Consider the following 55157-nt stretch of genomic DNA (forward strand, 5'->3'; position numbering starts at 1 on the left):
CGGGGCGGCGGCGCCGGGGGGGGTTGGGGTTGTTGGGGCGGCCCGGGGGGGGGTCGAGCGGGGTGCGGGGCCCGCCCGGGCGGGGGGCCCGGGGCCCCACCCCCCCCCCCCCCCGCTCGGGCTCCTCCAGCTCGGCGAGGTAGCGGCGGGTGAACTCGGCGAACCGGTCGGGGTCGTGGCCGTACCAGCGGCGCAGCTCGGTGGACGGCGCGACCTGCTTGCACCACTCGTCGAGCCGCGCCGCCGCCTTGGAGAGCCCCCGGGGCCACACCCGGTCGACCAGCACCCTCGTCCCGTCGTCGCCCGCCGGCTCCTCGTAGACCCGCCGCATCCGCACCCCGGCCATGGCTGCCATGGCTCCTCCCCGTCCGTCGTCGTCCTCCCGATAGAGCGTTCCCGGCCGGGGCGGTCGCCGCACGCCGGCCTCGAACCTGGTTGAGCGGCGGGCGCGGCAGCGGGAACCAGCGGCAGCGGGCACCATGGGGATCATGGCAAGGTTCACCGACCCGACACCCCGGCTGCGCGCGTCGTTCCTGGAGGCGGTGGCCGAGTTCCGGGCCAACCGCGACTATCCGCCCTCCTGGTTCGTCGGCGACGTCGATCCGCCCGCGCTGACCGACCCGGACGCGTTCGAGGCGTACGTCGCGCGGGTGCTGGGCGAGCGGTCCGAGGCGGGCATACGGAAGGGGTTCGTCCCCATGACCACGCTGTGGTGGGCCGACGGCGACCGGTTCCTGGGCAGGATGGCCATCCGGCACCGGCTCACCCCGGCGCTGGAGCAGCTCGGCGGCCACATCGGCTACGACGTGCGCCCCTCCGCCCGGCGCCGGGGGCACGCGACGGCCATGCTCGCCGCGGCGCTGCCGGTCGCCCGGTCGCTGGGCCTGTCCGAGGTCCTGGTGATGTGCGACCTGACCAACACGGCCTCGCGGCGGGTCATCGAGGCCAACGGCGGACGGCTCATCGACGTCACCGAGCACAAGCGCCGCTACTGCGTGCCGACCACGGCCCCCTGACCCCGTGGCGCGCCGGTCAGGTGCTCCACGAAGCGGGCGACGGCGGCCGTCGGGTGCGGCGGCGGGTTCCACACCAGGCCGATGGGGCGGTGCTGCGCCGGCACCAGCGGCCGGTAGACCGGGTCGTCCACCTCGGGCGTGGCCGGCAGCGGCAGGATGCCCACCCCCAGCCCGGCGGCGATCAGGCCGCGCACCGTGGCGATCTCCTCACTCTCGAACGCGATGACCGGCTCGAACCCCGCCTCCCGGCACAGCCCGTCGATGACCCGGCGCAGGTCCGTGGTCGGGGCGAAGGCGATGAACGGCTCGGTCCGTACGTCGCGCAGGGTGATGGCGGCGACGGCGGCCAGCGGGTGGTCGGCGGGCAGCGCGATGCACAGGCGCTGCTCGCGCAGCCGGTGCCAGCGCGCCCCGCTCCCGGGCGGCGGCGGGGTGACCAGCGCGGCGTCGATGTCGCCCGCGTGCAGCCAGGCCAGCAGCTCGCGGGCGAAGCCCTGGCGCAGCTCGAAGCGGATGCCCGGCGTGACGGCGCGGTAGTCGCGCAGCACCTCCGGCACCAGCCACCGCCCCACCGAGTGCAGGAACCCCAGGCGGATCAGCCCCGTGTCGGGGTTGGCCAGCGCGTCCACCCGGCGGCGGGCGTCGTCCAGCTCGGCCACCGCGCGGGCGGCGTGCTCGCGCAGCAGCGCGCCGAAGCGGTTGACGGCCAGCCGCCGCCCGCGCCGGTGGAACAGCTCCACCCCCAGGTCCGCCTCCAGCCGGGCCAGGGCCCGCGACAGCGTCGACTGGTTGACGCCCTCCAGGGCCGCGGTGTCGCGCATGTTCTCTGTGTCACACAGGGACAGGAACCAGCGCAGCGTCTGCACGTCCACCCAGCGATGATGCGCGTGCAGCATCAGCTACGTCAAACGCTGCATTTTGCGCATCATTCCCGGTGAGGCACGCTCGAAGCCGTGTCCTCCTCACTCGGGGCGGAGGAGCGCGTCCACCGGCGGATCAGGTACGGGCTGATGTGCGGCGGTCTGGCGAACTTCCTGGCCCTGTACTACGTCCAGCCGTTGCTGCCCGGCGTCGCGCGCCACTTCGGCGTGAGTGCCTCCCAGTCCACGGCGGTGCTGTCGCTGGCCACGATCACGATGGCGGTCGCGCTGCTGTTCGTCGGTCCGATCTCCGACATGGTCGGCCGGGTGGGGATCATGCGGCTGTCGCTGGCCGGCTCCGGCGTGCTGGGCGTGGCCACGGCGTTCGCGCCCACCTGGCACAGCCTGCTCGTGCTGCGCGGCCTGCAAGGTGTCGCCCTGGCCGGGCTGCCCGCCGTGGCGCTGGCCTACCTGCGCGAGGAGACGCCGCCCGGCTCCCACGTGCGCGCCAACGCCACCTACATCATGGGCACCGCCCTGGGCGGGGCGGCCGGCCGCCTGCTGCCCGGTCCGCTGTACGAGCTGGGAGGCTGGCGGGGAGCCGGCGCCGCCGTCGGCGTCATCACGCTCGTGTGCGGGGCCGGTCTGTGGGCGCTGGTGCCGCCCTCCCGCCGCTTCCACCGCTCCAGCCCCCGGCTGAGCCGCCTGCTGGCCAACACCGGCCGCACCCTCAAGGACCCGACCCTGGTCGTGCTGTGCCTGGTGGGCGCGGCGACCATGGGCGCCTTCGTCGGCCTGTGCAACGCGCTGGCCTTCCGCCTGGAGGCGGCGCCGTACCTGCTGGGAGGCGCCGCCGCGCTGGCCTTCCTCGCCTACCCTGTGGGGATACCGGCTCCGCTGGCGGCCGGCCGGTTCGCGTCGCGGCGCGGACGCGGCCCGGCCGCCCTGCACGGCGTCGCCCTGCTGGGGGCCGGTGTGCTGCTGACCCGCATGAGCGCGCTGCCTGCCATCGTCGCCGGGCTGGGCGTCCTGACGTTCGCCTTCCTGGGCACGCACTCGCTGGTCAGCGGCTGGGTCTCCGACCGGGCGCAGCGGGTCGGCGTCGGCGTCGGGCAGGCCGCCGGGCTGTACCTGCTCGCCTACTACGCCGGCAGTTCGGTGTTCGGCGCGCTGGCCGCCTACCAGTGGCAGAGCGCCGGCTGGTCCAGCGTGATCACCGGCGCCATCGTCCTGACCGCCGCGGCCGGACTGCTCGTCGCCCTGGCCCGCCGCTTCGACACCCCGTGAGGTCCCCGCTGATGAACACGACGTCCCCGCTCACCGCCACCACCGGCATCGCCACCGGTCCCGACGGCGTCGGCCTGGCCTACCAGGTCGGCGGCCGCGGCGAGCCCCTCGTCCTGCTGTCCGGCCAGGCCAACAGCCACCACTGGTGGGACGGCGTCCGCGCCGGCTTCGAGGAGACCCATCGCACGATCACGCTCGACTACCGCGGCACCGGCGCCAGCGGCAAGCCCGACGAGCCCTACAGCACCCGCGCGCTCGCCGCCGACGTGGTCGCCGTGCTCGACGACCTCGGCGTCGAGCGGGCCCACGTCTACGGGACGTCCATGGGCGGGCGGGTCGCCCAGTGGCTGGCCGCCGACCACCCCGGGCGCGTCGCCTCGCTCGTGCTCGGCTGCACCTCGCCCGGCGGCGAGCACGGAGTCGAACGCGACAACACGGTACGCCGGGCGCTCGCCCAGCCGGACCGGGCAGCGGCCGGACGGGCCCTGGCCGAGCTCATGTACACGCCACGCTGGCTGGAGACCCATCCCGGCCCGTACCACACCACCGGCGACCCGGGCATGCCCGCGCATGCCCGGCGGCGGCACCTGGCGGCCAGCAACGGCCACGACGCCTGGGACGCCCTGCCCGGCATCACCGCGCCGACGCTGGTGCTCCACGGCACCGACGACCTGCTCACCCCGGCGGACAACGCGCCGCTGCTGGCCGGGCGCATCCCGGGCGCGCGGATGATCCTCATCGCCGGCGCCCGGCACGCCTACTTCGAGGAGTTCCAGGACTACGCCACAGCGGTCGTGCTGGACTTCCTGGCCGGCCGCATGCACGCCTGACGCCCCGCCCGCCACCGGGCTCCGGTCAGGGGCGGGCCAGCAGCTCGTTCAGGCCGTCGGCCTCGCCGCCCGAGGCGGTGCCGTCGTACGTGCCGGCCGTCAGCAGCTCCCCGGCGGCGCGCGCGGCCAGCGCGTAGGCGGCCTGGGCGATGGCGGCGCCCAGGCTGACCCGCACGGCTCCGGCCGCGGCCAGCTCGGCCACCGGCGGAGCTCCGGCCCACACCATGACCGCCACCGGCAGCGGCCCGGCGGCCAGCTCGGCGATCGCCTCCGGGTCCGTCAGCCCCGGCACGAACAGGCTGTCCGCGCCCGCCTCGGCGTAGCCGGCCGCCCGTCGCAGGGCCTCCCTTACCCCCTCGCGGGCCGGCGCGCCGGTCAGGAAGACGTCGGTGCGGGCGTTGATCCACACGGGTACGCCCAGCCGGTCGGCGGCGGCGCGGGCCGCGGCCAGCCGCCCTGCCTGCTCCTCCGGCTCGAACAGCGGCGTGTCCGCACGGCCGGAGCGGTCCTCCAGGTTCACGCCCACCGCCCCGGCCCGCACGACCGCGGCCACGGTCGCGGCCACGTCCTCGGGCGCGGGCCCGTACCCGGCCTCCACATCGGCCGAGACGGGAACGGAGACGGCGCCGGCGATGCCGCGCACCACCGCCGCCACGCGCCCGGCGCCCAGGTCGGCGGCGTCGGGAACACCCAGTGACCAGGCCATTCCCGCGCTGGTCGTGGCGATGGCGGCGGCTCCGGCCCGGGCGATCACGGCCGCCGAGGCGACGTCCCAGGCGTTGGGCAGCAGCAGCGGGTCGCCGCGCCGGTGCAGGGCGGCGAACTTCTCCGCCAGCCGCGCCTGCCGGTCGCGGTCGAACGGCTCTTCGGGGGTGTCACGTTCAGTCATGGGACCGACCGTACGGACCTCCGCCCCCGCAGGCTGGCCATTTTCGGACATGTACGGATCGCCGGGCTTCACCGGAGCAGGCGCGTTCATGGCTGGGGGGTTCTTCCGGTTGACGGGGACGAGACGATCAGCGGCGCCGCAGACGTGGGTCGAGCAAGGCGGGAGGGGTGTCGAACTTCTCGTGCGGGGCGAGGTCGGTGCCGGGTGCGACGATCGTGTCGATGGCGTCGAGCACGTCGGCGGAGAGCACCGTGTCCGCGGCGGCGAGCTGCGCGTGCAGGTGCTCCAGCGTGCGGGGACCGATGATCGCGCTGGTCACGGCGGGGTGCGCGGTCACGAATCCGAGCGCGAGCTGGATCATCGTCAGACCGGCCTCGTCGGCGACCTCGGCCAGTTGCTCGACCGCGTCGAGCCGGGCGCGGTTGAACGGAAGGGACAGGTCGAAGCGCTGCGGCAAGAGCGCCGACCGGTTGGTGGCGATGTCCCGGCCCTCGCGGACCGCGCCCGACAGCCAGCCCGAGGCCAGTGGGCTCCACGCCAGCACACCGAGCCCGTACTCCTCGGTCACGGGCAGCACGTGCGTCTCGATCCCGCGCTGCAGGATCGAGTAGCCGGGCTGTTCGGTGACGTAACGGCTCAGGTGATGCTCGCGGGCGGCCCACTGGGCCTGCACGATGCGGTATGCCGGGAAGGTCGAGGAGCCGAAGTAGCGGATCTTCCCCGCGCGCTGCAGGTCGGTCAGAGCCGACAGCGTCTCCTCGTCGCTGGTGCTCGGGTCCCACCGGTGGATCTGGTAGAGGTCGACGTGGTCGACGCCGAGGCGGCGCAGGCTGTTGTCCAGCTCGGTGACCAGCCAGCGGCGCGAGCTGCCCCGATGGTTGCGCTCCTCGCCCATCGGCATGTTCGCCTTCGTGGCCAGCACGATGTCGTCGCGGCGGCCGGCGATGGCCTTGCCGACCATCTCCTCCGACTCGCCGTCGCTGTACATGTCCGCGGTGTCGATGAGGTTGATCCCGGCGTCGAGGGCGGCGTCGACGATGGCGGTGGCCTCGTCCTGAGTGGTGCGCCCGATCGCGCCGAAGTTCATCGCGCCGAGTACGAGCGCGCTGACCTGCACACCGGTGCGGCCCAAGGTGCGGTACTGCATGAGCGTGTCTCCTCCGTGGGAAGGCATGGCTTGGTCGTCGGTCCCCTGCTCTGACATGATGGAGCAAACGGAACATCGTCCCGTTTGACAATACGGGACGTTGTCCCGTTTAGCAATCACGGCAGCGGAGGGAACGGCGCGGTGAGCGACAGCCAGGCGGCGAGAGACGGCCAGGACGACCGAACGCAGGCGGCCCCCCGTAAGCGGGCCGACGCCCGGCGCAACGAGAAGACCCTGCTCGACGCCGCCGCGGCCATCTTCGTGACCTCGGGCGTCGAAGCGCCGCTGCGCGACATCGCGGCCAGGGCCGGCGTCGGGACGGCCACGATCTACCGCCACTTCCCGACGCGCGCGGATCTCATCATCGCCGTCTACCGGCACCAGATCGAGGCCCTCGTCGAGGCCGGTCCGGCGCTGCTGGCCGGCAGCGCGACCCCGCACGCCGCACTGGGGCGATGGATCGACCTCTTCGTCGACTTCCTGGTCACCAAGCACGGTCTCGCCGCCGTGCTGCAGTCCGACGAGGCCGGCTTCGACGCGCTGCACGCCTACTTCCTCGACCGGCTCGTGCCCGTGTGCGGCCGGCTGCTCGAAGCCGCGGCGACCGCCGGGGAGATCCGCTCCGACATGTCCGCCCTCGAACTCATGCGCGGCGTCGGCAACCTGTGCATCGGCAGCGAGAACAACCCCCACTACGACGCGCGCCGGCTGGTCGAGCTGCTCATCGCGGGGCTGCGCCTGCCGCACGCACAGGCGGAGTGAACAGGTCCTCGGGACAACCCCCCGCGCGAGTCACCAGGAGGCACCATCGCGCCCCCGCCCCCGCGCGGAGGACCGTAGGAGCATGACGGAGCATGCACGGATCGAGACCGACCTCCAGCAGGTGAAGGCACAGCTGCGCCGCATGCGGGTGCTCCTGGCGAGCGCGGTGACCGCGGCGGTGGCCGTCGGCGCGCTGCTGGCCGGGGGCAGGGACGCGGTCGCCGCGGACGGAGGGGGCGGACCGGGCGGCAAGGCCAGGTTCGAGGAGATCGAGGTGCAGCGGATCAACGTGGTCGAGCCCGACGGCAGGCCACGCCTGGTCCTGAGCAACAAGGTCAGGTCGCCCGGCGCGGTCGTCAACGGGGTGGACCTCGGCAACGCCGGCCGGCGGCCCGGCCTGACCCTCTACAACGCCGAAGGGGACGAGTCCGGCGGCATGGGCACCGACAGCGGGGTGGACGAGGGCAGGCCGTGGGCGTCCGGGCAGCTCGCGTTCGACCAGTACAAGCAGGACCAGACGCTCGTGCTGCGCTACACGGAGCAGGACGGCGCGCGCGGCGTGGGGCTGGCGGTGCACGACCGGGTGGACACGCCGCTGGACGAGCTCCTGGCCGAGATGCGCAGGATCGAGGCGATGCCGCCCGGCCCCGAGCGGGACCGGGCCCAGGCGGAGTTCCGGCAGAAGTACGCCGGGCCGCAGCGGATGTTCGCCGGCAAGCGCCCCGACCGGGCGTCGGTGGTGACGCTCGCCGACGCCAAGGGCACGCCCCGGCTGGTGCTGCGGGTCGGGCACGACGGCTCCCCGCGCATCCAGTTCCTCGACGCCACCGGCAAGGTCACCCGCACCATCCGAGGATGAGGCCCGAGGTGGGGGCATCGCTCCGCGCCGCGGCGCGTCCTGGAGCGCCGCCTCGACCACGCGCCGCACCGGTCACAGGCGGACGTCGCCAGGCCGTCCCGGCCGGTCGCGCACCGGCGGGGAAGGCCTGTCCGTGGCGGGGGCGCCACGGACGGCGACCGTGTAGCCGTGGGCAGAGCGACTGCATCTCCTTGATGAGCACCTTGAAGGGCTCGGGGATGCCGGGCTCGGGAATGTTCTCGCCCTTGACGATGGCCTCGTAGACCTTCACGCGGCCCAGCACGTCGTCGGACTTGATGGTCAGCAGCTCCCGCAGGGCGCCGCGACCACCTTGGCCGCGACCGCCCGCGAATGACGCTCTTGCTCTTTACCTGATGGGAGTGCCGTTGACCAGCGGCAGCGAGATCGAGGTGCCGGCCAGGTCGATGGTGACCTTGGCCCCGGTGCCGGGTTCGGCGTCGGCCCCCGTGCCGGTGCCGGCCTCGCTGAGGTTGAAGTCGTCGTTGGCTCCGGTCAGCACCAGGCCCAGCCGGTGCCCGGCCTTGAACTCGTAGTCCTGCGGCAGCATCTTCCAGGTGATCTGGTACGGCCTGCCCGGCGTCAGCGGTGTCGAGCGGCTGAGCGACTTGTGGTTCTGCGCGTCCAGGATCCCGCGGGTGACCACGTTGAAGCCGGAGGTCGCCGTGTTGTCGCCGGCCTTGAAGTAGCAGCCGTCGTCGGCGGCCGTGCTCTGGCCGACGCAGTCCTCGCCGCCGGTGAACTTGAGGCCTTCCGCGGCCGTCGCGCCGCGTTCGCGGTAGTTGATGCGGGTGTCGGTGCCGTAGTCGACGAGCAGGACGCCCAGGTTGGCGGTCGGCTTGTCCAGTGTGAGGCGCAGGCTCACCGACGGCGTTCCGGACAGCCGCGTCGCGTTCTTCAGCGGCGGGGTCAGGAAGGCCAGCCGGTTCGGGTGGGTGGTGGCGGGGGTGTCGGCCATCGCGATCTCGGTCTGGGCGGTGTCGAGGTAGCTGCCGGTGCCGGTCGAGGGCTTGCGGGCCAGGGAGCCGTCCTGCTGTGGCCGCAGGGTCGTCGTCCGCGTCGGTGCCGGCCAGTCGGCCTGGGTGATCCACCGGTCCGGGCCGAGCTGCACGTCGACGCGCGGCCGGCGCATGATGTCGTTGGCCACGCCCATCAGTTCGTGGTCGAACCACTGGTGCAGGGTGTCGAGCCACACCTCGCGGCGGGCCCAGAACGGGTCGAGGTGGCCGTACTGCGTGACCCACGCCTTGCGCTGCACGTTGCGGGGCAGCTTGGCCCACCACTCGGCGAACTGGCTGCCCACCACGTTGCGGTCCTGCATGCCCATCACCGAGAAGACGCTGGCGCGGACGTCGCGCGCCTTGGAGATCGGCCCGGTGCGGTAGTTGCGTTCGTGCCAGTAGGCGTTGTAGTTGCCGGTGGCGTCGTCGGAGTCTTCGGCCAGCTTCTGGCGCACCGCCGCGCATTTCTCGTCCGGGTCCTTGTCGACCCGCCTGGACTGCCAGGCCGCCGCACCCTTGAACCAGGTGATGGTGCCGTTGTTGCGCGAGTTCTCGTATCCGCTGGTGTAGCCGGAGATGTTCACGATCGTCGCCAGCCCCTGCACGCCGGTGCCGGCGACGCCGGCGCCGAGAGCCGCCTCATAGGAGTGGCCGATCATCCCGGTGCGTCCGGTGGTCCAGGTGGCTTCGACCGGATCGCCCTGGTCGTCGTAGGCGCGGGCCCGGCCGTTCAGCCAGTCGACGACCGCCTTGCCGCCCAGCACGTCGGAGGCGCCGTAGGAGGTCGGGCAGCCGTCGGACAGCCTGGTGCCGATCATGTCCACGGACACGAACGCGTACCCGCGCGGCACGAAGTAGTTGTCGTAATACATCGGGAACTTCGTCACGTTCCCGTTCGCGTCGTAGGTCTTCTTCTCGATCTCGTAGCCGACTCCGGGATCGTCGTAGTACGGGCTCTCCTGCATGATCACCGGGACCTTGAGTCCGGAACCGGACTCCTTCGGCCGGATGATGTCCACCCGGACCAGATCCTTCTTGCCATCGCCGTCGCTGTCCACCGGCGACTCCACCCGGACATGCTCACGGATGGCGTCCTGGTAGGAGAAGACCGGCTGCGTCAGCCCGCCGGAGACGTCGATCCGCGGCTCCGCCGTCGCGGACGCGGGAGCACCGGTGACCACGAGCGGGGTCACGAGCGAGACCGCGGCGAGGAACCCTCGCCGCTTGAAACTGGACATGCGCCATCCTCTGGGCTGGTCATGGGTATCGGTGGCATCGGTATGGCAGCCGTGAGGCGCCGTGGCACGATGCGGTGTTTCCATTTGTCAGTGCGGGGTGCGCCGGCCGGATGAGGCCTTGCCTCGCCGCCGTGTCGCGGGTGCCGGACAGGCCCCGGTCACAGCCGTTGCCGTACGGCCGGCATCTCGTCAGGCGGCGTCGAGAGCTTCGGTGATCTTTCGGGTCATGTCGGCGACGGTGGGGCCGGGCCGGCCCTGGTGGGTGCGGGCGGCTGCGGCGACGGCGACGAGGACGGTGTTGCGGAAGTTGTCGGCCTCGGCCGGATCCTGGTTCTTGAGCAGGCTCATGGCTTGCGTCAGGGCGGGCAGCACCTGGTCGGCGATCGCGGCGACGGACTTGTTGTCCAGCTTCATGTCCTTGGGATATCTGGCGAGCACGTGCCCGACCAGGCCGGTGGCGGAGGCCAGGGCGATGGAGCCCTCGGTGGCGGCCTTGTGGGGCGAGCCGGCGGCATCGGCGGCGGCCATCAGCGTGACGGCGCCGTAGGCGGCGGTGCGCAGGGTGAGCTGGTCCTGCTCGGTGAGGGTGAGCGACATGGTGGCGTGTTCCTTGGGGTGTCGTGGGTGGAGGACGTGGTCTGTCGGGCGCGGGCTCGGTGTCAGTCGTCGAGCGCCTGGTAGAGCGTGGTCCAGAAGTCGTGGATGAGCAGCGCCGGATCCGGGACCGACATCCCGACCTGGGTGAGCAGGATGCCGGTGAGCTGGTTGGCCGGGTCGGCGTAGGTCGAGGTGCCGCTGCCGCCGTCCCAGCCGAACTGGCCGACGGGGGCGTAGTCGCCGCGGTAGGTGCGCACCGCCATCCCGAAGCCCCAGCCGCCGTGCTGGCCCTGGCCGTGCGAGATGTGCACGTTGTTGACGGCCATGGCGTGCCGGGCGGCCTGCTGCTCGGGAGTGAGCCGGTTGGTGGTCATCAGCTCGACGGCGGGCCGCGACAGGATCCGCCGCCCCTGGTGCACGCCGCCGTCGAGCAGCATCCGGAAGTAGGCGTGGTAGTCGTCGGCGGTGGAGACCAGCCCGCCGCCGCCGCCCAGGAAGGCCGGCGGCCGGCTCCAGCGTCCGCCCTTCGCCTCGTCCCACACGTGGAAATCTCCGGTCTGCGGGTCGGGGGCGTAGAGGTCGGGCAGCCGGTCGATCTTCTCGGCGGGGACGTGGAAGCCGGTGTCCTTCATGCCCAGCGGCTCGAAGATGCGCTCGCGCAGGAACGCCTCGAACGACTGGCCGGTGACCCTGGCCACCAGCACGGCGAGCACATCGTGGCTGATCTGGTACTGCCAGCGCTGTCCGGGCTGATGCATCAGCGGGAGCGTGCCAAGGCGGCGCATCCACTCATCCGGCTCGGGCATCGGCTCCGGCAGATCAGGCGTGAGCCCTTGCTCGAAGATCGCGCCCATGATCGGGCTGCCCAACGCCGTCATGTCCATGCCGAGCCCGAACGTGGAGCTCAACAGGTCCCGCACGGTGATCGGCCGCCGCGCCGGCACGGTGTCCTCCAGCGGACCGTCGATCCGCTTCAGCACCCGACGGTCAGCCAGCTCCGGCAGCCACGGATCCACCACATCATCCAGCCGCAGCCGGCACTCATCCAGCAGCACCATCGCCGCCGCCATCGCGACCGGCTTGGACGTCGAGGCCATCCGGAAGATCGTGTCCCGCCGCATCGGCGCGCCACCGTCATGCCGCATCGTCCCGAGCGCCTCGACGTGCGTCCGGCCGCCGCGGCCGACCAGGGCGACCAGCCCGGGAATCCTCCCCGACTCCACATGCCGCGCCAGCACCTCACGCAGCCTGCGCAGCCCTGTCGCTGAGAGACCGCTGTTGCCGTGTTCCATCATGAATCTCCTTACCTACAGTGATCGATCTCGCGAAACCCGATGACCCAGTTCACGGCCCCGAGGCCGCGATCGCTGCGCCGTTCATGACATCCACCATCGCCGGCCGCGCTGATACCGGGCCGTCGCCGGCCTGACTCGCCCGCTGACACGATCAGGAGCCGAACGGTCCCGGTGGCCCCTCACCCGCGGATCAGGGATGCGATGTCGCGGAACAGCCGGTCATGGGCGGCGGCCGCCTCCGGGCAGGTCAGGTCCATGTTCTGGATGAAGCCATGCATGAGGCCGGGTTCTTGCCGGTGCGTCACCCGTACACCTGCCTGTGCCAGGCGATGGGCGTAGGCGTCGCCCTCGTCGCGCAGCGCGTCGTGCTCGGCCGTCACGATCAGGGTGTCGGGCATGCCGCGCAGATCTGGTGTCAGCAGTGGGCTGGCCTGGACGCGGGCCGCGGGATCCGGCGCCCATTGCGCGATGGCCCAGGCGAGGAAGTCGGCGTCCAGCGCGTGCCCGGTGCCCTTGTCGACGACGCTGGGCCGGGACAGCGTCAGGTCGGTATTGGGACAGATGAGGATCTGTACGGCGGGCAAGGCGTCGCCCGCGTCGCGGAGTCGTAGGCAGGCCATGCTCGCCAGGTAGCCGCCCGCGCTGTCGCCCGCCACCGCAGCCGGGCGCGACCAGCGCAGGACCGCGGCTACGTCCTTGACGGCTGCCGGGTAGGGGTGCTCGGGGGCGAGCCGGTAGTCGACGGCCAGCACCTCCACGTGGCAGGTGTCGGCGATGCGCCGACAGGTGCGGTCGTGGGTGTCCAGGTCGCCCATGACGAACGCGCCGCCATGGGCGAACACCACGAGGGGACGCGCCTGCTCGCAGGGCCGGTAGTGGCGGAGCGGGAGCCCGCCGGGCCCGTGAAGGTCTTCCACGTGTGCCAGTGCGGGGCCCCGGGGACGCACGGCGGCGCGCCGGCGGGCGCCTTCGCGGAGGTCGGGTACATCAGGAGACATCATCGGTGCCTTGTCTCGCGGTGGGGTGGCGATCGCGGCTGGTCCTGCGGTCGGGTCGGTCCAGTGGCTGGTGGCGGTGATCGTGCCGTCCGGCCGGTCCGTCCGCGAGGCCCGCGAAGAGGGTGTACGGAAACGCTAGATCCGGCCGCGGCGCGAGGAATGAGTAAAGTGACTCACGATCTGTCATAGGTACATGGGGACGTGCGATGTTGCAGGGGCGGGCGGAGGAGATCCGCGTCATCGAGGCCCTCCTGGCCGAGGCGAGATCCGGCGGCAGCGGAGTCCTGGTGATCAGGGCCGCGCCCGGCATGGGCAAGTCATCGCTCCTCGACCACGCCGCACAGGCGGCCGGCGGGGCACACGTGCTGCGCGTGGTCGGCGTGGAGACGGAGGCCGAGCTGCCCTTCGCCGCCCTGCACCTGCTGCTGCGGCCGGTGCTCGACCGGCTGGAGACGCTTCCCGGACCGCAGGCCGCGGCGTTGCACGGGGCGTTCGGGCTGGCAGCGGTCACCGAGACCGACAGGTTCCTGGTCGGGCTGGCCGCGCTCACCCTGCTGTCGGAGCTGGCCGAGGAACGACCGCTGCTGTGTCTCATCGACGACGCCCAGTGGCTGGACCACGCCTCGGCCTCCGCCCTGCTGTTCGCGGCACGGCGGTTGCGCTCCGAGGGTGTCACCCTCCTGGTCGCCGCGCGCGACGACCAGGACGCCTTCCCCGCGGCCGGCCTGCCCGAGCTGCGCCTCGGCGGGCTGGCACGCGAGGAGGCCGAGCGCCTGCTCAGCGACCGGCTCCCGGCCCACCTGCGGGAGCAGGTGCTCAAGGAGGCCGACGGCAACCCGCTGGCCCTCATCGAGCTGTCGAGAGCGGTCGGCGAGAGCGAGCTGGACTTCGGCGGACCGCTCCCGCTCACGCACCGGCTCCTGGAGGCCTTCGCCGGCCGGGTCCACCGGCTGGCGGAACCGGCCAGGAGGATGCTGGCGGTGGTGGCCGCCGAGGACACCGGGAATCTGGGGATCGTGCTGGCCGCGGCCGGCACGCTCGGCCTGCCTGCCGACGCGCTGGAGCCGGCCGAGCTGGCCGGGCTCGTCAGGGTCACCGGCGGCGTCGTGCGCTTCCACCATCCGCTGCTGCGCTCGGCCGCCTATCAAGCGGCGCCCTCCTCGCAGCGCCGGGCGATCCACCGGGCGCTGGCCGAGTCCGTGAGCAGCGACCGGCGAGCCTGGCACCTGGCCGCGGCGGCGACCGGGCCCGACGAGCAGATCGCCGACGCCCTGGAACGTTCGGCCGAGCAGGCCGCGGCCCGCAACGGCTACGCGGCCATGGCCGCGGCCTACGAGCGCTCCGCGCAGCTCAGCGCCGATCAGGAGCACCGGGCCAGGCGGCTCGCCGCGGCGGCGGGAGCGGCCAGCGAAGCGGGCCAGTCCAGCCGCGCGGCGGAGCTGGGCGACAGCGCCGCGCAGCTGACCGACGACCCGATGACCCTGGCCCGGCTCGCCGAGGTCAGGGCGGCGGCGGCGTTCGACGAGGGCTCGCCGCGGCAAGCGGCCCGCGTCCTCATCGAAGGGGCGGCCCGCATCGCCGAGGTCGCCCCCCGGCCGGCCGCCCGCATGCTCGTGTCCGCCTCGCACAACGCCTGGTTCGCGGGTGACGCCGCGCTGAGCGCGGAGGCGGCGCAGCAGCTCGACCGGGTGGCCCTGCCGCCGGGGGACGACCTGGCCGGCGTCACCCGCGGGCTCGCTCTCGTCCTCGGAGGTGATCTCGAGACCGGCTACCCGCTGCTGAGCGACCACCTCCGCCAGGCGTCGCCGTCCGGCATCGAGGAGCAGCTGACCACCGCCCACCTCGTCTTCGTCGCCGGACGTCTCGATCAGGCACTCGGCCTGTCCGCCTCCCTGGTCGCCCGGTGCCGTGCCGAGGGCCGCATCCGGCTGCTGCCCTTCGTCCTCGACCAGCTCGCCTACAGCCGGCTCCTGACCGGGCGCCACCGTGACGCGCGCGACAACGCCGCGGACGGGCTGCAGATCGCCCTGGACACCGGCCAGGCGCACCACGCCACCGGACTGCGAGGCATCCTCGCCTGGCTGGCCGCCGTCGAGGGCGACGAGGAGCGCTGCCGCGCCATGGCCGAGGACGGCGTCAGGTTCGCGCTCACGCACAGCGGCCGGGCCGTGGCCCTGCTCGCGACGTGGGCGCTGGCCATGCTGGACCTGACGCAGGGGCGTGATCAGGCGGCGCTCGACCGCCTCCAGGCGCGCCGCCGCGGCTCATCGCACTTCTCCACCAGGATCGTCGCCGACGAGGTCGAGGCCGCGGTACGGCTCGGCACGCCGGACCGGGTGCTGGAGCCGCTGGCGCTCTTCCGGCGCTGGGCGGCGCTGTCGGGCGAGGCGTGGGCGGGCGCCCTGGTCGCGCGCTGCCATGGGCTGATCCATGATTCGGAGGAGCACTTCATCCGGGCGCTGGAGCTGCACCGGCTGACGGACCAGCCGTACGAGCAGGCCAGAACGCACCTGGCCTATGGGGAGTGGCTGCGCCGCCGCCGCCGCAAGGCCGAGGCACGCCCACACCTGCGCCAGGCCCGGGAGGCCTTCGAACGCCTGGGCGCCAAGCCCTGGGCCGATCGGGCGACCGCCGAGCTGCGCGCCGCCGGCGAAGCGCCGCCCACCCGCCGCCGCGTCGATCCCGGCCGCCGGCTGACCGCCCAGGAACTGCAGGTCGTACGGCTGGCCGCGACCGGGGCCACCAACCGCGACATCGCCGCCCACCTGCTCCTCAGCCCGCGCACCGTCGGGCAGCACCTCTACAAGGCCTTCCCCAAGCTGGGCGTCGTCTCCCGGACGGAGCTGGCCCGGCTGGACCTCGACGAGCTCTAGCATTTCGTTTCGCACACCATCCGGCCCGATGCGCGGGGCCGGCCACGCACGCCCGAGGCGGGCTACGCCGGGATGTAGAACCCGAGCGTGTTCGCCACCATGGCCGACACGATCTCCGGCGACTCCCCCGCCTCCCGGTGCGCCTCGCCCGACGCCTCGCCGCCGGCGGTCATGGACTGGCGCGCCTCCTCGCTGCGCCGCCAGGCCTCGGGGTCGCCGATCGAGCCGCCGAGCAGGCGTCGGGCGTCAGGCGGACCTCGACCTCCGACAGGCCGTGGCTCTCGCCCATGACCCAGGACACCTTCAGCAGGCGGGGCGGCTCGCTCTCCCCCGTCGCGGGCCGTCCTCAGCGCCCGTGTCCCGAATTATCCGTATGCATACCGATATTCCTACGGATATGCAGGTCTGAGGGCAGCGCCTACCGTCTGGCGGCAGTGACCCTTCGCACCCCTTGATACACCCCCCGATTCCCGGCCAGGCCCGTACACCGAGGCGACCCTTCGGCGCGGGCCGGCGCGCGCCCACCCGGGCGGCCGGCCGGGAACAGCCGAAAGGAGCGCAGCGTGAGACGCAAGGGCTTGGCTGCCGCGACCGTGGGACTCGCCACGGCCGCGGCCATGGTGTTATCCGCCTTACCCGCGTACGCCGCCCCGCCCGGGGCGACCCCCGCCCGGCAGAGTTCCGGCGCGCAGGCACGCGCCGCCGCGGCCGACCCCGAGTCGCTCGCCGCGGCGGTCGCCGACCAGGCGGTCTCCAGCGGCATGGACAACCTCGTCAAGGGCCCCGACGAGGCGTACCGTCGCCTGAAGGTCGTCCGCGGCGCGGGAGACATGTTCTTCGTCTCCTACGAGCGCACCTACAAGGGCCTGCCGATGGTCGGCGGCGACGCCGTCGTCGTGACCGACTCCGCCGGACGCGTCCGCGACACCGTGGCCGAGTCCGGGCCGAGCCGTGGCGACGTGCCGACCACCCCCGAGATCGACGCCGCCCGCGCCACCGAGGTGGCCAGGACGCGCCTGACCCGGGTCGACGACAGCGCCGCCCCCCGCCTGGTGGTCCTCACCTGGGGCGACAAGTTGCGGCTGACCTGGGAGACGGTCGTCAGCGGCCTGAAGGACGGCCGGCCGAGCATCCAGCACGTCTTCGTGGACGCCCGCACGGGCGAGATCGCCGACTCCTACGACCAGGTCCGCGAAGGCACCGGCAACGGCTACTACTACGGGCAGGTCACCATCGGCACGAGCGGCTCCGGCAGCTCGTACTCCATGACCGACACCACCAGGCCCGGCATCAAGTGCGGCGGGCAGAACGGCTCCGCCTACACCGGCACCGACGACGCCTGGGGCAACGGCCAGGGCACCAACCTGGAGACCGCCTGCGTCGACGCCCTGTACGCCGTCCAGCGCGAGTGGGACATGCTGCGCGACTGGCTGGGCCGCAACGGCATCGACGGCAACGGCAAGGGCTTCCCCGTCCGCGTCGGCCTGGCCGACGTCAACGCCTACTGGAACGGCAGCTACACCAACTTCGGCCACAACCAGGCCAACACCCGCCAGGCCACGCCCATCGACGTGGTGGCGCACGAGTTCGGCCACGCCATCTTCCAGACCACGCCCGGCGGCGCCGGATCCGGCAACGAGAACGGCGGCATCAACGAGGGCACCGGCGACGTCTTCGGCGTGATCACCGAGCACTACGCCAACAACCCGAACGACCCGCCCGACTACCTGGTCGGCGAGGAGGTCGACCTCGTCGGCGACGGCCCGATCCGCAACATGTACAACCCCAGCGCGCTCGGCGACCCCAACTGCTGGTCCACCTCGATCCCCAGCACCGAGGTGCACGCCGCGGCCGGCCCGCTGAACCACTGGTTCTACCTGCTGGCCGAGGGCAGCAACCCCGGCGGCGGCAAGCCGTCCAGCCCGATCTGCTCCGGCGGACCCTCCTCGGTGACCGGCATCGGCATCGAGAAGGCCGGCAAGATCTTCATGGGCGCCCTGAACCGCAAGACCTCGTCCTGGCGGTACGCCACCGTCCGCTCCGCCGCCGTCGCGGCCGCGGTCGAGCTGTTCGGCGCCAACAGCGTCGAGTGCAACACCACCAAGGCGTCGTTCAGCGCGATCGCCGTGCCGGCGCAGTCGGGCGAGGCGGCCTGCGGCAGCACTCCGGGCAACGACTTCTCCCTGACCCTGAGCTCCTCCTCGGGCACCGCCCAGCCGGGCCAGCAGGTGACCACCACGGTCGCCACCCAGACCACCTCCGGCAGCGCGCAGACGGTCAACCTGACCGCCACCGGCGTGCCGAGCGGCGTCACGGCCAGCTTCAACCCGTCGTCGGTGACCTCCGGCAACTCCTCCACCCTCACCCTGTCCGTCGGATCGTCGGCGGCGCAGGGCAGCTACCGCATCACCGTGACCGGTACCGGCTCGGCCACGCACACCGCCATCTACACCCTCCAGGTGGGCACCGGCACGCCGACCCGCGACTTCTCGATCTCGGCGAACCCGGGCTCGGGCACGGTGCAGGCGGGCTCGCCGGCCACCACCACCATCGCCACCACCACCACGGCCGGCGCCGCGCAGGCGGTCAACCTGTCGGCGAGCGGGCTGCCCACGGGCGCCTCGGCCGCCTTCAACCCCGCCTCCGTGACGTCGGGCGGCTCGTCCACCCTGACGATCACGACGGCGCCGACCACCCCGGCCGGCTCCTACACCGTGACGGTGACGGGCACCGGCGAGACGGCGTCCCGCTCGGTGACGTACGCGCTGACCGTCCAGAGCACCTCGGGCGGCCGGACGTTCACCAACGGCACCAACTACACGATCTCCGACTACTCCACCGTGCAGAGCCCGATCAGCTCCACGGCGACGGGCACCGCGACCTCGCCGGTCAAGCTGTCCGTCACCATCAGCCACACCTGCGCCGAGGACCTCGACATCTGGCTGCGCGGGCCGAGCGGCCAGTGGTACGCGGTCGACCGGTACGGCGGCACGAGCTGCACCTCCTACGGCACCAGGACGTACACGGTGCCGGTGAGCCAGCAGGCCGCGGGCACCTGGACCCTTGAGGTCACCGACGAGTACCTCGGTGACACCGGGTTCCTGGACTCCTGGAGCATCACCGTCTGACCCGCACACCGAAGGCCCCGGCCCGGGAGGAATCCCGGCCGGGGCCTTCACCCGTCAGGACGGCAGGATCACGTCGTTGCGGGAGCGGACGCCGAGCTTCTGCAGCACCCTGGCCACGTGCGTGTCGACCGTGCGACGCGACAGGAACAGCACCTCGGCGATCTCCCTGTTGGTGCGGCCCTGCGCCACCAGCCCGGCCACCTCCCGCTCCCGCGGTGACAGCCCGCCGCCGGGCGCCTTGCGCGCCTTGCGCGGCGGCGCTCCGACGCCGATCTGCCGCAGCTTGTGCCGGCAGCGCGCCGCGTCGTGGGTGGCGCCGAGCGTCGCGTACCGCTCGGCGGCGTCGGCCACGATCCGCGCGGCCTCCTCCCGCTCGCCGAGCTCCAGCAGCGCGGCCGCCTCGGCCTCCGCCGCCCGCGCCGCGCCGTAGGGCCGCGGCATCGCCTCGTACGCCGCCCGGGCCCGGCCGTGGCTCGCCACCGCCTCCTCCAGCCGGCCGGCGTCGCGCGCCAGCGCGCCGCGGACCACCTCCAGTGCCGCCATGGCCGACGGCGCGTCGCGGCCCTCGATGCCGTCCGCGAACTCGGCCACCAGCTCGGCCGCCTCCTCACGGCGCCCGGCCGGCAGCAGCGCGCCGACGGCGGCCGGCACGAGCTGGTCGCCCCACACCCACACGCCCTTGCGGCGCAGCCGGGCCACTGCGCCGCCCGCCTCGGCCAGCGCGGCCTCCAGCCGGCCGTGGATCAGGCACAGCTCGATCAGGCCGCCGGACGCGGTGGCGGCGACCGGCAGGAACGCCGAGTCGCCCGCCCGTACCCCGGTGGCCTCCAGGCGCCGGCCGGCCTCCTCCCACTCGCCGCGGGCCAGCGCCAGCATGCCGAGGACGAGCTGGGCGTCCACGCCCAGCAGCGGCGCCTCCGGCATGATCTCCACGGCCGCGACCGCCCGCTCCCGCAGCCCGTCCCAGCGGCCGGTCAGCCAGTCGAGCCTGATCGACGACATCTCCACCAGGTACACCGGGTACATGGCGCCGCTCTCCTCGGCGATCCGCCGGCCGAGAAGGGCGTACCGGCCGGCCGCCGCGTAGTGGCCGAGCGGGATCGCCGCGTCACACAGGTTGGAGTAGGCGCGCGCCACCTGCCGGCGCACCCCGGCGGACGGGTGGTTGTCCGGCAGGGTGTCCGCCAGCGCGAACGCCTCCGGCGAGCCGACCAGCATGGTGAAGGCCACCTTGTTGGCGTGCACGGTCGCCGCCAGCTCCACGTCCTCCTCGGCGACGACCAGGCTCTCGGCCTGGTCCATCCACTTCTGGTGGGTGGCGATCGGCTCGCCGCCCCACGCCGGTATGGCCAGCAGCGCCAGCCCCCTGGCGGCCATGCCGGGCCGGTTGGCCAGGTCGGGAAGCGCGGCCAGCACCTCCTGGCGGCCCTCGGCGATGGCGCCCGCCTGGTTCGACAGCAGCACGCCCAGGTTGAGCCGGGCCTCGCCGCGTACCTCCGGCGACAGGAAGTCGTCCGACATCAGGTGCCGCAGCAACCGGGCGACGCGCCGGTGCGACAGCCCGACCGCGGCCAGCCTGCTGAGTTGCAGGGCGAACGGGCCGCGCGCGTCGCGCGGCAGCTTGGGGTCGGCGAGCATCCCTTCGAGCAGCTCGACGGCGAGCGGGACGTCGCCGAGCGCCGCGGCCTGCTCGGCGGCGGCGGCGCCGTGCCGCCGCCAGGCGTCGAAGTCGCCCGCGCGCCGGGCGTGGTAGGCGAGCTGGACCAGCGGCGGCTGGTCCAGCGCGGCCAGCGCGGCCATGGCCCGCCCATGCAGCAGCCGCCGGTCGGGGCCGGGGATCGAGTCGTAGACGGCCTGCTGGGCGAGGGTGTGCCGGAAGCCGTACTGGCCGTCGGGCTGCTCCAGCAGCACGCCCGCCTTGAGCGCCTCGCGCAGCTCCATGTCGTCCGAGACGCCGGAGACCCGCGAGACCGTGGCGATCAGCGGCTCGTCCGCCGGCAGCTTGAGCACGGCGGCCGCGTGCACGGCGCGCAGCGCGTCGGCCGACAGCCCGGCGAGCTGCTCCGCCATCGCCTCGCGCAGCAGCAGCGGCACCGCGATGCGCTCCAGGGCCGCCTGCTCCGCCTCACCGCCCTCCCCGGGACCGGAGAGCCGGCCGGCGTCGTCGATCAGCGAGCGGACGACCTCCTCCACCACGAACGGGACCCCGGCGGTGTGCTCGTGCAGCATGGCCGCGAACGAGGCCGACAGCTCCGCCCGGCCGAGCAGGGTGCCCGCCATGCGCCTGACGCCCTCCACGTCCAGGGGCGCCAGCGCCACCACCTCGCTGTTGACGCCCTGCGGATGCCGGTAGGCGTGGCCGAACGGCAGCTCCGGCACGGGCAGCCCCTCCCGCCGGAAGGTGACCACCAGGGCCAGGCCCGCCGGCGGCTGGTCGGTCAGGAACCGCAGCAGGTCACGCGTGCCGTCGTCGGCCCAGTGCAGGTCCTCCACCACCAGCACGACGGGCCCCGCGGCGGACAGCAGCGCGTGGACGGCGCGGAACAGCCGGTGACGCTCGGCGCGCGGGTCGTCGACCGGCGGCGGTGGCGGCGACGGCGGCAGGTGCTCGGCCAGCTCCGGCAGGTAACCGCGCAGCGCCCCCGTCACCGGGTTGAGCGCCGCCCTGCCGGGCAGGGCGGGCGCGGCGTGGCGCAGCGCGTCGAACACCGGCCCGTAGGGGAAGGGCTCCCTGAGCTGGTGGCAGTGGCCGACCAGCACGGTTCGCTCCCCGTCGGGAAGGAGCTCCACGGCGGCCCGTACCAGCCGGGTCTTGCCGATCCCCGCCTCGCCCTGCACCAGGGCCACCGCGGGCGGGCTGGTGATCGCGTCGAGGAGCGCTCTGAGCTGCGTGTCACGTCCGACCAGCGAAAGCGGGGCGGGACTCGTCATCGGAGGCTCCGAAACCGTGCGGTGTTCTGCCCGTGCCGGAACTCCGTTATCCACTAACCGTCAAGTCCGGTCAACCCTCTCCTTACACACCGGCCACCCGAGCGTGCGCCCGGGGAGGCTTTGCCGTATCCGGACACGCCCTGTGCGCGCCGGTCGTTGAGCGCAGGGGCGGCGGCGTCTAGATTCCATGACCCAACCGTCACCCGTCTGGTGGTCCCGACGTGAAGCACAACCGGTCGAGCATCGCCCACCAAGCCCGCTACGCCCTGACGCACCCGGAGCGCATCGCCCCGCACCTGCGCCGGCTGGCCCGCGACACGTGGCTGCGGCTGCGCACCCGCGACCACGTGGCGTACTACCGGGCCGTGATGAGGTCCGACACGGCCCGCAGCCCCGAGGGGGCCGTGGGCTCGCACTCGCACAAGCGCTGGCTGGCGCTCGGGCGCATGCAGTTCGACTACCTGAAGCAGCACGGGCTCAAGCCTGACCTGCGGATGCTGGAGATCGGCTGCGGTAACCTGCGCGCCGGACGCCTGTTCATCGACTACCTGGACGCGGGCAACTACTACGGCGTCGACATCTCCCCCGACATCCTCATCGCCGCGCAGGACACGCTCGTCGCCCACGGCCTGCGCGACAAGCTGCCGCACCTGACGCCGGTGCGCGACCTGCGCTTCGCGTTCCTGCCCGACGAGCACTTCGACGTCGTGCACGCCCACAGCGTCTTCTCCCACTCGCCGCCGCACGTCATCGAGGAGTGCTTCGCGCACGTCGGCCGCGTCATGCGGCCGGACGGCTGGTTCGACTTCACCTTCGACCGTACGGAGGGCGAGGAGCACCACGTGCTGCGCGAGGACTTCTACTACCGCACCGAGACGCTCGTCGCCCTCGCCGACCGGTACGGCCTGGACGCCGTCCTCATGGAGGACTGGGAACGCCTGCCGCACAAGCAGTCGAAGATCCGCGTCACCCGGCGGGCGTGAGCGCGGGCGTCACGTGTGCAGCGGTCGCAGGGCCGCGCTCCAGGAGACGACCTGGTCGAGCATCGTGCCGGCGGCCTCCTCGTGGTGGGCGGCCGGTCTGAAGACGCTGAAGTGCTCGAAGTCGGTGAACAGCGACATGGCGACCTGGGCCCGTACGTTGGCGACCTGGAGCTCGCCCAGCACCAGCCGCAGGTGCTCGACCGCCCGGACGCCGCCGGCGCTGCCGTAGCCGACGAACCCGGCGGCCTTGTTGCTCCACTCGTGGTGCAGGAAGTCGATGGCGTTCTTCAACGCCCCTGAGGTGGAGTGGTTGTACTCGGGGGTGACGAACACGTAGCCGTCGAAGGAGGCGATCTTCTCCGACCAGGCTTTCGTGTGCGGGTGGGTGTACTGCCCCATCGCTGGCCGGCATCATCTCGTCCAGATGCGGCAGACCGAAGTCCTGCAGATCCACGATCTCGTAGTCGGCGTCGCCGCGCTTGGCGGCCAGGTCGTGGATCCAGCGGGCGATGACCCCGCCCTTGCGCCCGGGGCGGGTGCTGCCGATGATGATCGCGATTCTGGTCATGGTGATGGTGCCTTTCAGGGGTGAGGCTTCAGGAGGTGTGGATGCGCGCGGCGGCCGGCATGGTGGTGCCGAAGGCGTGCGCGTGCTCGGCGGCCCAGGAGCGGAACGTGCGCGCGGCACTGCCGGTGACCTGCTCCACGGTGGCGGTGACGGGCGACGGGCCGGCGGTCATCTCGGCCTGGGCGCGCAGGATGCCGTCCACGGCCTCGGCTGGCCAGCCGCGGTCGAGCATCTGCCGCCGGGCGTCCTGCGGGGAGGCCTCCTCCCAGCGCACCGGCCGGCCGATCACCTCGCCGATGACGCGCACCTGCTCGGCCTGGGTCAGCGAGTGCGGGCCGGTCAGCTCGTGGACGGTGCCGGCATGTCCGTCCCGGGTCAGCGCCCGTACCGCGACCGCGGCGATGTCGCGCTCGTGCACGGGCGACATGGCCGCCTGGCCGTACGGCTCGCGCACCACGCCCTGGGCGCGGATCTGCTCGGCCCAGCGCAGGGCGTTGCCCGCGAAGGCGTGCGGGCGCAGGACCGTCCGTTCCAGCCCGGAGCGGGCGATCAGCCGCTCGGCCTGCCGCTCATGGTCGCGCACGGCCGCCGACGACAGGTAGACCACGCGGCGGACGTGCTCGGCCATCACCTCCAGCACCGCCGCCAAGCCCTCGGCCGAGGCGAACGGCCACACCAGGAACACCGCCTCGACGCCCTCGGCGGCGGTGTCCAGCGAGGCGGGCGCCGAGAGATCACCGCGCACGCCCTCGACGGCCGGCGGCAGATCGGCCGGCCCCCTCGTCAACGCGCGGACCTCGGCCCCGGCCTCCAGCAGTTGTGATGTCACGTGGCGGCCGACCCTGCCGGTCGCCCCGGTGACCAGAACCCGTCGCGGCATCCGACGTCTCCCTCCGTAGATTGCACTGATGGTCAACCGTAGGAGGGGTGGGTGCGATGGCCAATGCTTGTCTGTCTGCGTTTTATACGCGAACGTCTCATGTTAGCTTCTCTTCGTGGATGTGCTCAGCGACGTGGTCGCGCTCATGCGCTCCGGACAGCCCCGCTCGGCCCGCGTCGCCTGGCGCGCCCCCTGGGGGCAGCGGTTTCCCGCGGTGCCCGGATCGGCGGGCTTCCAGGTGATCCTGCAGGGCTCGTGCTGGCTAGTCCCGCCCTCCGGCGGCCCTGTCGCCCTGGGCGTCGGGGACGTGGTGTTCTTCCCCCACGGCCACGGGTACGGCCTCGCGGACGCTCCCTCGACGCCGCTGGCCGAGCCCGTCTGCGACCCGTTGGAGGACGCCGAGCTGTTCGTCTCCGACTCCGTCGGGCACGACGGGCCCACCACCGTGACCCTGTGCGCCGGCTACCGGCTCGACGCCCGCCACGCCCACCCGCTGCTCCGCGAGCTGCCCGAGACGATTCACCTGCCCGCCCGGCTCGGCCGCCATCCCGAGCTGCGCGCTGCCGTCGACCTGCTCGGCAACGAGGTCGGCAACCCCCGTCCCGGCGCGGACACCATCGTGCTCGCCCTGCTCGACATGCTGCTGCTGTACATCCTGCGCGCCTGGCTGGAGGAGCCGGCCGCGCCGGCCGGGGCCACCGGCTGGGCCTCCGCCCTGACCGACCCCGCCGTCGGCGCCGCCCTCGACGCCCTCCACCGCGCTCCCGCCCGCCCCTGGACCGTCCAGACCCTCGCCGCGCAGGCCGGCATGTCCCGCGCGACCTTCTCCCGCCGCTTCGCCGCCCTGGTCGGCCGGCCGCCCCTGACCTACCTGACCTGGTGGCGCCTGACCGTCGCGGCCGGCCTCCTGCGCGCCTCCGACGCCCCGCTCGGCGAGGTGGCCTCCCGCGTCGGCTACACCTCCGAGTTCGCCTTCGCCAACGCCTTCAAACGCCAGTACGGCATCGCCCCCGGCAAGTACCGCCGCCGGCCCTGAGGACGGGTCGCCGGTCCTCCCTGGGCTCGGTGGTCGCGGTCATGGTCGAACTCCTTCTCCTGGTTTCCGGTCGTTCGGTCGTTCGGGGATCCGGTCGTTCAGGCGAGGGTGAGCACGGCCTTGCCGCGGATGCGGCGGTCGCGCAGGTCGGTGAGGGTGGTCGCGGTCTGGGACCAGTCCGCGACGCGGCCGATCTCGGGGTGCAGGCGGCCTTCGGCGGTCAGCCGCACGAGGGCCGCGAGGTCCTCGCCGAGACCGGTGTCGGCGTCGAGGTAGTGGAAGTGGCGGATGACGGCCGACTCGGGCCCCTGGAAGAAGTCGAAGAAGTCGAGCCTCGCCGGGGTCCGGCTGGCCTGCCCGAACCAGATGAGCGTGCCGCGCCTGGCGAGCCGCGCGAGCGCGACGGGAAGGGCCTCGCCGCCCGTCGACTCCAGCACGACGTCGTACGGTCCGCGCGCGTCGGCCGGGTGGTGGACGATCTCGGTCGCACCGAGCTCGGTGAGCCGGGCCCCGCGCTCGGCGTCCCGGGTCACGGCCGTGACCTCCGCCCCGGCGGCGGCGGCGAGCTCGGTCACATAGTGCCCCACGCCTCCCGACGCCCCGGTCAGCAGCACCCGCCGGCCCAGTACCGGCCCGGCCGCGCGCAACAGCCGCAGCGCGGTGAGCCCCGCGAGCGGCAGTGCCGCGCCCTGGACCGCGGAGATGTCGTCCGGCAGGACCGCGAGGGCGCCGGTCGGCACGGCCGCGTACTCGGCCCAGCCGCCCGCCATGGGGTGACCGACGACGCGCGCGATACCGGCCGGCCCGCTGCCGTCGGCGGCCGGCTGCACCACCAGCCCCGCGATGTCCTTGCCGGGCCGTTCGCCGGGCACGGGCGCTTCCAGCTTGAACGTCTCGCCGCGGTTCACCGAGTACGCCTCCACCCTCACCAGCGCCTCGTCGGCGCGCGGCGTGGGCTCGGGGACGTCGGCGAGCACGACCGGCTCGGCGGGATCTCCGGTCGGTACGAAAGCCTTCATGGTCATCGCCTCCTGGGTGGGTGCCTGGGAACACTTCACCGGGTGAGGCGGCGGCTAGGCCAACAACGGAGCTTCCAGGCCGACAACGCCGGGTTGTCGCATATGGTCAGCGGCATGGATCTCGATCTCGCCCTGGTCCGCGCGTTCGCCGTGACCGCCGAGACGCTGCACTTCGGGCGCGCCGCCGACCAGTTGGACACCAGCCAGCAGGCGCTGTCGAAACGCATCGCGCGCCTGGAGACGCTGCTCGGTGTCCGCCTGTTCGAACGGGAGGGCGGCACGCGGTTGACCGAGGCCGGTGAGCGATTCGAGCCGGCCGCGCGGGAGGCCCTCGCGGCGGGTGACCGCGCGGTCGCGGCGGCGCTGGGCGCCGGGCAGGTCGTACGTCTCGACGTGTGGGGCCATCTCTACGCGCCGATGCGCACCGTCGCGCAGGCGGTGGAGACGCTCGACGCGATACGCCTGGAGCCGGGCCCGGCCCGCGACTGGCCGTCGGCCGCCGAAGCGCTGCTGCGTGGTGACACCGACCTGGGTTTCGGCCGGGTGCACCCGCTGCCCGGCGGCCGCGACGCGGGCATCGCTCAGCGGCTCGTCCGCCTGGAGCCCGTCGACGCGGTCGTCAGCGCCTCCCACCCGTGGGCCGACGCGGCCGAGCTGCGCCCGGCCGACCTGCGCGAGAGCACCCTGTGGTGCCCGGCGGAGCTGACCCGCCTCGACTTCCTGCGGCGCTTCGCCGACGAGTTCGGGATCACGCGTCGCCAGGACGGCCCCAACCTGGGGCCGGACCACCTCGTCCAGCACATTCGCACTGATCCGACGTGTTTCACGCTTTTTCCCAGCGACGCGCCGTTGCCCGGCTACGCAGATCTGCGCTCGATCCCGCTCACCGCGCCGACCCCGCTGTACGCGTGGTCGCTGGCGTGGCAGGAGTCCCGCCGCCACCCGCGTCTCGACACCCTGCTGCGCGGCTTCGCCGAGGTGGGCCGTGCCCGGCGCTGGCTGGACTACGCACCGGAGCGCGACTGGCTCCCGGACACCGACCACGCGGAACTCGCGCGCCTGATGGGTGACCAGCCGGCGCCCCGGGCACGATCGACGACGACCTCGAAGCGGCGTGCAGGGCTCAGTTCACGCGGGTGACGCGGCCCAGGGCCGGGGCCGGCAGCGGGCTCCTGGCCCGGAGGTAGGACTCGAAGGCGTCGATGTCGCGTACCTTCTCCACCCGGTCGGTGCCCTCGGTCAGCACGGAGAAGCCGTCGCCGCCGTTCGCGATGAAGGAGTTGGCGGTCAGGCGGTACTGTGCGGCCGGGTCGACGACGGTCCCGTTGAGCTTGACGGTGGCCGGGTCGACGCCCTCGTGGCCCGCTACGCCGGGCGGATCAGGACCGGGGCGCTGTGAGCCTGACGATCGCCGCCTTCTGGCCGCCGCCTCCCCACGAGACGACGACCGCCCGCTACCGGGAGATCGCCGAGGCCGGCATCGACCTGGTCATCACCGGCAACTACCTGAACGACCGCGTCATCCTGCGGCACGCGCTGGCCCGCGCCGAGGAGGCGGGACTCGGCGTGCTGGTCGCCTCGGACCCGCGCGTGGACGTGCTCATGCGCGACCTGGACACGGACCCCGCGCCGCTGCTCGCCCAGGTGGTCGAGGACTACCGCCCGTTCCGCTCCTTCCGCGGCCTCAGCCTCATGGACGAGCCGCACGCCGAGCAGTTCCCCCGGGTGGCTGCCGGGGTGGCCGCCGTGCGCGCCGCCGGCGCCTTCGCCTACGCCAACCTCCTGCCGAGCCACGCCACCGGCCCCTACGACGCGTACGTGGGCGAGTTCACCAGGCTCGTCCGCCCCGACGTGCTCTCCTTCGACCGCTACCCGTTCCTGGCCGACGGCTTCGACGAGGACTACCTCGCCGACCTGGCGACGGTGCGCGAGCACGCGCGCCGAGCCGGCCTGCCCGCCTGGATGTACGTGCAGACGCTGGCCTACGACGGGCACCGCGAGCCGTCGGCCGCCGAGCTGGCCTGGCAGGTCATGTTCGTCTGCAACGCCGGCTTCGACCAGCCGGCCGAGGTCACGCTCGACGGGATCACGCTCGGCGGGATCAGGCTCGGCCGGGTCACCGAGGCCTTCGACCCGGCGACCGGCACCTACACGCCCTGCGGCACGACGTTCACCCTCGCGCCCGGCGCGGCGCGGCTGGTCCGGTGATCCTCTTCGCCGGCGTCGACGCCGGCGGCACCACCACCCGCGCCGCCCTGCACGCGGCGGACGGCACCAGGCTCGGACACGGCGTCGCGGGCCCGGGCAACCCGGCCGCGCACGGCGCCCCGGCGGCCGGCGCGGCGATCGAGCAGGCCCTGCGCCGCGCGCTCGACGGCCTGGACCCGTCGCTGGTGGCCGCCTCGGTGGCGGGGGTGGCGGGCGCGGACGACGGCTTCGCCGAGGTGCTGCGACGCGTCTGGGTCGCGTGCGGCATCGCGTCACCGCCCAGGCTGGTGGGTGACGTGGACGTCGCCTACGCGGCCGGCACCCCGGCGCCCTCCGGCACGCTGCTGCTCGCCGGGACGGGGGCGGCGGCCGCCCGCTTCTCCGGCCGCGCGGTGACGGCCGTCGCCGACGGGCTCGGGTGGCTGCTCGGCGACGAGGGCGGGGGGTTCTGGATCGGCCGGGCCGGGGTGCGCGCGGCCGTCCACGCGCTCGATCGCGGCCTGCCGTCCGGGCCGCTGGCGGAGCTGGTCAGCGCGCACTTCGGCGTGACCGGCGAGCCGCGGCGGCGCGCCGACCGCATCGTACGGCTGGCGCAGGCCGACCGGATGCTGGTGGCGGCCGCGTCACCGCTCGTGCCCGAGGCGGCGGCGGCCGGGGACGGGGCCGCGGCGCGGATCGTCGGCGAGGCCGCGCGGCGGCTGGCGGCGACGGCGGGCCGCGTGTCCGGCGAGGGGCCGATCGTGCTGGCGGGCGGCGTGCTGACCGCCGACGGCCCGGTACGCGCGGCGGTCATGGCGCTGCTGGGCGAGCGCGAGGTGGTCACCGCGCGCGACGGGGCGGCCGGGGCGAGCTGGCTGGCCGCGCTCGACCGGCTGGGCGACCTCGGCGCGCACGCGCGCTTCACCGGCCATGGTCAGCTCGGGTAGCGTACCCGGAGTCGGGCCGCGGGCCGCGCTCGCCCTCGACCACCCGGGTGCGCGTCATGACCGGCTGAAGGAGAGACATGACATCGTCGAACCTCGTCAAGGACATCACCACGGTGACGTCCTTCGACTTCGGCGCCGGTGAGACGCCGGAGAACATCGTCGTCCTGACGGACGGCACCATCTGCACCACGCTGCTGGCGGGCGGGACCGTCTGGCGTTCGACGACCGGCGTGGAGCGGGTCGCCGGACCGGGCGCGGACGCGATGGCGGTGGGCATCGCCTCGGACGCCGACGATCGGCTCTACGTCGCCGTGCGCAGCGAGGACGCGAGTGTGGCGGGGATCTGGAGGCGCGCGGCCACCGGCGGCTGGGCCCGGTTCGCCGCCGCCGGCATCCGGACGGGGCTCAACGGCATCACCTTCGACGAGGCGGGCACCCTGTTCGCGGCGGACTCCGTCAAGGGGGAGATCCTCTTTCTGCCGCCCGGCGACGACACCCTGCGGCCTTGGCTGGACGACGCCCGCATGAAACCGACATCACCGCACGACCCCGTCGCCTCGACGGGGGTGAACGGCCTGAAGATCTGGGACGACGGCCTCTACGTGACGAACACGGCGCAGGCCACCGTCCTGCGCGTCGACATCCGGGACGGCCGGCCGGGCAAGGTCACCGAGGTGCATGCGAACATCCCGGCGGACGATCTCGCCTTCGACGCCTCCGGCCATCTCTATCTCGCCGTGCACCCGGAGAACACCCTGCGGCGCATCGCCCCCGACGGAACCACGACGGTCCTGGCGACGGCCGACGACGGACTCGACGGCCCCACGGCCGTCGCCGTCGTCGAAGACGGCCTTCTCGTGACGAACCTCGGCATGCTGGGGACTCGGCACACGCCCAGCCTGCTCCGGCTCACCATGGAGGTCGGCGCGCCCGCACTGCCCAGGCCGGCACTGCCCCGCTGAGGTCCGCCCTCCCCACGCCCCTGGTCACACGACCGTCCCGCCGCCCGTGGGATCATGTCCGGATGACCTGGACAGCTCCCGAGGTGACCCGCCCCGAAGGGTCGCTCGTCGCGCCCGAGGCCGAGCTGCTGCGCGGCCTGCTCGACTGGCACCGCTCGACCCTGCTGCACAAGTGCGCCGGGCTCACCGGCGAGCAGCTCGCCGTCGCGCCCGTCCCCGGCTCCAACCTGTCACTGCTGGGCCTCGTACGGCACCTGGCGAAGGTGGAGCGCATCTGGTTCCGCCGGTACCTCGGCGGCGAGGACGTACCGAAGCTGTACTCCACGCCCGAGCGGCCGGACGCCGACTTCGAGGACCTCGACCCCGCCCGCGCCGAGGCCGACTACGCGCGGCTGCTGGAGGAGCAGGAGCTGGCCCGGCAGGCGTCGGCCGGGGTCTCGTTGGACACCACGTTCGAGGTGCCGAACTGGGGCGCGGTCTCGCTCCGTCTCGTGTTCAACCACATGATCGGCGAGTACGCCCGGCACAACGGCCACGCCGACCTGATCCGGCAGGGCGTCGACGGCGTCACCGGCGCCTGAGCCCGGGGGCAGCCGGGACGCTCGATACGTACATGCGTACACAAAATATGTACACTCGTACGCATGATGCCCGGACCGGATGGCCGATCGATGCGTGAGCGGATGCTCGCCGGTGACCTCTACATCGCCGACGACCCGGAGCTGGCGGAACACAACCTGCGAGCGATGGACCTGATGGAGGCGTTCAACGCGACCTCGGCCCGTCATCCGCAGGAGCGCCGCCGGCTGCTCACCGAGCTGCTCGGAGCGGTCGGTGAGGGCACGGAGATCAGGCCGCCGTTGCGGGTGGACTACGGCAGCCACATCCGCATCGGCGCCCGGTCGTTCGCCAACTTCGGGCTCGTGGCACTCGACGTCGCGCCGATCACCATCGGCGACGACGTGCAGATCGGGTCCAACGTGCAGCTGATGACGCCGACGCACCCGGTGGACCCGGAGCTTCGCCGGGCGAAGTGGGAGGCCGCCAAGCCGATCACCATCGGCGACAACGTCTGGCTGGGCAGCGGGGCGATCGTCCTGGCCGGGGTCACGATCGGCCACGACACGGTCGTCGGCGCCGGCGCCGTGGTCACGCGTGATCTGCCGCCGAACGTGGTCGCGGTGGGCAACCCCGCCCGGGTGGTCCGCACGATGGAGCCCGGCACGGCATGAGCGGCCCCACCGCCCGGCGGCCGCGGCGCCACGACCCTGAGCGGAGGGACCGGCTGATCGAGGCGGCGCTCACCGTCATCGCCGAGCGCGGCGTGACGGGCACGACCCACCGGGAGATCGCCCGCGTCGCCGACGTGCCGCTCGGGTCGATGACCTACCACTTCACGTCCCTGGAGGAGGTGCTCGCCGAGGCGTTCACCCGGCACGCCGACTCGGTGGCCCGCGTCTTCGACGAGCGCCTGAGCGCCGCCCAGGACCGCGCCGCCGCCACCGAGGCCGTCATCACGCTGGTGTCGGACGACCTGCTCGGCTCACGGCACGACCTCGTCCTGACCGTGGAGCTGTACGCGGCGGCAGCCCGCAACCCCGCGCTGAGAGCCGTCACCCAGGCGTGGATGCGGCGCAGCCGCCAGGCGCTGGAACGCCACTTCGACGCCACCACGGCTCGCGAACTCGACGCGTTCATCGAAGGCCTCGTGCTGCACAGCGCCCTGTCGACCGACCCGATGACTCCTGACCAGATCCGCCACGCCATCCTCCGCCACCTGCGCTGACCGCCTGCCCGACCGCCTGATGGTTGCTTGCCTGTCACCGCTTGCTTCGCCAGTCACCATGCGATCGGAACCACCGATGTCCGCTGCCACGGCCGCCGCCGGCCTGGTGGAGAGCACCCCCGCCTGAAGCCGGCGCTCAGCTGCCCACCCACTCCCCCGGCGCGCCGGTCCCCGACCTGCCGCCCGAGCCGAGGAAGACGCGGGCCGCCCAGGCGATCTCGCTGGCTGTGGCTGTGGCGCGACCGTGACACGGCGCGGACGAGGCGGGGACAAGGCTGGCCGACAGTGAAGGGGGCCGGCGGGCGAACAGCGGGTGAGCTACCGAGCGAGCGGCGTGAGTGTTGTCGATCGGGCATGACCCGGCCGTGCGGGAGGACCTTGGGCCGGCCGGGGCTGCTGTGACCGTCCGTCGGATGAAGGTTCCGGCGAAGGTGATCACGAAAGGGAGAAGGCTTTGGTTGATGACGGAAAGTGGGGCCGGCGTTCGCTGCTGCAGGGTGCCGCCGTGCTGGCCGGTGCCGCCGCGACGGCGCCGCTGCTGGGCGGGGCGGCCACGGCGCTGGCCGGCGGTGACGCGGACGCGCTGTTCGAGGCCGGCAAGTTCGAGCAGGCCGGCCGTGCGTACGAGGAGATCTTGAAAAAGGACCCCAAGAACCTGCACGCGGCTCGTCGGCGCGGCTATGTCGGGCTCCTGGCCAACAAGTTCCCCGAGGCCGAGAAATACCTCAAGATGGCTCTCCAGTTGGCGCCCGGTGACAAGGAAACCCACTACTACCTGGCCGACTGCTACATCCGGCAGGACAAGTTCTCCCTGTCCGCACCCCACTGGAAAGCGGCCGGCGAGGACAGCTACGCCAAGTGGTTCGCGGCGGTCAGCGGCGAGGCGTATCAGGTCCACGGCGAGACCGCGCGGGTGCCGTTCCTGCAGATGGATCCGATGCCGCTGGTGGAGGCCTCGGTCAACGGCGGACCGACGAAGCGCTTCACGTTCTACACCGGCGCCCCGAATCTGAGCATGCGCGCGTCGGTGGCCAAGGAGGCCGGGCTGAGCCCCGTCGCCAGTCAGAAGACCGATTTCGAGGGCGGCACCATCTGGGCGTACTGGGGAATACTGGACTCCTTCCAGCTGGGCGGCATCGAACTGCGCAACGTCCCGGTGGGCTGGTCGGCGACGGAGTCGGGGGAAGATGTCGGCACCGACAGCGACGGCCTGATCGGCACGTGGGTCTTCTACCACTTGCTGACCACCTTCGACTACGCGGGCCGGCAGCTGATCCTGCGCCGCCGCACCTCCGAAACGGCCAGGAAAGCACACGCCGCCGCCACACGGGCGGGCGCCGAGCCCCTGCCGCTGTGGCTGGCCCGTGAGCAATACCTGCACAGCACGGGCAGCTTCGCCGGCGTCGCCGGCTCCGGCACAGGGGTGGTGGGCGTGAACTTCGGCGGAGTCGGCGAGATCGCCGCCGGCGTGCGCGGGGAAACGGCCGAGCGGTTGGGGATCCGCACCGACTACGACCGCCAGATCGGGACTTTTGCTCAAAGCCACCCGGCCGTCGTCCACCCCTGCTACCCGAAGGAAATCCGCCTCGGCAACGCCGTCGCCAAGGAGGTCTACTGCTACACGAACCCAAACCAGCCGGTCAACGTGCCCTGGCCCTATGGGACAGGGTTCGACTCGATGGGCTGGTTCTCCCACTGCTTCTGGAAGCCCTACAACATCACCGTCGACTTCACCGGCATGAACCTTTACATCGCCCGCGGCAAGGCCACCTGATCACCATGACCGCACCGGCCTCACGGGAGCTACCTGGAGCCGGCCCGCAAAGGAATCGCCGGCGAATCGCCTCACATTCCGCAGGGCTGTGTCGTCGTACTGCCGAGACGGACCCTACGGAAGGAAACCGATCACGCCCCACCGGAGGCGATCAGCGCCAATCCGGCCTGGGTCCAGCACCGCCAGGACACCGCCGACGTCGCCGAGGCCGTCCACGACGACCTGGACTGGGCCGACGCGGTGCTGTTCGGCACCCCGACCCGTTTCGGCAACCCGGCCGGCGCGCTCAGGGCGTTCATCGACACCACCGGCCCTCTGTGGTTCCAGGGCAGGCTCGCCGACAAGGTGTACTCGGCCTTCACCGCCTCCAACACCGCCCACGGCGGACAGGAATCCACCATCCTGGCGCTGGGGAACACGTTCTATCACTGGGGCGGCATCATCGTGCCGCCCGGCTACACCGACCCCGTCCAGTTCCAGTCGGGCAATCCCTACGGCACCTCCCACGTGGCCGGCGACGGTCCGCCCAGCGACGTGTCCCTGGAAGCGGCCCGCTACCAGGCCCGCCGCGTCGTCGAAACCGCCGCCGCACTCAAGGCCGGCCGCGCCGCCTGAACCCGGACCGGCGCGGCCGGGGCGCAGCTCACACCGGTCACAACCTGCCGAGCGCCTTGGCCAGCGCGGTCGCGGTGGAAGCGATCACCTTGTCATCGTTCGGGGTGTTGTTGACGTTGCGGTTGGTGAACACCGACAGGATGATCGGCGCGTTCGATCCGGGTGTCCAGACGATCGCCAGGTCGTTGGCGGTGCCGTAGTTGCTCGCGCCGCCGGTGCCGGTCTTGTCGCCGATCGTCCAGTCGTCGGGGAGTCCCGCCCGGATCCGGTTGGCGCCGGTGCGGTTGGCCTTCAGCCAGCCGACCAGCCGCGCTCGGTCGAGGGTGTGCAGGGTCCTGCCGGTGGTGAGCTTGGTGAAGGTCTGCGCGGCCGCCGCGGGAGTGGTGGTGTCACGCTCCTCGCCGGGCTCCCACTCGGTCAGGTAGGGCTCCGGTCGGTCCAGACGGCTCGTCCGATCACCGGTGGCGCGGAAGAAATCGGTCAGCCCGCGCGGTCCGCCGATCTGCTTGAGCAGCGTGTTGCCCGCGAAGCCGTCGGACTTGGTGATCCCGGCGCGGCACAGCTGTGCGGGTGTCATGCCGGTGTCGGTGTATTCGGTGGTCTCCGGGGAGTTCGCGGTCAGCCCGGCCATGTCGGCGGGCTTCCAGTGGATCACCCTGTCCATCAGTCCGGGGTCGCTGGTGCGCGCTTTGTGCAGCACGGCCGAGCACGCGAACACCTTGAACATGGAGTTGAACGGGAAGCGCTCGTCGGCCCGGTAGCCGACCGTTCTCCCGGTCCCCAGGTCGATGCCCACCGCGCCGATGCGCCCGTCGTAGGACTTCTCGAGCTCCTGCAGCGTCTTGGTCAGGTCGGAGTCGGACGGGGCGTTGTCTGCCGTCCGGGCGGCAGCGCTGGCGGTGTTCGTCTCGCCGGTGGCGGCATGTGCCACGTAGGCGGGGCCGCCCAGCAGCACAGAAGTGGTCAAGGTCACGACCGCCGGTCGCAGGCGGATATGTCGTGTCATGCCGAAGAGAAGACCAGAAGCCACCCAGCGATGTCCAATATCGATATCAATCGTGTTTCCATATCGATTCGGATATCGAGCGGTCGTAGCCGAGACGGTCTTTATGATCCGCTAACATCTGGGAGCCTAAAGTGCTAGGAGCCTAGATATTTGGAGCGCTCAGTGATCGAGTTCTATCTGGACGGCAGGTCGGGTGTCTCGCCGTACCTGCAGCTGGTTCAGCAGGTACGGCACGCGCTACGGCTCGGCGTGCTGCGCGAGGGCGATCAGATGCCGACCGTCAAGGAGGTCGTGGCGCACTTGGCGATAAACGCCAACACCGTCCTGAAGGCCTACCGGGAGCTCGAGCACGAGGGCCTGGTCGCCGCCCGGCCAGGGGTGGGGACGTTCGTGACGGCGACGCTCACCAACGCCTCGCTGGCCGCGCACGGCCCGTTGCGGCTGGAGCTGCAGCGCTGGCTGGCCAAGGCCCGCCGGGCCGGTCTCGACGAGGAAAGCATCGAGGCCCTCTTCATGACCACCTTCCGGACCTCTGCTCAGGAGGACATAGCGTGACCGCTGTACTGCAGGCCCAGGCACTGGGCAAGAAATACGGCAGACGCTGGGCGCTGCGCGAGTGCACCATCGACATCCCCGCCGGGCACGTCGTCGGGCTGGTGGGTCCCAACGGGGCCGGCAAGACGACGCTGCTGAAGCTGGCCGGCGGCCAGCTGGAGCCCACGACGGGCGGCATCAACGTGCTGGGCGGCCGTCCCGCCGACGGTCCCGCGCAGCTGGCCAAGGTCGGATTCGTCGCCCAGGACACCCCCGTCTACGCCGGGCTGAGCGTCGCCGACCATCTGCGGTTAGGAGCCCGGCTCAACCCGGCTTGGGACCTCGCGCTGGCGCGGGAACGGATCAGCCTGCTCGGTCTCGATCCCACCCAGCGGGCGGGAAAGCTGTCGGGCGGCCAGCGCGCCCAGCTCGCCCTCACCCTGGGCGTGGCCAAGCGGCCCGAGCTGCTGATCCTGGACGAGCCCGTCGCCTTGCTCGACCCGCTGGCCCGCCGCGAGTTCCTGCAGGGCCTGATGGAGGCGGTCGTCGAGCACGAGTTCAGCGTGGTGCTCTCCTCCCATCTGGTCGCCGACCTGGAACGGGTCTGCGACTACCTCATCGTGCTCGTCGACTCCCGCGTCCAGGTCGCCGGGGAGACCGACAAGCTGCTGGCCACCCATCACCGGCTCACCGGCCCGCGCCGCGACCCCGCCCGGCTCCCCGCCGACCAGCACGTGGTCTCCGCACGCCACACCGACCGGCAGAGCACGTACGTGATCCGTACCGACGCCCCGATCCACGACCCCGCCTGGGCGGTCAGCCGGCTCAGCCTGGAGGACCTCGTCCTGGCCTACATGGAGAAGCGCACCGCCGAGGACCGGCGAATCGCCCTGGAGGTGCAGCGATGATCTGGCTGACCTGGCGTCAGTTCCGCGGCTCGGCCGTGATGATGGCGGTCCTGCTCGTCGTCCTCGCCGTCGTCCTGGCGCTGACCGGCCCGAAACTGGCCGCCGACTATTCGACCGGGATCGCCGGCTGCGTCCAGGACGACACCTGCGGTCGCTTCTACGACCGCTTCTTCGGCGCGTACGACACGCCTTTCATGGCCCTGACCCTCGTCGTGCTGCTCCTGCCCGCCCTCGCCGGGCTGTTCTGGGGAGCACCGTTGATCACCCGCGAGCTGGAGGCGGACACACACCTGATGGTGTGGAGCCAGAGCATCACCCGCACCCGCTGGCTGGCGGTCAAGCTCGGGCTCACCGGCCTGGTCGCCGTGGCCGCCGCCGGCCTGTGCGGCCTCCTGGTGACCTGGTGGTCCGACCCCCTGGACAAGTCGGCCGCCGAGGGTCTGGCCCTGATGGCTCCCCTGGTGTTCGGCGCGCGCGGCATCGCCCCGATGGGCTATGCGGCCTTCACCTTCGTCCTCGGCGTGACCGTGGGCATGCTGGTGCGCCGCACGCTGCCCGCCATGGCCCTCACGCTGGTCGTCTTCGCCGCGGTCCAGCTCGCCATGCCGCTGCTGGTCCGGCCGCACCTGATGCCCCCGGTCACGTCGACCTTCGAGCTCAGCGAGGCGAACGTGGAAGGCGTCGGCGTCAACCGGGGCCAAGGCGGATCTGTGGAGATCAACCTGAGGCTGGCCGTTCCCGGCCACGCGGGCGCCTGGGTCCTGTCCGGCAGCCTGGTCGATCCGTCCGGACGTACGCTCGGCGGCGACGGCGAACCCGGTCGGGTCCAGGTCTCCACCACGTCGGGACCCTGCGCACCGGCCGGACCACAGGGCATGGGCACCTGCATGGCCGAGATCAACCGGCTCGGCTACCGGCAGCAGGCCACCTACCAGCCCCTCGACCGCTTCTGGCCCTTCCAGTGGATCGAGACCGGGATCTACGCCCTGCTCACCCTCGGCCTCACGTGGTTCTGCTTCTGGTGGATCCGGAGACGCCTGTCATGACCGCCCTCAGGCTCGCGGCCGCCGGTCTCGGCCTCCTCCTGGCGGCGGCCTGTACAGCACCGACGCCACCGCGCGGCGCGGCGAGCACGGCGGACAGTGCGGTCTGCCCGCAGCCCCAGGGCCGCCTCGGGGAGGAGACGGCCACCACGATCGACGTCATCGAGCAGGCGTACTCCTGCATCCTCGGCACCTACTACAGCGGCGCCACACTGGATCCCCGCTCGCTGCTGACCGCCGGATTCGTCGCCCTGACGCGGGAGCTCAACCGCGCCGGGCGCGACCTGCCCGAGGCCACCATGCCGGCGCTGACCGGTGAACGGAAAGCCGACTGGAGGTCTTTCGAGGCCGCCTATCGGAAGGTCACCGATCAGGTGCCGGACCTGCGTGACAAGCTGGCCGTCGTCACCCTTGAGGCCATGGTGGCCAGTCTCGGCGACAACCACGCCCGCTGGGCGCACGACGTCGAACGGCCCCCCGACTACTACGACGGTGACGGCTACGGCCTGGGTCTGCAGGCGAACATCAACGGCCCGCAGGCCGACGGCGACCCCGGCGTCGCCCTCCCCCCGCTGTTCGTCACCACCGTGCAGGGCGGCGCGGCGCAGGCCGCCGGACTGCGTCCGGGCGACGTCATCGAATCGATCAACGGATCAGCGCCCTTCATCGACGGGAAGGCCACCCCCGCGATCGCCGCCCTCCACCCGCAGTACCCGGAAGCGCGTCCGGTCCGGCTGCGGCTGCTGCGGCAGAGCACCGGCCGCCGCTGGAGCGTGACGCTCAAGCCCGGCCTCTACCAGCGGGATCTGGCCGCCCTGCGAGTGGTGGCGTCGAAGCTGCTGGAGAACGGCACCGCCTATGTACGGTTGCGCGGGTTCGCTCCCGACGCCGCGGACAGGGTGTTCAAGGCGATCTCCAGGCTGCGGACCGGCCGGACCCTGTCCGGCGTCGTGCTGGACCTGCGCGGCAACGGCGGCGGCAGCCCCACGGAGGCGACCCGGCTGCTGAGCGCGTTCGCCCACGGCAAGGTCACCGCCTACCAGTGCACCGTGCACGGCACGTGCGAGACGTCGCGGACCGACGACACCGTCGAGCTGCTCGGCCTGCCGCTGGTGGTGCTCACCGACGCCGGCTGCGCCTCGGCCTGCGAGCACTTCAGCTCCGCGGTCAAGGACCTGCGTATCGGCCGGTTGGTCGGCACCAGAACCGCCGGCATCATCTCCGGCCCGGCGCAGGGTCACCTGCTGCGCAACAACACCACGCTGAGCTTCCCCGCCAGGCATCACCTGGGGCCCAACCGCGAGGTCGTCGACCGGATCGGCGTGCCGCCCGACCACTACGTGCCCCTGACTCCTGAGGACGCGGCCGCCGGGCGCGACCCCGCCCTGGCCAAGGCCCTGACCCTGCTGCACAAGTGAGGACCGCTCGATGAGACAGATCCTGGCCGTCGCCGCAGGACTGGCCGTCCTCGCCGCGTCCGCCTGCTCCACACCCGCGCCACCCCGCTCCGCCGCCCCCTCGGCCGCGCCGACCGGCCCCGCCACCCTGCCCACCCCGTCCGGTGCCCATCCGGTCGGCACCACAGTCCTGTACCTGAAGGACACCTCCCGCCCCGACCCCTGGAACCTCGACGCCGGCGCCAGGGAGCTCAAGGTCACCCTGTGGTATCCGACCGAGCAGCGGGCCGGGAAGCGCGCGTCGTACATGACGCCGAAGGAGTCACAGCTCGCCATGAGGCGCTTCGGGGTCGGGGGCGTGCCGGACGACACGCTCAGCAAGACGCGAACGAACGCCGTCGAAGACGCCGAGCCCGCGGGCCGGAGCCTGCCGCTGGTGGTGCTCTCCCCCGGCTTCACCAATCCGATGAGCACCCTCACGTCCCTGGCCGAGGACCTGGCCAGCCGCGGGTACGTCGTGGCCGGGATCGACCACACCTACGAGAGCTACGCGACCACGTTCCCCGGCGGGCGGGTCGCCGAATGCCTCGCCTGCGACAGCGACACCGACCCGGGCTTCGGCACCGGAGTGGTCCAGGGCCGGGCCGCCGACGTCTCCTTCGTGCTCGACCAGCTGCCATCGAAGTGGGACGGTTCCGACCGGATCGACCGCTCCAGAATCGCGATGGCAGGCCAGTCGATGGGCGGGGCGAGCGCCTTGGCGGCCATGGTGAAGGACTCCCGGGTGCGGGCCGGGATCGACATGGACGGCACCACCTACGCCCGGATCCCCAAGAACGGGTTCTCCCGGCCGTTCATGTTCCTGGGCTCGCCGCAGCACATCCCCGGTGGCCGCGACAACTCGTGGGACCGCGACTGGAAGCTGCTGACCGGCTGGAAGCGCTGGCTCGTGCTGACGGGCGCCGAACACCAGTCCTTCACCGACGGCCCGCTGCTGGCGGGTGCCCTCGGCATCAGGCCCGTCTCCGGTGTTCTGCCCGCGGCGCGCTCCGCCGAGCTCACCCGCACCTACGTGGCGGCCTTCCTCGACCAGCACCTGAAGTCCAAGCGGCAGCCCCTCCTGGACAGGCCGTCATCGCGCTACCCCGAGGTCAGGTTCTGCCCCGCGACCTGCGGCCAGTCCTGAGGCCCGCGTCACCGCGGGGCCCGGCGGCTCGCCGCCGTCACGCGCTGGGAGCCCGCCGGTCACCGCCGAGGGCCGGCTCGGTGTCAGGAGGTCGGGGGGTGGGGCGCCTGCTGGGTGTGGTGGTCCAGCAGGCGGGTGAGCAGGTGCACGAGCTGGTCGCGTTCGGCGGGGGTCAGCGGGGCGAGCAGCTCGTCGTGGAGGTCGTCCAGGACCTTGTCGAGGCGGCGCAGGTGCCGGCGGCCCTGGGCGGTGATCGTGATGACGTTGCGGCGGCGGTCGTCGGGGTCCGGCATCCGCTCGACGAGGCCGTGCTCGGCCAGCTCGTTGAGGACGCCGACCATGTCGCTGCGGTAGATGCCGGTGCGCCGGCTCAGCGTCGCCTGGCTGCCCGGGCCGTACTCCTGCAACGAGGCGAGCACGGCGTAGTGCCACTTGCGGGCGTCGACCTGGGCCAGTCCCTCGTTCATCAGCCGGTCCGACCGAGCGGACATCCCTGAGAGCAGGCGACTGGCCCGTCGGCGCAGCCTCTCCGGCGTCTGCGTCTCGCCGTCGTACGGCATGTCCGCGGCTTCGGCTCTGCTGCTCATGACGCTGATCCTACCCTGTTGCGTTCGTCCGACTAACGATGTAGCTTCGTTCACGTCATAAACGTTAGAACGCTGAACGTTAGACCCACGAATGAAAGAGGGCACCATGTCCACGGACACTCTGATCGCCGACCGCATCGAGATTGCCGACCTGTTCTCCCGCTTCGCGCGGCTGCTCGACGAGAAGCGGTGGGAGGATGCGGGCACCGTCTTCGCCGACGATGTGGTGGTGCACTCGCCGCGCGGGGGCGAGCTGCGCGGCATCGACAAGGTCGCCGGCTTCCTGCGACAGAGCGAGGTCGAGGGGCAGCAGTCCCAGCACACCACCACCGACCTGCTGGTGGACCTCGACGGCGATCAGGCGGCCGCCTCGGCCTGCTCGCTCGTGTACTACTACCGCGACGGCCAGGCACCCCACTTCACGGGCGGCCTGCGATTGGCGGCCACCGTGGTGCGCACGCCGGCGGGCTGGCGCATCCGTGAGCAGCGCATCATGCCCGCCTGGACCCGCGAGAACTGATCGCCGGCGCCTGAAATCATCATCTCGGACAAGGAGTCCCCCTCATGCCCACGATCGACGTTCTCGACTCGACGATGCACTACGAAGACCACGGCAGCGGAGCCGCCGTCGTCTTCCTGCACGGCAATCCCTCCTCCTCCCACATGTGGCGCAAGGTGCTGCCCCTGATCGGAGCGGGACGGCTGATCGCCCCCGACCTGATCGGCATGGGCCGCTCGGGCAAGCCCACCAGCGACTACCGGTTCGCCGACCACGCCCGCTACCTCGACGCGTTCTTCGACGAACTCGGCCTGGACGAGGTCGTGCTCGTCGGCCACGACTGGGGCGGCTCGCTCGCCTTCGACCGGGCGGCCAGGCACCCCGATCGGGTGCGCGGTCTCGCCTTCTTCGAGACGATCGTGCGTCCGATCGCCTCGAATGAGCTCTCCGAGCAGGCGCGCGCCCGTACCGCGAAGCTGCGTACCACCGAGGGTGCATCCTTGGTGCTGGACTCGCACTTCCTCATCGACACCGCCTACACCAGGGGCGTGCTGAACCCGCTCAGCGAGGAGGAGCTCGACCTCTACCGGGCGCCGTACCCCACCCGGGAAAGCCGTCGCCCGCTGCTGAACTGGACCCGCTCGCTGCCGATCGACGGCGACCCCGCCGACGTGACCGCCCGGATCGACGCCTACGGCACCTGGCTGGCCCGCAGCAAGGACGTCCCCAAGCTCCTGCTCACCTTCGACTCCTCACCGACCCTGCTCATCACCCCGGAGCTCGCCGCCTGGTGCAAGGACAACATCGCCGGCCTCCAGATCGAGCACTGCGGTCCAGCCGGTCACCACGCCTCCGAAGACCAGCCGGAGACGATCGCCGCAGCGATCTCCACCTGGCTGGACCGGCAGGACCTCCGACAGTGATCAGCTTCCCGGCTGGTGGGTGCTCCAGTACTCGTCGGCGGCGGCCTGGATGTCCTCCAGGATCTTCTGGTAGCCGTCGGGCTTGACGACGAAGGCGCCGAAGCCGTCCAGCGCGGCGGTGAGCACGGGCGGCGGCGCGGCCTCGAAGTAACGGTTGACGAGGCGGTACTCCCCGCTGCCCGCGGCCTTGCTGACCTGCGCGATCGCCGCGTCGGAGATGGCGACCTTGGGGTTGGCCGAGACGTCCCCCCGGGCGGTGGCCCACTTCTCCTGCGCGGGCGGTGTCACCCACCAGGTGAGGAACTTCGTGCTGGCCCGCGCGTCCGGCGCCTTCGCCAGCGAGCACAGCGGGCCGCTCTCGAAGATCATCGAGGTCTTGGGCAGCGCCGGGTTGACGTTCGGGATCGTGAAGAAGCCGTAGTCGGTGCCCGCCTTCAGGTCCCGTTGCGTCATGCTCGTGTTGAACCAGGTGCCGAACGACACCATCGCGGTCTTGCCGGTCTTCAGGACGTCACCCGGGTCGGTCTTGTCGCCGGGGTTGTTGAAGTAGCCGGCGTCGATCATCGACTTCCACCGCTTCATCACCTCGACCACGCCCGGATCGGTGTACTTCGCCTGGCCGGTCGAGAGCCGGTCGTACAGGTCGGGGTCGCTGCCGGCCAGGAGCTGCTCGAACCAGACGAAGGAGAACAGCACCGAGGTGTGGTAGAACGCGGGCACGCCGTTCTTCTTCAGGGTGTCGGCGATCGTGATGAGCTCGTCCCACGTGGTGGGCGGCTTCAGTTCGTACTTGTCGAAGATCTTTTTGTTGTAGAACATGCCCCAGTAAGCCGCGTTGAGCGGCACGCAGTACTGCTTGCCGCCCACCGTGTAGTACTTCGCCAGGTCGGCCGACAGGTCGCCGTTGCGGATGGCCTCCTGCCAGATCGCGGTCGTCTCCGCCACCTGCCTCTGGGCGACGATCTCGGTCAACCGGCCGCCCGTCGTCCAGGTGAACAGGTCGGGCTTGACGTCGGTCCGGAAGGAGGCCTTGATGAACGCCTGGTAGGTCGGCTCGTCGGTGTAGCCGACCGGCTTCATGGACAGCCCGATCTGCTGCTTGGACAGCGCGCCCATCTCGTCGAAGTACTTACTCCAGGCGCCTTTGTCGTTGTACAGCTTGAGCTCGGTCCTGCCGGCCTCCTTCGCCGTGTCGCCGCCGGAGGAGCACGCGGCAAGGGTCAGGGAGAGGGCGGTGGCGCAGAGTGCGGCCTTGCGCAGGGGAAGCGACCGGATCATGCCCGGCCTCCTGTTCGATCTTGGGGGTGGCTGGTCGATCAGCGCTGGGGGTCGGGGGCACGCGTGCGGGCGGGCGGCTCGACGGGAGGACGGGCGCCTTGGCCGGGGCGGACCATCCCGACGGGTTCACGAAGGGGACTTCGCCGAGGTGCAAGTCATATAATCACTTGATGTCTGGGGTGTCCAGGGTCGCGGGGACCACTGCCCGCCGGGTCGCCTCCCGGTAGTCGCGAGGCGCCATGCCGTACTTGTCGCGAAAAAGCCTGCCGAAGTACGACTGGCCGGAGAAACCGCAGCGCTGGGCGATCCGGCCGATGCCTTCCGTCGTCGTGGTCAGTAGCAGGGCGGCGTGCTCCAGCCTTCGCGTGACGACGAACGCCACCGGCGTGCAGCCGTAGTGCGTGCGCATCGAGCGGGCCAGATGCCCCGGGCTGACCGCGGCCGTCTCCAGGAGCCGGGGCAGCCCTTCGCGCAGGTTCTCCTCGCGGCTCATCGCGACGCAGGCCGCCACCAGCCAGCCGGGCCGCCCGTCCATGGCCCTGCCGTCGGCCCGCTCCAGGAGCGGCACGACCGCCGTCCAGAGCCGGACCAGGTCGAGGACCCGGGGCATGCCGGAGTAGGCGGCCAGTACCCGGGCGAACTCCGCGGCCACCGGCCCGTCCGGATCGGCGCCCGCCGCCAGGGGAAGCTCGCGCCGGTCCCAGTCCGCCGTGCCCGCCAGCCCTGCCAGGTCGGCGAACGCGCGCCAGCGCTCGCTGGGGAAGGCGATGTTGACGAAGCGCATCCCGCCGGCCGCCGTGCCCGCGAACTCGTGACGGTCGTGCGGTCTGACCAGCACCACGTCACCCGCGCGCAGCGGCATCTCGCTGTCGCCCACCCGCTGCACGCCCGCTCCGGCCGTCACGAAGACCAACTCGTGGAAGTCGGCGTGGCTGTGCGGCTCGGGCCGGTCGCGCCGGCCGCCGGTGACGGGCACCAGCGCCGCGTGGTACGGCAGGCCGACCGCGAACTCGACCCAGCGCAGGATGGTCGACATGTCAGGAAATTAATACTTATGGAGCGGTGAGTACTAGTAACTCGCGGCGCGGAGACCGAAGAATCCGGATCGACGCCATCTCCGCCAGCCCCGCAGCGAGGAGCACATCGTGATCACGGAAGCCGGCCGGACCCTTCAGGACTACGATCGCGACGGCTACACGATCTTCCGCAACGTCATCGACCCCGAACTGATCGCCGAGGCCGGCGACCACGTCGCCTGGCTCCAGGCCAGGCACCCCGACCGGCTCGGCGAGGACCTGGCCACCGAGCTGGTCGCGGGCGACCCGTTCTGGGTGCGGCTGGTCGGCGACGACCGGCTGCTGGACATCGCCCAGCTCTTCGTCGGCCCCGACATCGCGCTGTTCGCCTCGCACTACATCAGCAAGCCGCCCTTCTCCGGCAAGCCGGTCCTCTGGCATCAGGACGGCGCGTACTGGCCGCTCGAGCCGATGCGCGTCGTCACGCTCTGGCTGGCCGTCGACGAGGCCACCCCGGAGAACGGCTGCCTGCGGGTGATCCCCGGCTCGCACAAGGAGGAGCTGTACGAGCTGCGGGAGCGCGACGACGTCGACAACGTGCTCGGCTCGGAGAGCGCGGTGACGGTCGACGAGTCCAGGGCGGTGGACCTGGTGCTGTCGCCGGGCGACGTGGAGGTCCACCACCCGAACATCCTGCACGGCTCCAACGCCAACACCTCCCCCAGGCGCCGGTGCGGCCTGACCATCCGCTACATCCCGACCTCGACCCGGATCACGAGCGAGCAGCAGCCGTTCGTCTCCGCGCTGCTGCTCCGCGGGCGGCCGGGCGTGAACGTCTACCAGCCCTTCCCCACGTACGTGGAGGGCGAGCACATGCCGTTCAGGGGCGCCTCCGTGGTGCGATGACGCGGCCCCGACCTTCAGGACGCCTGAAGCTTCGGCTAAGCTTCAGGCAATCTGAAGGTTGGAAGGAACGCCCATGGAACATGTCCTGTTGTCGGTGCACGTGCTCGCGAGCATCGTCTTCGTCGGAGGGTCGGCCGTCGCCGCGAGCCTGTTCCCCCGGTACGCGCCGATCGCCGTCCCCGTACCCGCGGCCGCCGGAGGGGCGGCCCCGGAGGGGACGGAGTCAGAGGTGCGCAACCGCGCGGTGGCCGTCGCACTGCACCGCGTCACGGGGGGTTACGCCGCCTTCGGGCTGATCGTGCCGGTGGTCGGGATCGCCCTGGCGACCCTCCAGGGACGGATGGGCGAGATCTGGATCACCGTGTCCATGCTGCTCACAGCCGTCGCGGGCGGCCTGCTGGCCACGCAGATCCACCCGCGCCAGCGCGCGGCTCTCCGCGCCCCCGGCGACGGCCGGGCGCTGCGCACGCTGTCCATGCTCGCCGGTCTCTACAACCTGGCGTGGGCGGCCGTCGTCGTCATCATGATCGTCCGCCCCGGCTCGGGCCGATGAGCGTCACCCCGGCCGGCGCTGTCGGGATGAGCGCGGCGCATCTGCGGGTGCTGCGTCTCGCGTCCGGCGTCGAGGCGCTCTCCCTGGCGACCCTGCTGGTCAACCTGCTCACGGTTCACACCGGGGTGATCACCACGTTCGGCGGGCCGCTGCACGGCATGTCCTACCTGGTCGTCGTCGGCGCCGTCTCGATGGCGCCGGCCGCCGCCGGTTCCGGAGCGCGGTGGCGCGCCTTCGTCCCCGGCGTCGGCGGCCTGCTCGCCCTGCGGCGCCTGCGGAGCCGCCCGGCCCCGTCGGACGCTGTCCCCGGCCCGCCTCGTCAGGACGGATGAGGCCGTCACCCGGTCCGGCTCAGAAGGCGGACGGTGACGGTGTCGCCCGCGTCCTTGCCGATCGCGCGGCGGACCTCGGCACGGACCGGCAGCTTGTGAACGCCGCCGCCCATGGCCATGAACGAGCTCTCGAACGGGTGACCGTCGATCGTCGCCCGTACCTTCACCAGACCCCGGGTCCCGAAGAACCCGGCCGACCCGGGCCAGACGACGTAGTGTGGCCGCCCTTGGCCGGGCTCTTCTGCAGCGTCGCGGTGAACTCCTGGTCGAGTGCCTGGGGCTTGTCATGGAGCCGTCCGGTGGTCGACGGCACCACCGAGGAGGACGCCGGTCTCGGCTCAGCCCTGTCCACCTCCGTTCAGCAGGTCGGCGGTGCCGTCGGGGTGGCCGCGTTGGCCATCATGGGCTACTCAGGCGGTCTTACGGCGGGCGCGGTCTGCGTGGCGCTCGGCGCTGTGCTCATCGTCGTGCTGCTGCCGTCGCGTGCCAGCGGCCCGTGGCAGACCACCGGACATGGAGCCAACGGCCGAAGCAAGCCGCCAGCCGCTCCCCGGCCCTGAGCAGTCGCAGCTCCGCCTGAATCCGAAAGGGGCGCGTCCTCGTTGAGATCGGGTGAGGTGGGCTGGTCAGAGAGCTCACTTCCGGGCTACGGACGCGGCTGAGCGAATCGACCATCACGCCTGAGGATGGTCTCCCTGCCGTAGTCGGTGTACTCCACGGGACGCCCCACCGCCCAGATGTCCTTTCCGCCGGGGACCGCCGCAAGGGCCTCCAGCCGGCCCTTGTACGTCCGCTCCAAGGTCCATTGCCTGCCGTCGAAGTGCAGCAACACAGGCTGCCATGGGCGGTCGAGTTCGGCGCCGAGCACCCAGACGTCATCCGGGCCGAGAGCGGTGACGGCGCTGAGCGAGGCGCGCAGGGGTGGCAGCGTCATCCGCGTCCATTCCCTCCCGTCCCAGTGCATGACCAAGGGAGCGGAGGGAAGGTCAGCCCTGTCCTGCAAGGGCGTGGGGCAGGCGCCGTCCGCGTAGCGGGTGGTCACACTGCCTGTGAGAACGTCTCCCACGGCCCACACATCGGTCGGGTCGACGGCCACGACGTGCTTGAGGGTGCCGCCCGGAACGTCAGGGACGCGCATCCTCCTCCAGCCGGGTTGCGCGCCCCCCTGGTTGTGGGAGATGGCGGGGGTGATGCCGCCGCAGTCCGGCCTCGGCTGCTCGCCGACGATCCAGGTGTGCCCCCCGCTCGCGTCCACCGCGGTGAAGGCGCTGTTCTCATCGGTCATGGCCAGCGAGTACGTGTGATCCTCCACCACGGAGACGAACGACCCGGCCACGTCCTGGCCGATCAGAACCGTGCGATCACGGTCAGCGGCGACGTCGAGGAGATCCTGGGCAAGGCCGAACGGCGCCCGCATCGACCACATGTGCCCGTCCCAGTGGGCGACCCTCCCGCCGCCGATCACCCAGAGATCGTCCGGTGCTCGTGCGTCGAGTTCTGTCGCGTCGATGCCGCGAGGGAGCGGGAACCTCGACCACCTGACACCGTTCCAGTGGACCATGACGGGTTCGCCGTCCCTGTCCTCGGCTGCGTTCTCGAAGCCGAGGGCCCACGCGTCGCGTGGGCTCGTCGCCACTACGTCGGTCAGGCCCGCCGCCGCGATGAGCGGGGCGTTGTCGACCACCTTCCATCGCCTGGACAACGGGATCGGGTCCGAGGATGCCGGGCCGGGGCTCAGGGTGACCGCTGGAGCGGCTTCTTTCTCGGCCGCGCTGCCGTTCACGGTCGGGCTCGAGCCGGCGGGCGTGCCCTCCCGGTCAATCGCGGCTGAGCAGGCCGTCAGGAGAACCAGGCACGTCGCCACTGCTCCCTGCATGATCTTCATGAGCGGATTATGACGCGACGACCTCTTACCAACCTGCCTCACGAAAGAACATCAACTCTCGAACCGCCCCCTGAGCGCGTCGCAGCGGGACTCCCGTGGTGGGGCAGAATCGTGGCCTGTGAGCGAAGTTTCCGCGGACGACCTGACACGGGCCCGGCAGGGGGACGGCGACGCGTTCGGCCGGCTCGTGGAGCCGCTGCGCCGGGAGCTGCACGCGCACTGCTACCGCATGCTCGGCTCCGCGCACGACGCCGACGACGCCCTGCAGGAGGCGCTGCTGCGCGCCTGGCGGGGGCTACCCCGTTTCGAGGCCCGCGGCTCGCTGCGCTCCTGGCTGTACGCCGTCGCCACCCGCGCCTGCCTCGACACGATCGAGGCGCGCGGCAGGCGGGCGCTGCCCGTCGACCTCGGCCCCTCCAGCGACCACGCCGTCGTGGACGCCGCCCCGCGTACCGACGTGGCCTGGCTCGGCCCCTACCCCGACGCGGCGCTGGGCCACGGCCCGCTCGGTCCCGACGCCCGTTACGAGCAGCGCGAGGCCGTCGAGCTCGCGTTCGTCGCGGCCCTGCAGCACCTGCCGGGCAACCAGCGGGCGGCGCTGCTGCTGTTCGAGGTGCTGGGCCTGTCCGCCGCCGAGATCGCCGCCACGATGCGGACCTCGACCACGTCGGTCAACTCCGCGCTGGCCCGGGCCCGCAAGGTCATCGCCGACCGGGTGCCCGCCCAGAGCCAGCGGCAGGCCGTGCGCAAGCTCGGCGACGCGCGTCTGCGCGAGCTGGTCACCGGGTACGCGGCCGCGATGGAGCGCGGTGACGCCGCGGCCCTGGCGGCGCTGCTCACCGAGGACGTCACCTGGTCGATGCCGCCGCTCCCCCACTGGTACCGGGGCGCCGAGGCGGTCATGGACTTCGCCGTCCAGGTCCCGCTGACCCGCTGCGGCTCGTGGCGGCACCTGACGACCAGCGCGAACGGCCAGCCCGCCGTGGCCTCCTACCTGCGCCACGGCGGCACCGGGCCGTACCGGGCGTGGTCGTTGAACGTGCTGACCGTCCGCGGTGACGCCATCGCCGCGATCACCTCGTTCGTCGGCCCTGAGCACGCCGCCCTCCTCGGCCTGCCCGGGGCCCTTCCCGGATGATCATCGTCGGGAGGGAGGAGTCCAGGCCGGGTCGCGGCCGGTGAGGCCGAGCAGCCGGTCCATGAGCGGGGCGTCGCCGGGCACCGGCACCGGCGGCCCGAACAGGCCGGGGCTGCCCTGCGGGGATGCGGCGGCGACGGCGCTCACCCACGCGTACGCCTCCCGCAGAGCCTCCTCCAGCGCGGGATCCTCGCCGGGGTAGGGCTGCCCGGTGGCGACGGCCACGTCCCAGCCGTGGATGACGACCTCGTCGACGGCGGCGGCCCCGGCGACCTCGGCCGGCATCCGGCCGCCGCCCACCTCCGCCGTCCCGCTCCACGCCGACGGAGCCCGCCACGCCCGGGCCAGCTCGTCGAGGCGGGCCGGGATGCGGTCACGCCAGTCGTCGCCCAGCCGCGACGCGTCGGGCGTCCGGGCACGGCCGCCGTCCTCCAGCGGCGTCTTGGTGGCGGCGGTGGTGAACGCCACACAGAGACCGTCGACGTGGTCGAGCAGCTCCGCCACGGTGATGCCACCGGACGGCGTCGGGGCGGAGAGCCGGTCGTCGGGCAGGCTCCGGATGATCGCGGCGAGGGCGTCCGTCGCGGGCCCCAGGTCGGCCGTCATCGCCGCACCCCGTCCATGAGCCGGTCCAGCACGCCGTCCCAGCCGCCGCCGAGCCGCCTGGCGCCCCGGTCACCGGGAGCGAGCCGCTGCCGCAGGATGTCGGGGTCGAGCCAGGCCCGACTGGAGCTCCGCGGGGACGCGGACAGGGTGCGTTCGCGGCGTACCGCGGGAGGGGGGACGGGCTGAGCGATCATGACGCCTCCTCGGACGTGCGTGGACGTGGGCGGCCGAGGACCTGCCGCACGCGTCGACGCGCCTCCCGGAACGTCTCGTGGAGGCGCGGCCACGCGAGCGGGGCGGACCCCGACGCACAACCATATGGTCGAACGTCACCCGCGGTCGCGTCGTACGCCGCGCGGGAGCCGGTCACGCCCATCCCGCCGGGCAACCCGCTGAAGCTCGTCCCCGAGCTCAGAAGGCGTTGACGAGGACGACGTAGACGGCGGTGCCGATCCCGACGCTCAGGATCGTGCGGCGGCCGAAGGCGAGGTGCACGCCCGCGGTGACGGCGACCGCGAGCAGCGCGTACGGCATCGCGCGTGGTTCGGCGGCGATGGTGCCGTGCAGGGCGGTCACCGCGAGGATCGCGAGGATGCCCACCGGCATCCACACCGCCAGGTTCCGCACGACGGCGGAGCTGTGCAAGGTGCGCAGCAGCGCGAAGGGGACGGCGCGCAGGGCGAAGGTGATGGTGAAGACGATCGCCAGGACGGCGACGAGATAGGAGACGCTAGGCATCGACGGTCTCCCGGGTGGGCTCCTGGGCGGGCCGCCGGGCGGGCTCCTGCGCCGGGCGGCGGGCGGCGAGCGCGTGGCGGGCCAGCAGCAGGGCGACGAACAGCAGCAGCGCGGTGAACATGGCGGCGCCCGGGGTGGCGATGAGGGCGACGGTCACGCCGGCCCCCGCGAGCAGCGCCGGGGCGATCTCCCGGCGGGAGCGGAAGGCGTCCAGCGTGAGCACGGTGAACAGGGCGCACAGGGCGAATTCCAGCCCCTTGACCGGCGCGGGCAGCGCCGCGCCGACGGCGACTCCGACCAGCCCGCCGCCCACCCAGTAGGCCTGGGAGGCGAGCTGCATCGCCAGCAGTCGCGGTGCCGAGCGCTCCGCCGCGGGCAGCGAGGCGCTGACGGCGTAGGCCTCGTCGATCATCGCGTAGACGGAGTACGCCTTCGCCAACCGGCCCCTGACCAGGTGCAGGGGGAAGGAGAAGGCGTAGAAGACGTGCCGGAAGTTGACCACCAGGACGGTCAGCGCGACGGCGGCGAGCGGCGTGACGCTCGCGATCATGCCCACCAGCAGCAGTTCGAGGGAACCGGCGAACGCGGCCAGCGACAGGGCGGGGGTCAACCACCAGGGCAGGCCGGCCTGGAGGATCAGCAGGCCGAGGGCGACGCCGAGCGGGAAGATCCCCAGCCCCGCGGAGAAGGAATCGCGCACTCCTGCGACGATCTGCTCCCGCTGGGTGATCGGAGCGCGGGCGAGCGCAGGTGTGGCGATATGGGGCGGAACGGTCGATTGCACGCTTCTATGGTCTCGCAGAACCCTCGCCATGTGGTTGCGAGTATTGCCCTCGCGGGATCGGCTACGGCAATGTTCGAGACATGGATGCGGTGGACAGAGCAATTATCGCCGAGTTGGAGCGGAACGGACGGCTGACGAACGTCGAGCTGGCCACGCGGGTCGGGCTCACCCCCGGGCCGTGCCTGCGGCGCGTGCAGCGGCTGGAGGCCGAGGGCGTCATCCGCGGGTACCGGGCGGTCATCGACCCCGCCTCCGTGGGCCGCTCGTTCGAGGTCCTGGTCGACCTCACCCTCGACACCCAGGACGCCGAGACCGTCGAGCGCTTCGAGCAGACGTTGGCGCAGGCCGAGGCGGTCGTCGAGCTGCGCCGGCTGTTCGGCAGCCCCGACTACTTCGCCCGCGTGGCCGTCGCCGACCTGGCCGCCTACGAGGCCTTCCTCAGCCGGCATGTCATGACCATCCCGCGGATCAGGAACGTCACCTCGCACTTCACGATGAAGAACGTCAAAGTCGCCACGGGGTGACGGGCGGCCTCCAGGCGCCAGGCGCTCAGCCCGCTTCGTCGAGCAGACGTTGGAACGCCTCCTGTACGCGCAGTGCCTTCTTGAGTTCCTTCACCGTGGAGTCCGGGATCGCGCGCAGGTAGGAGGCCGCCTGGGCCTGGTGGGCGACGATGAGGTCCTTGATGTTGGGGTCGTGGATGCCCGGATAGTCCTCGGTGTGCTGCAGGATGGCGTCGAAGGTCTCCGGGACCAGGGCGGCGAAGTCGTCGATGTAGGCGTCCCAGTCGCCGTCGAAGTTCGTGGCGAACATGAGCCGCGTGTCGTCGTCGAAGAGCACCCATCGCGCGTCGTGCAGGGTGCCGATGCGCGCAAGCATCTCCTTGCGCTTGTCCTCGAAGCCCGGCTGCTGGAAGACCGCGCGGATCTGCTCTCCCTCGCCGGGCTTGACGTTGAAGAAGAGGGTGAACTCGCTCGTCCTGCCGGACTTCAGTCCCGGGCGGCTCTGCCGGTCGGCGTTCGTGGTCATGTCAGTGTGTCCTTTGGCTGGGGCCCGATGGGGCTTCTGTCCTGTGAATGGCCGGGGACTGGATCCGGTGGTCGACGGCCGGCCGGGGCTCAGTCTTCGAGCTCGGCCAGCCAGTTCAGCGCCCCCAGGCCGGGCATGAACAGGTACTCACCCCCCTTGGTGATCGTGAAGCGCGGTAGCTGCTGCAACCGGCGGCGGACGGGACGCCGGGGGATGGTGAAGGTCCCGGTGGCGTCGTTGTCCCCGATGAGCGGATCCTTCTCGGTGCCGAGACCGACGAAGTCACCGTCGTTGGCCCACTGGGTCTTGAGGAACTCGAACTGCCGGACGAGGTCGGCGCCCATGAAGATGAACACGATGCCGCGCTCGGCGCCGTCGTCCTCCAGTTCTCCCTCGGGGAGCATGGGGCCGTAGGTGGTGCCGCGGCGCAGGGCGCGGTGGATCTTCACGTCCACGATCGAGCCGGTCAGGGCGTCGCGTGGGTTCATGCGGCGGATGTGGGAGCCGAGCGGGCAGCGCAGGCCAGTCGGGTCCTGTTGCCCGTAGGTGAAGTCGTTGGCCCGCATGGGATCGGCGGCGAGGCCGGGGTCGTCGTGCTCGGGGGCCAGCACCAGAGGCGCCCCGCTGCGCCAGCGGCCGACCATCTTCGCCGCGAGCAGTTCCTCCTCCTCGGGCGAGGAGGCGTTGTCCCTCAGGTAGCGGCGGAAGGCGGCCACCTGAACGTGGAGTTTGCGGAAGGCGACGTAGGTGCCGTTGCGGCCCAGGACGTCGGGCTGGGGCATGGCGGCGACCCGGCCCAGCTCGTTGGTGTGGCCGAGGAGGAACTCTCCGGCCTTGATGGTGGGGCCGAATCCGGGCAGGTAGCCGTAGTGGTCGCCGCCGGCGTGCAGGATGCTGGCCACGCCGGCGCCCTCAACGTCGGGCTCGCCGATGCCGTCGACGAAGCCGAGGTGGGTGCGCCCGGTCGGCAGCTGCCCGGCTTCCAGCCGATAGATCACCGAAACGCCCGGCAGTTCGCGTAGCGCCTCGCGGGCGTCGTCCAGCACGGTCCGGAGCCCCGCCTCGTCCGGCGCAAACACCGACAACGCGACATGGACGTCGGTGCTGCCCAGCGGCGGGTCCCAGTGCTCAGGGCCGCTCTCATCGACGTCGCCGAGCCGTTCGGCGCGGGCGGCCATCCCCTGCCGGAACTCGGCCGGAAAGCTGTCCAGCGACGCCTGCGGCACGCCCAGGGCCCGCAACCCGGAGTGGCTGAGCGCGACGCTGAACCACGCCTGGTCCGGAGGTTCCCACCATCGGGCGGCCGAAGCCACGCGGGGCGCCAGCTGGGCCAGCATCCGCCGGCCGTCTGCCGCGTCGTCGATGCGCAGCAGGAAGTAGGCGCCCACGTAGGGCGATGGGCGCTGCCGCAGCAGGGTGCCCTGGATGTCGTCCAACTCCAGGACCTGGGCGCTGCTCGCACGTTCTGTCATCGCGTTCTGTCTCCATGTGTCCGCCGGCTCACCGGCACGTCGGGGGACCACCGCCTCCTACGGCGTCACCTCGTCGGGGCTGCGCGGCTCGCGCCGCTCCTGCTGGTTGATCCGGTGACGCTGGAGGGACGAGCGGCGGTAGACCTCTTTGCGGGCGCGCTGGATCTCGCCGAGCGGCGCGTGCTCGGCCGTCACCCGCCACGGGGTGAAGGACAGGGCGTCCATCTTCCTGAGACTCTCCTCATCGGAGATGTCCTGCCGCGGCAGGCTCAGCCTGGCGACCGTGACGAACGGCGACAGTCGCTCGGGCCACTCGACGGTGACGTCCTCCACGGGCATCCGGTCCAGATCGGCGCACAGCTGGACCTGGAGGTCGAACGCGTACGGACGGTCTCGCATCTCGGCCGCCAGGGCCGGGCGGAACACCTCTTCGGCCGAGGCCACGTCGATGGCGCGATGGACCACCGCCGCCGCGCACGCGGGGTCGGGGGCCAGCCGCACCTTGGCGATGTAGTCACCGTGCCGGACCGCGCCCATCGTCCAGTAGGTCGACAGCAGAACGTTCACCAAGGGGCGCGCCGCCACCTTCAGGAAGGCCAGGAACTCCTCCCACGCCCACTCGTCCTCGGCCAGGGTTCCCTTGCCGGTCACGAACTCGCGGTAGAAGCGGTGCCGGCCGGGCGCTCCCTGGGCGAAGTACTTCGGCGCGTCCAGGAACAGCTCCTGGATGAACAGGTAGTGCTCCAAGGTGTTGCAGAAGAAGACCGGCGCGTTGATCAGGTTGTAGTCGAAGGTGCCGGTGTCGGGCTCGTCCTCCAGCAGGGTGGGGCCCTGGACGCCGAACATCTTCA

At 72.2% G+C, this 55157-nt stretch carries 56 protein-coding genes and 4 pseudogenes (1 of these 60 running past the window's edge); 31 read left to right on the forward strand and 29 right to left on the reverse strand.

Annotated features, from left to right (window positions below; genetic code table 11):
- Nucleotides 1-346, reverse strand: a 346-nt coding sequence (locus tag AB0H64_RS24785) for a DUF488 family protein (protein ID WP_357629023.1), incomplete at its 3' end; no start/stop codon positions are given.
- Nucleotides 347-488: 142 nt separating this feature from the next.
- Between AB0H64_RS24785 and AB0H64_RS24790 the strand changes: the two genes are divergently transcribed.
- Nucleotides 489-1016, forward strand: coding sequence for a GNAT family N-acetyltransferase (locus AB0H64_RS24790; protein ID WP_357628634.1), 528 nt, complete (start codon nt 489-491; stop codon nt 1014-1016).
- On the opposite strand, the gene AB0H64_RS24795 is transcribed toward AB0H64_RS24790, so the two are convergent.
- Nucleotides 989-1888, reverse strand: coding sequence for a LysR family transcriptional regulator (locus AB0H64_RS24795; RefSeq protein ID WP_357628637.1), 900 nt, complete (start codon nt 1886-1888; stop codon nt 989-991). The two genes, AB0H64_RS24790 and AB0H64_RS24795, sit on opposite strands and share 28 nt — an antisense overlap.
- An 81-nt stretch (nt 1889-1969) precedes the next feature.
- Between AB0H64_RS24795 and AB0H64_RS24800 the strand changes: the two genes are divergently transcribed.
- Entirely contained in the window at nt 1970-3163 is a 1194-nt protein-coding gene (locus tag AB0H64_RS24800) for an MFS transporter (RefSeq protein WP_357628640.1), read from the forward strand.
- An 11-nt stretch (nt 3164-3174) separates the two neighbouring features.
- On the forward strand, nt 3175-3993 hold the full coding sequence (locus AB0H64_RS24805) for an alpha/beta fold hydrolase (RefSeq protein WP_357628643.1): 819 nt from the start codon (nt 3175-3177) through the stop codon (nt 3991-3993).
- A 25-nt stretch (nt 3994-4018) separates the two neighbouring features.
- Here the strand turns inward: AB0H64_RS24805 and AB0H64_RS24810 are convergent, their stop codons facing one another.
- Together AB0H64_RS24810 and AB0H64_RS24815 are read right to left on the reverse strand one after the other, a co-directional pair.
- Nucleotides 4019-4882 carry an isocitrate lyase/phosphoenolpyruvate mutase family protein gene (locus AB0H64_RS24810; RefSeq protein WP_357628646.1) on the reverse strand — a complete coding sequence of 288 codons (864 nt, stop codon included), beginning with the start codon at nt 4880-4882 and terminating at the stop codon, nt 4019-4021.
- Between the two features lie 127 nt (nt 4883-5009).
- Nucleotides 5010-6029 carry an aldo/keto reductase gene (locus AB0H64_RS24815; RefSeq protein ID WP_357628649.1) on the reverse strand — a complete coding sequence of 340 codons (1020 nt, stop codon included), beginning with the start codon at nt 6027-6029 and terminating at the stop codon, nt 5010-5012.
- 141 nt (nt 6030-6170) lie between these two features.
- Here AB0H64_RS24815 and AB0H64_RS24820 point away from each other — a divergent pair, with 141 nt between their 5' ends.
- Nucleotides 6171-6791, forward strand: coding sequence for a helix-turn-helix domain-containing protein (locus AB0H64_RS24820; RefSeq protein ID WP_357628652.1), 621 nt, complete (start codon nt 6171-6173; stop codon nt 6789-6791).
- 82 nt (nt 6792-6873) lie between these two features.
- Nucleotides 6874-7650 carry a hypothetical protein gene (locus AB0H64_RS24825; RefSeq protein WP_357628655.1) on the forward strand — a complete coding sequence of 259 codons (777 nt, stop codon included), beginning with the start codon at nt 6874-6876 and terminating at the stop codon, nt 7648-7650.
- Here AB0H64_RS24825 and AB0H64_RS24830 read toward each other — a convergent pair.
- The 5 genes and pseudogenes from AB0H64_RS24830 to AB0H64_RS24850 form a co-directional block, all read right to left on the reverse strand.
- Nucleotides 7628-7975: pseudogene (locus AB0H64_RS24830) on the reverse strand (hypothetical protein); the annotation flags it as partial. The gene AB0H64_RS24825 and the pseudogene AB0H64_RS24830 overlap by 23 nt on opposite strands.
- Before the next feature lie 42 nt (nt 7976-8017).
- The gene (locus AB0H64_RS24835) at nt 8018-9907 is read right to left on the reverse strand and encodes a CocE/NonD family hydrolase (RefSeq protein WP_357628657.1); all 1890 of its coding nucleotides are present in this window, start codon (nt 9905-9907) and stop codon (nt 8018-8020) included.
- A gap of 189 nt (nt 9908-10096) precedes the next feature.
- The gene (locus AB0H64_RS24840) at nt 10097-10504 is read right to left on the reverse strand and encodes a hypothetical protein (RefSeq protein WP_357628659.1); all 408 of its coding nucleotides are present in this window, start codon (nt 10502-10504) and stop codon (nt 10097-10099) included.
- A gap of 62 nt (nt 10505-10566) precedes the next feature.
- Nucleotides 10567-11796 carry a serine hydrolase domain-containing protein gene (locus AB0H64_RS24845; protein WP_357629026.1) on the reverse strand — a complete coding sequence of 410 codons (1230 nt, stop codon included), beginning with the start codon at nt 11794-11796 and terminating at the stop codon, nt 10567-10569.
- A gap of 182 nt (nt 11797-11978) precedes the next feature.
- Nucleotides 11979-12716 carry an alpha/beta hydrolase gene (locus AB0H64_RS24850; protein ID WP_357628662.1) on the reverse strand — a complete coding sequence of 246 codons (738 nt, stop codon included), beginning with the start codon at nt 12714-12716 and terminating at the stop codon, nt 11979-11981.
- A 287-nt stretch (nt 12717-13003) separates the two neighbouring features.
- On the opposite strand from AB0H64_RS24850, the gene AB0H64_RS24855 reads away from it, so the two are divergent.
- Both AB0H64_RS24855 and AB0H64_RS24860 read left to right on the forward strand, forming a co-directional pair.
- Nucleotides 13004-15670 carry an AAA family ATPase gene (locus AB0H64_RS24855; protein WP_357628664.1) on the forward strand — a complete coding sequence of 889 codons (2667 nt, stop codon included), beginning with the start codon at nt 13004-13006 and terminating at the stop codon, nt 15668-15670.
- A 563-nt stretch (nt 15671-16233) separates the two neighbouring features.
- The gene (locus tag AB0H64_RS24860; protein WP_357628665.1) at nt 16234-18798 is read left to right on the forward strand and encodes a M4 family metallopeptidase; all 2565 of its coding nucleotides are present in this window, start codon (nt 16234-16236) and stop codon (nt 18796-18798) included.
- 54 nt (nt 18799-18852) lie between these two features.
- Here the strand turns inward: AB0H64_RS24860 and AB0H64_RS24865 are convergent, their stop codons facing one another.
- Entirely contained in the window at nt 18853-21729 is a 2877-nt protein-coding gene (locus tag AB0H64_RS24865; RefSeq protein WP_357628668.1) for an AAA family ATPase, read from the reverse strand.
- Between the two features lie 221 nt (nt 21730-21950).
- On the opposite strand from AB0H64_RS24865, the gene AB0H64_RS24870 reads away from it, so the two are divergent.
- On the forward strand, nt 21951-22712 hold the full coding sequence (locus AB0H64_RS24870; protein WP_357628670.1) for a class I SAM-dependent methyltransferase: 762 nt from the start codon (nt 21951-21953) through the stop codon (nt 22710-22712).
- 9 nt (nt 22713-22721) lie between these two features.
- On the opposite strand, the gene AB0H64_RS24875 is transcribed toward AB0H64_RS24870, so the two are convergent.
- The 3 genes and pseudogenes from AB0H64_RS24875 to AB0H64_RS24885 all read right to left on the reverse strand — a co-directional run bounded on the left by AB0H64_RS24875 (nt 22722) and on the right by AB0H64_RS24885 (nt 24160).
- A complete protein-coding gene (locus AB0H64_RS24875) occupies nt 22722-23111 on the reverse strand; it encodes an NAD(P)H-dependent oxidoreductase (RefSeq protein WP_357628673.1) in 390 nt (129 codons plus the stop codon).
- 67 nt (nt 23112-23178) lie between these two features.
- Nucleotides 23179-23280, reverse strand: a pseudogene (locus AB0H64_RS24880) (NADPH-dependent FMN reductase); the annotation flags it as partial.
- Nucleotides 23281-23308: 28 nt separating this feature from the next.
- Entirely contained in the window at nt 23309-24160 is an 852-nt protein-coding gene (locus tag AB0H64_RS24885; protein ID WP_357628675.1) for an NAD(P)H-binding protein, read from the reverse strand.
- Nucleotides 24161-24275: 115 nt separating this feature from the next.
- Here AB0H64_RS24885 and AB0H64_RS24890 point away from each other — a divergent pair, with 115 nt between their 5' ends.
- Nucleotides 24276-25196: an AraC family transcriptional regulator gene (locus AB0H64_RS24890; protein WP_357628678.1), complete on the forward strand. Its 921-nt coding sequence runs from the start codon at nt 24276-24278 to the stop codon at nt 25194-25196.
- Between the two features lie 98 nt (nt 25197-25294).
- Here the strand turns inward: AB0H64_RS24890 and AB0H64_RS24895 are convergent, their stop codons facing one another.
- A complete protein-coding gene (locus AB0H64_RS24895; protein WP_357628680.1) occupies nt 25295-26215 on the reverse strand; it encodes a zinc-binding dehydrogenase in 921 nt (306 codons plus the stop codon).
- Nucleotides 26216-26329: 114 nt separating this feature from the next.
- On the opposite strand from AB0H64_RS24895, the gene AB0H64_RS24900 reads away from it, so the two are divergent.
- Nucleotides 26330-27355, forward strand: coding sequence for a LysR family transcriptional regulator (locus tag AB0H64_RS24900; protein ID WP_357628683.1), 1026 nt, complete (start codon nt 26330-26332; stop codon nt 27353-27355).
- Here AB0H64_RS24900 and AB0H64_RS24905 read toward each other — a convergent pair.
- Nucleotides 27339-27461, reverse strand: coding sequence for a hypothetical protein (locus tag AB0H64_RS24905; RefSeq protein ID WP_357628686.1), 123 nt, complete (start codon nt 27459-27461; stop codon nt 27339-27341). The genes AB0H64_RS24900 and AB0H64_RS24905 overlap by 17 nt on opposite strands.
- 3 nt (nt 27462-27464) lie before the next feature.
- A pseudogene (locus AB0H64_RS24910) lies at nt 27465-27557 on the reverse strand (5'-nucleotidase C-terminal domain-containing protein); the annotation flags it as partial.
- Nucleotides 27558-27610: 53 nt separating this feature from the next.
- On the opposite strand from AB0H64_RS24910, the gene AB0H64_RS24915 reads away from it, so the two are divergent.
- From AB0H64_RS24915 to AB0H64_RS24950, 8 genes are all read left to right on the forward strand, one after another.
- Nucleotides 27611-28423 (forward strand): hypothetical protein, encoded by an 813-nt coding sequence (locus AB0H64_RS24915; protein WP_357628688.1) that lies wholly within the window; start codon nt 27611-27613, stop codon nt 28421-28423.
- Nucleotides 28420-29349 (forward strand): BadF/BadG/BcrA/BcrD ATPase family protein, encoded by a 930-nt coding sequence (locus AB0H64_RS24920; RefSeq protein WP_357628691.1) that lies wholly within the window; start codon nt 28420-28422, stop codon nt 29347-29349. The genes AB0H64_RS24915 and AB0H64_RS24920 overlap by 4 nt, the downstream gene beginning before the upstream one ends.
- A 77-nt stretch (nt 29350-29426) precedes the next feature.
- Nucleotides 29427-30311 carry a hypothetical protein gene (locus AB0H64_RS24925; RefSeq protein ID WP_357628694.1) on the forward strand — a complete coding sequence of 295 codons (885 nt, stop codon included), beginning with the start codon at nt 29427-29429 and terminating at the stop codon, nt 30309-30311.
- Between the two features lie 62 nt (nt 30312-30373).
- Nucleotides 30374-30892, forward strand: coding sequence for a DinB family protein (locus AB0H64_RS24930; protein WP_357628697.1), 519 nt, complete (start codon nt 30374-30376; stop codon nt 30890-30892).
- Nucleotides 30893-30982: 90 nt separating this feature from the next.
- Nucleotides 30983-31543: a sugar O-acetyltransferase gene (locus tag AB0H64_RS24935; RefSeq protein ID WP_357628699.1), complete on the forward strand. Its 561-nt coding sequence runs from the start codon at nt 30983-30985 to the stop codon at nt 31541-31543.
- Nucleotides 31540-32097, forward strand: coding sequence for a TetR family transcriptional regulator (locus AB0H64_RS24940; RefSeq protein WP_357628702.1), 558 nt, complete (start codon nt 31540-31542; stop codon nt 32095-32097). The genes AB0H64_RS24935 and AB0H64_RS24940 overlap by 4 nt, the downstream gene beginning before the upstream one ends.
- 505 nt (nt 32098-32602) lie before the next feature.
- Nucleotides 32603-33871 (forward strand): aspartyl protease family protein, encoded by a 1269-nt coding sequence (locus tag AB0H64_RS24945; RefSeq protein ID WP_357628705.1) that lies wholly within the window; start codon nt 32603-32605, stop codon nt 33869-33871.
- Nucleotides 33872-34021: 150 nt separating this feature from the next.
- Entirely contained in the window at nt 34022-34486 is a 465-nt protein-coding gene (locus AB0H64_RS24950) for an NAD(P)H-dependent oxidoreductase (protein WP_357629029.1), read from the forward strand.
- A 37-nt stretch (nt 34487-34523) separates the two neighbouring features.
- Here the strand turns inward: AB0H64_RS24950 and bla are convergent, their stop codons facing one another.
- On the reverse strand, nt 34524-35459 hold the full coding sequence (bla, locus tag AB0H64_RS24955; RefSeq protein WP_357629031.1) for a class A beta-lactamase: 936 nt from the start codon (nt 35457-35459) through the stop codon (nt 34524-34526).
- 195 nt (nt 35460-35654) lie between these two features.
- Here bla and AB0H64_RS24960 point away from each other — a divergent pair, with 195 nt between their 5' ends.
- Genes AB0H64_RS24960 through AB0H64_RS24980 form a run of 5 tightly spaced genes read left to right on the forward strand, consistent with a single transcriptional unit; the run spans nt 35655 to nt 40560 of the window.
- Nucleotides 35655-36047: a GntR family transcriptional regulator gene (locus tag AB0H64_RS24960; RefSeq protein ID WP_357628708.1), complete on the forward strand. Its 393-nt coding sequence runs from the start codon at nt 35655-35657 to the stop codon at nt 36045-36047.
- Nucleotides 36044-36934 carry an ABC transporter ATP-binding protein gene (locus tag AB0H64_RS24965; protein ID WP_357628711.1) on the forward strand — a complete coding sequence of 297 codons (891 nt, stop codon included), beginning with the start codon at nt 36044-36046 and terminating at the stop codon, nt 36932-36934. The genes AB0H64_RS24960 and AB0H64_RS24965 overlap by 4 nt, the downstream gene beginning before the upstream one ends.
- Entirely contained in the window at nt 36931-37980 is a 1050-nt protein-coding gene (locus AB0H64_RS24970) for an ABC transporter permease (protein ID WP_357628714.1), read from the forward strand. The genes AB0H64_RS24965 and AB0H64_RS24970 overlap by 4 nt, the downstream gene beginning before the upstream one ends.
- A complete protein-coding gene (locus tag AB0H64_RS24975; RefSeq protein ID WP_357628717.1) occupies nt 37977-39395 on the forward strand; it encodes a S41 family peptidase in 1419 nt (472 codons plus the stop codon). The genes AB0H64_RS24970 and AB0H64_RS24975 overlap by 4 nt, the downstream gene beginning before the upstream one ends.
- A gap of 10 nt (nt 39396-39405) precedes the next feature.
- Nucleotides 39406-40560, forward strand: coding sequence for an alpha/beta hydrolase (locus AB0H64_RS24980; protein ID WP_357628720.1), 1155 nt, complete (start codon nt 39406-39408; stop codon nt 40558-40560).
- 83 nt (nt 40561-40643) lie between these two features.
- On the opposite strand, the gene AB0H64_RS24985 is transcribed toward AB0H64_RS24980, so the two are convergent.
- Nucleotides 40644-41147 (reverse strand): MarR family transcriptional regulator, encoded by a 504-nt coding sequence (locus tag AB0H64_RS24985; RefSeq protein WP_357628722.1) that lies wholly within the window; start codon nt 41145-41147, stop codon nt 40644-40646.
- A 106-nt stretch (nt 41148-41253) separates the two neighbouring features.
- On the opposite strand from AB0H64_RS24985, the gene AB0H64_RS24990 reads away from it, so the two are divergent.
- On the forward strand, nt 41254-41667 hold the full coding sequence (locus AB0H64_RS24990) for a nuclear transport factor 2 family protein (protein ID WP_357628725.1): 414 nt from the start codon (nt 41254-41256) through the stop codon (nt 41665-41667).
- Between the two features lie 44 nt (nt 41668-41711).
- Nucleotides 41712-42569 carry a haloalkane dehalogenase gene (locus AB0H64_RS24995; RefSeq protein WP_357628728.1) on the forward strand — a complete coding sequence of 286 codons (858 nt, stop codon included), beginning with the start codon at nt 41712-41714 and terminating at the stop codon, nt 42567-42569.
- Here AB0H64_RS24995 and AB0H64_RS25000 read toward each other — a convergent pair whose 3' ends face one another.
- Entirely contained in the window at nt 42570-43847 is a 1278-nt protein-coding gene (locus AB0H64_RS25000) for an ABC transporter substrate-binding protein (protein WP_357628731.1), read from the reverse strand.
- 163 nt (nt 43848-44010) lie between these two features.
- Entirely contained in the window at nt 44011-44883 is an 873-nt protein-coding gene (locus tag AB0H64_RS25005) for an AraC family transcriptional regulator (RefSeq protein WP_357628734.1), read from the reverse strand.
- Nucleotides 44884-44992: 109 nt separating this feature from the next.
- Here AB0H64_RS25005 and AB0H64_RS25010 point away from each other — a divergent pair, with 109 nt between their 5' ends.
- The 3 genes from AB0H64_RS25010 (at nt 44993) to AB0H64_RS25020 (ending at nt 46654) form a co-directional block, all read left to right on the forward strand.
- Entirely contained in the window at nt 44993-45769 is a 777-nt protein-coding gene (locus tag AB0H64_RS25010; RefSeq protein ID WP_357628736.1) for a phytanoyl-CoA dioxygenase family protein, read from the forward strand.
- Between the two features lie 73 nt (nt 45770-45842).
- On the forward strand, nt 45843-46322 hold the full coding sequence (locus tag AB0H64_RS25015; protein WP_357628738.1) for a hypothetical protein: 480 nt from the start codon (nt 45843-45845) through the stop codon (nt 46320-46322).
- Entirely contained in the window at nt 46319-46654 is a 336-nt protein-coding gene (locus AB0H64_RS25020) for a hypothetical protein (protein ID WP_357628740.1), read from the forward strand. The genes AB0H64_RS25015 and AB0H64_RS25020 overlap by 4 nt, the downstream gene beginning before the upstream one ends.
- A 5-nt stretch (nt 46655-46659) precedes the next feature.
- Here AB0H64_RS25020 and AB0H64_RS25025 read toward each other — a convergent pair.
- Nucleotides 46660-46827, reverse strand: a pseudogene (locus AB0H64_RS25025) (DUF1905 domain-containing protein); the annotation flags it as partial.
- A gap of 126 nt (nt 46828-46953) precedes the next feature.
- Here AB0H64_RS25025 and AB0H64_RS25030 point away from each other — a divergent pair.
- A complete protein-coding gene (locus AB0H64_RS25030) occupies nt 46954-47214 on the forward strand; it encodes a hypothetical protein (RefSeq protein WP_357628742.1) in 261 nt (86 codons plus the stop codon).
- 86 nt (nt 47215-47300) lie between these two features.
- Here the strand turns inward: AB0H64_RS25030 and AB0H64_RS25035 are convergent, their stop codons facing one another.
- Entirely contained in the window at nt 47301-48539 is a 1239-nt protein-coding gene (locus AB0H64_RS25035) for a hypothetical protein (protein WP_357628745.1), read from the reverse strand.
- A 118-nt stretch (nt 48540-48657) separates the two neighbouring features.
- On the opposite strand from AB0H64_RS25035, the gene AB0H64_RS25040 reads away from it, so the two are divergent.
- On the forward strand, nt 48658-49677 hold the full coding sequence (locus AB0H64_RS25040) for a sigma-70 family RNA polymerase sigma factor (protein WP_357628748.1): 1020 nt from the start codon (nt 48658-48660) through the stop codon (nt 49675-49677).
- Here the strand turns inward: AB0H64_RS25040 and AB0H64_RS25045 are convergent, their stop codons facing one another.
- From AB0H64_RS25045 to AB0H64_RS25060, 4 genes are all read right to left on the reverse strand, one after another.
- A complete protein-coding gene (locus AB0H64_RS25045; protein WP_357628751.1) occupies nt 49678-50283 on the reverse strand; it encodes a TIGR03086 family metal-binding protein in 606 nt (201 codons plus the stop codon). It lies immediately after the preceding gene.
- Nucleotides 50280-50477: a hypothetical protein gene (locus tag AB0H64_RS25050; protein ID WP_357628752.1), complete on the reverse strand. Its 198-nt coding sequence runs from the start codon at nt 50475-50477 to the stop codon at nt 50280-50282. Before AB0H64_RS25050 ends, AB0H64_RS25045 begins: the two co-directional genes overlap by 4 nt.
- A 217-nt stretch (nt 50478-50694) precedes the next feature.
- On the reverse strand, nt 50695-51021 hold the full coding sequence (locus tag AB0H64_RS25055) for an AzlD domain-containing protein (RefSeq protein WP_357628755.1): 327 nt from the start codon (nt 51019-51021) through the stop codon (nt 50695-50697).
- Nucleotides 51014-51805 carry an AzlC family ABC transporter permease gene (locus AB0H64_RS25060; protein ID WP_357628758.1) on the reverse strand — a complete coding sequence of 264 codons (792 nt, stop codon included), beginning with the start codon at nt 51803-51805 and terminating at the stop codon, nt 51014-51016. The genes AB0H64_RS25055 and AB0H64_RS25060 overlap by 8 nt, the downstream gene beginning before the upstream one ends.
- 80 nt (nt 51806-51885) lie before the next feature.
- On the opposite strand from AB0H64_RS25060, the gene AB0H64_RS25065 reads away from it, so the two are divergent.
- A complete protein-coding gene (locus AB0H64_RS25065) occupies nt 51886-52329 on the forward strand; it encodes an Lrp/AsnC family transcriptional regulator (protein ID WP_357628761.1) in 444 nt (147 codons plus the stop codon).
- A 25-nt stretch (nt 52330-52354) separates the two neighbouring features.
- Here the strand turns inward: AB0H64_RS25065 and AB0H64_RS25070 are convergent, their stop codons facing one another.
- From AB0H64_RS25070 to AB0H64_RS25080, 3 genes are all read right to left on the reverse strand, one after another.
- Nucleotides 52355-52834 carry a hypothetical protein gene (locus tag AB0H64_RS25070; protein WP_357628763.1) on the reverse strand — a complete coding sequence of 160 codons (480 nt, stop codon included), beginning with the start codon at nt 52832-52834 and terminating at the stop codon, nt 52355-52357.
- 89 nt (nt 52835-52923) lie between these two features.
- The gene (locus tag AB0H64_RS25075; RefSeq protein WP_357628765.1) at nt 52924-54306 is read right to left on the reverse strand and encodes a Dyp-type peroxidase; all 1383 of its coding nucleotides are present in this window, start codon (nt 54304-54306) and stop codon (nt 52924-52926) included.
- A 57-nt stretch (nt 54307-54363) separates the two neighbouring features.
- Nucleotides 54364-55157 carry the 3' portion of a catalase family protein gene (locus AB0H64_RS25080; RefSeq protein ID WP_357628767.1) on the reverse strand. It continues 328 nt past the right edge of the window, so 794 of the gene's 1122 nt are visible here — the last part of the coding sequence; its start codon lies beyond the right edge, outside the window — the gene reads right to left on this strand; the stop codon is at nt 54364-54366.

Source organism: Nonomuraea sp. NPDC050733 (assembly GCF_040654215.1).
Taxonomy (GTDB): Bacteria; Actinomycetota; Actinomycetes; order Streptosporangiales; family Streptosporangiaceae; genus Nonomuraea.

Coding starts and splice junctions, on each gene's coding strand:
- AB0H64_RS24930 (WP_357628697.1), top strand. CDS start 30,374: ATGACCTGGACAGCTCCCGAGGTGACCCGCCCCGAAGGGTCGCTCGTC.
- AB0H64_RS24825 (WP_357628655.1), top strand. CDS start 6,874: ATGACGGAGCATGCACGGATCGAGACCGACCTCCAGCAGGTGAAGGCA.
- AB0H64_RS24885 (WP_357628675.1), bottom strand. CDS start 24,160: ATGCCGCGACGGGTTCTGGTCACCGGGGCGACCGGCAGGGTCGGCCGC.
- AB0H64_RS24975 (WP_357628717.1), top strand. CDS start 37,977: ATGACCGCCCTCAGGCTCGCGGCCGCCGGTCTCGGCCTCCTCCTGGCG.
- AB0H64_RS24895 (WP_357628680.1), bottom strand. CDS start 26,215: ATGAAGGCTTTCGTACCGACCGGAGATCCCGCCGAGCCGGTCGTGCTC.
- AB0H64_RS24835 (WP_357628657.1), bottom strand. CDS start 9,907: ATGTCCAGTTTCAAGCGGCGAGGGTTCCTCGCCGCGGTCTCGCTCGTG.
- AB0H64_RS24925 (WP_357628694.1), top strand. CDS start 29,427: ATGACATCGTCGAACCTCGTCAAGGACATCACCACGGTGACGTCCTTC.
- AB0H64_RS25035 (WP_357628745.1), bottom strand. CDS start 48,539: ATGAAGATCATGCAGGGAGCAGTGGCGACGTGCCTGGTTCTCCTGACG.
- AB0H64_RS25005 (WP_357628734.1), bottom strand. CDS start 44,883: ATGTCGACCATCCTGCGCTGGGTCGAGTTCGCGGTCGGCCTGCCGTAC.
- AB0H64_RS25045 (WP_357628751.1), bottom strand. CDS start 50,283: ATGACGGCCGACCTGGGGCCCGCGACGGACGCCCTCGCCGCGATCATC.
- AB0H64_RS25050 (WP_357628752.1), bottom strand. CDS start 50,477: ATGATCGCTCAGCCCGTCCCCCCTCCCGCGGTACGCCGCGAACGCACC.
- AB0H64_RS25055 (WP_357628755.1), bottom strand. CDS start 51,021: ATGCCTAGCGTCTCCTATCTCGTCGCCGTCCTGGCGATCGTCTTCACC.
- AB0H64_RS24940 (WP_357628702.1), top strand. CDS start 31,540: ATGAGCGGCCCCACCGCCCGGCGGCCGCGGCGCCACGACCCTGAGCGG.
- AB0H64_RS24990 (WP_357628725.1), top strand. CDS start 41,254: ATGTCCACGGACACTCTGATCGCCGACCGCATCGAGATTGCCGACCTG.
- AB0H64_RS24935 (WP_357628699.1), top strand. CDS start 30,983: ATGCGTGAGCGGATGCTCGCCGGTGACCTCTACATCGCCGACGACCCG.
- AB0H64_RS25075 (WP_357628765.1), bottom strand. CDS start 54,306: ATGACAGAACGTGCGAGCAGCGCCCAGGTCCTGGAGTTGGACGACATC.
- AB0H64_RS25065 (WP_357628761.1), top strand. CDS start 51,886: ATGGATGCGGTGGACAGAGCAATTATCGCCGAGTTGGAGCGGAACGGA.
- AB0H64_RS24845 (WP_357629026.1), bottom strand. CDS start 11,796: ATGGAACACGGCAACAGCGGTCTCTCAGCGACAGGGCTGCGCAGGCTG.
- AB0H64_RS24790 (WP_357628634.1), top strand. CDS start 489: ATGGCAAGGTTCACCGACCCGACACCCCGGCTGCGCGCGTCGTTCCTG.
- AB0H64_RS25070 (WP_357628763.1), bottom strand. CDS start 52,834: ATGACCACGAACGCCGACCGGCAGAGCCGCCCGGGACTGAAGTCCGGC.
- AB0H64_RS25000 (WP_357628731.1), bottom strand. CDS start 43,847: ATGATCCGGTCGCTTCCCCTGCGCAAGGCCGCACTCTGCGCCACCGCC.
- AB0H64_RS24805 (WP_357628643.1), top strand. CDS start 3,175: ATGAACACGACGTCCCCGCTCACCGCCACCACCGGCATCGCCACCGGT.
- AB0H64_RS24855 (WP_357628664.1), top strand. CDS start 13,004: ATGTTGCAGGGGCGGGCGGAGGAGATCCGCGTCATCGAGGCCCTCCTG.
- AB0H64_RS24985 (WP_357628722.1), bottom strand. CDS start 41,147: ATGAGCAGCAGAGCCGAAGCCGCGGACATGCCGTACGACGGCGAGACG.
- AB0H64_RS24810 (WP_357628646.1), bottom strand. CDS start 4,882: ATGACTGAACGTGACACCCCCGAAGAGCCGTTCGACCGCGACCGGCAG.
- AB0H64_RS24875 (WP_357628673.1), bottom strand. CDS start 23,111: ATGGGGCAGTACACCCACCCGCACACGAAAGCCTGGTCGGAGAAGATC.
- AB0H64_RS24815 (WP_357628649.1), bottom strand. CDS start 6,029: ATGCAGTACCGCACCTTGGGCCGCACCGGTGTGCAGGTCAGCGCGCTC.
- AB0H64_RS25020 (WP_357628740.1), top strand. CDS start 46,319: ATGAGCGTCACCCCGGCCGGCGCTGTCGGGATGAGCGCGGCGCATCTG.
- AB0H64_RS24900 (WP_357628683.1), top strand. CDS start 26,330: ATGGATCTCGATCTCGCCCTGGTCCGCGCGTTCGCCGTGACCGCCGAG.
- AB0H64_RS24840 (WP_357628659.1), bottom strand. CDS start 10,504: ATGTCGCTCACCCTCACCGAGCAGGACCAGCTCACCCTGCGCACCGCC.
- AB0H64_RS24980 (WP_357628720.1), top strand. CDS start 39,406: ATGAGACAGATCCTGGCCGTCGCCGCAGGACTGGCCGTCCTCGCCGCG.
- AB0H64_RS24865 (WP_357628668.1), bottom strand. CDS start 21,729: ATGACGAGTCCCGCCCCGCTTTCGCTGGTCGGACGTGACACGCAGCTC.
- AB0H64_RS24970 (WP_357628714.1), top strand. CDS start 36,931: ATGATCTGGCTGACCTGGCGTCAGTTCCGCGGCTCGGCCGTGATGATG.
- AB0H64_RS25015 (WP_357628738.1), top strand. CDS start 45,843: ATGGAACATGTCCTGTTGTCGGTGCACGTGCTCGCGAGCATCGTCTTC.
- AB0H64_RS24995 (WP_357628728.1), top strand. CDS start 41,712: ATGCCCACGATCGACGTTCTCGACTCGACGATGCACTACGAAGACCAC.